This window comes from Micromonospora sp. RTGN7 (assembly GCF_033804645.1).
GTDB lineage: Bacteria > Actinomycetota > Actinomycetes > Mycobacteriales > Micromonosporaceae > Micromonospora.
The window spans coordinates 1-57219 of sequence record NZ_JAPZLF010000026.1; the positions used below are offsets into that span (position 1 = coordinate 1).

Here is a 57219-nt window from a genome sequence, read left to right on the forward strand (position 1 = left end):
CGTCTGCCAGGTGTAACCACCCCGGGCCGGCCGATGTTCCGCCCCCACGACGCCGGCGGTCACCCCCCAACCCGCCAACCACCCGGGAACGGACAGACAACCCCAGACCACTTATCCGCACCCATCCCGGCAGCCACCGACCGTCGCCGCGGCACTGACCCCATAGGGTGGCGGTGTGGCGACTCTCCTCCTTCTGCGACACGGCCGCACCACCGCCAACGCCGACGGCGGTCTCGCCGGTCGGCGGCCCGTCGAACTGGACGACACCGGCCGGGCCCAGGCCACTGCCGTCGGCGAACGACTGCGCGGGCTGCCCCTCGCCGCGGTGGTCACCAGCCCGTTGATCCGCTGCCGGCAGACGCTGGAGTTGGCGCTGCCGCAGGCCACCCCGACCGTGGACGAGGGGTTGATCGAGTGCGGGTACGGCAGTTGGGAGGGCCAGTCGCTGAAGAAGCTGGCCAAGGAGCCGCTCTGGCCGGTGGTCCAGCAGCACCCGAGCGCTGCCGTCTTCCCCGAGGGCGAGTCGATGGCCGCGATGGCGGCCCGGGCGGTCGAGGCGGTGCGTTCCCGGGACGCGCGGATCACCGCCGAAGACGGTCCCGAGGCGGTGTGGCTGGCGTGCAGCCACGGCGATGTGATCAAGGCCATCGTGGCCGACGCGTTGGGCGTACACCTGGATCTGTTCCAGCGCATCGTCGCGGACCCGGCGTCGGTGACGGTGATCCGGTACACCCCGCTGCGGCCGTTCCTGGTACGGCTCAACGACACCGGCGGTGACCTGGCCGGATTGGCGCCGCCACCGCGCAAGCGGCGGCGGCGGGCGGCGGCGTCGGTGGACTCCGACGCGGCGGTCGGCGGTGGAGCGGGGGCCGTGCGGTGAGGCGCCCGATGCGCCTCACCGGACCGGGCCCGATCCTGCCGCGCGCAGGGCGGCGGGCGTGGGCGCGATTCCCCGTCGGTGGGGTGCGCGACGCCGTGGCGGGCCGGATAGGGTCGGGGGTATGACCCACCAGGTGCACGCCTTCGAGCCGCCGGAGCGGTTCGTCGCCGGGACCGTCGGGGCGCCCGGAGAGCGCACGTTTTTCCTTCAGGCACGCGGCGGTGGCCGGCTGGTCAGTGTCGCGCTGGAGAAGGTCCAGGTGTCGTTGCTGGCCGAGAAGCTGGAGGAGCTGCTGACCGAGGCGCAGCGTCGCTTCGGTGTGCAACTGCCCGAGGCGTTGGTCTCCGTGGGCGACAACGATCCGCTGGACTCGCCGGTCGACGAGGAGTTCCGGGTCGGCACCCTCGGGCTGGCGTTCGACGTCGACACCGCCACGGTGGTGATCGAGGCGATCGAAGCCGGTGAGGCGGAGACCGAGGTCGAGCTCGGCGGCGACGAGGACGACGACAAGGACGACGACGATGAGGGCGACGACGAGGAGCCGGACGAGGACCTCGACCGGCTGCGCGTCCGGCTGACCCCGGAGGCGACCCGCGAGTTCATCGAGCGAGCCCGCCGGGTGGTCAACGCCGGTCGCCCGCCCTGCCCGCTCTGCGGCCAGCCCCTGGACCCCGCCGGGCATCTCTGCCCGCGGCACAACGGTTATCACCGGTGACGTCGTCCGAACTCCAACCGCGACAGGACGGCGCGGCAACGCTGCGGCTGCTGCGCGACGGTGAGCTGACCGTCGAGGGGCGGCTGGTCGACGCCTCCAACACCACCCTGGTGGGCGCGCTCACCCTCGACGGGGTGAGCGCGCGTTGCGTCTACAAACCGGTGCGGGGCGAGCGGCCGCTGTGGGACTTCCCCGACGGCACCCTCGCCGGCCGTGAGGTCTCGGCCTACCTGGTCTCCCGGGCCACCGGCTGGGACCTGGTGCCGCCGACGGTGCTGCGGGACGGCCCGTTCGGCCCGGGATCCTGCCAGCTGTGGATCGACGAGCCGTCCGACGCCGAGCCGCTGGTCGGGTTCGTGCCCGCCGAGGCGGTGCCGCCGCGCTGGTTTCCGATCGCTTCGGCTCGGGACGACGACGGCACGTCGTACGCGTTGGCGCACGCCGACGATCCGCGCCTGGCCAGGCTTGCCGTGCTCGACGCGGTCATCAACAACGCCGACCGCAAGGGCGGGCACGTGCTGGTCGGGTCGGACGACCGGATCTACGGCGTCGACCACGGGGTGAGCTTCCACGTCGAGGAGAAACTGCGGACCGTGCTGTGGGGCTGGGCCGATCGGGAGTTGCCGCCGGACGCGCTGGAGATGCTCGCCGTCCTCGCCGGTCAGCTCGCCGGTTCCCTCGGCGAGGAGCTCGGTGAGCACCTGACGATCCGTGAGGTCGCGGCGCTCGCGGCCCGGGTGGGCCGGTTGTGCGACACCAGCCGTTTTCCGCAGCCGTCGCAGGACTGGCCGGCGATGCCCTGGCCACCCATGTGATGGCCGCTGACCGCACCCGGCGCGCCGCCGGTCGCCGCCGTAGGTCGCCGGTCGCCGGTATCGTCGCAGCTCGGGGTGGCCGGTGTCGTCCGCCACGGGCGGCTGTCGCGTTGATCACCCTTGGGGTGGCTCCGGCAGGCCGGGCGGCTCGTTAGGCTGACGGTCATGGAGTCTTGGGTGGGGCATGAGGTGCCGCGGCTGCCCGGCAGTGGCGGTCCGCTGGCATTGTTCGACTCGGCGCGGCGGGCTGTGCATCCCAGCCGGCCGGACGGCACCGCCACCATGTACGTCTGCGGCATCACCCCGTACGACGCCACCCACCTCGGCCACGCCGCCACCATGATCACCTTCGACCTGGTGCAGCGGATGTGGCGGGACTCCGGCCTGACGGTGCGGTACGTGCAGAACGTCACTGACATCGACGACCCCCTGCTGGAGCGGGCCGAGCGCGACGGCGAGGACTGGAAGGTCCTGGCGATGCGGGAGACCGCGCTGTTCCGGGAGGACATGGAGGCGCTGCGGATCATCCCGCCGGAGCACTACGTCGGCGCGGTGGAGTCCATTCCGGACATCGCCGAGAAGGTCCTCGTCCTGCTCAAGGACGGCGCGGCGTACCGGCTCGACGACGGCACCGGCGACGTCTACTTCGACGTCACCGCCGTGCCGGCGTTCGGCTACGAGTCGAACCTGTCGCGGGCGGAGATGCTGGAGATCTTCCCCGAGCGAGGCGGTGACCCGGATCGGGCGGGCAAGCGCGATCCCCTGGACCCGCTGCTGTGGCGCGGCGCCCGCGAGGACGAGCCGTCCTGGCCCGGCGGCGATCTGGGCCCGGGCCGGCCGGGCTGGCACATCGAGTGCACGGTGATCGCGCTGAATCTGCTGGGCGAGACCATCGACGTGCAGGGCGGCGGCAACGACCTGATCTTCCCGCACCACGAGTGTTCCGCCGCGCACGCGGAGCGGCTCACCGGGCGATCGCCCTTCGCCAGTCACTACGTGCACGCCGGCATGATCGGCCTGGACGGCGAGAAGATGTCGAAGTCCAAGGGGAACCTGGTCTTCGTCTCCCGGCTGCGTGCCGACCGGGTGGACCCGGTGGCGGTCCGGCTCGGCCTGATGACCGATCACTACCGCGCCGACCGGGCCTGGACCGACGACGTGCTGACCGCCGCCCACGAGCGCCTGGCCCGCTGGCGTCGAGCCGCCGCCGGCACCGCCGGCCCGTCCGGGGTCGAACTGCTGGCGGCCGTACGCGCCCGGCTCGCCGATGATCTCGACACCCCCGGCGCGATCGCGGTCGCCGACGCCTGGGCCGAGCGGGCCCTCGCCGGCGAGGGCGCGGACCGGGGCGCCCCGACCCTGTTCGCCGACACCCTCGACGCCCTCCTCGGCCTGCGCCTCTGACCCGCCCACCCCGGCGGGCCAGCCCCGGCAAGCCGCACGGTCAGCCCAGGACGAGACCGGGGTCGGGGTCCGGGTCCGGGGTGGGGGCGGGAATCCGGTACTCCTCGGTGAGGGTGGTCATCGGGCCGGGCCAGGTGGCCTGGGCGACCTCGATGGGCTTGCGCCGGTCGTCGTAGGCGACGTGCAGCAGGTGCAGCACCGGGGTGTCCGGCCGGATCTGGAGGGTCTCGGCCTCCTCCCGGCTGGGCTGGCGGGCGGTGATGGTGTCGGTGGCGGTGATGTACCGCCGGCCGGTGGCCTCCTCCGCCTCCTGGTACAGCGGGCGGCCGAACGCCTCGCCCCGCTCCAGGGAGGTGCCGGCGGTGTCCGCCGGAAGGAACCAGGACGCGCCCACCTCGACGGGGGAGTCCTCGGTGCGGACCAGGTGCCGGCGGCACATCAGTTCGCTGCCGTCGGCGACGCCGAACGCGTCGGCCACCTCGGGCGGGGCGGGGGCCCGGCCGACCGAGACGAGCTGCTGCCGGTACCGGGCGGCCAGGTCGGTGTGGTAGCCGCGGAAGCCGCCGTACCGGCCCCGGGAGAGGCGGTTGAGTCGGCGCCGGGTGCCTCGGACGTACGTACCGGAGCCGGGCTTGGTGATCAGGATGCCCTCGACCCGCAGCTGGTCGACGGCGCGCTGCGCGGTCTGCTTGGCGACGCCGAACATCTCGGCGATGGCCGGGATGGACGGCAGCCGCTCGCCCGGTGCCCAGTCGCCGCGGCGCACCTGGGCCTTGAGCTGCGCGGCGATCTGCCGGTGCGGGAACTCGGCCGCGCCTGGGTTGATCTGCATGGCACCTCCTGAAGATCACAGCTAGGTTCCTAGGATGCCCTAGGGGGCGTGACGGCGCCACCCCGGACACGCGGAAGGCCCCGGACCAGATAATCCGGGGCCTTCCGCGCAGAAAACGGGCGGCTACCAGGAGCCGGCGTTCGGGCCGGCCGAACCACCGCGCCGGCGCAGATACTTCTCGAACTCCTGGGCGATCTCGTCACCGGTCAACGGGGTGATGCCCGCGTCGCCGACGCGTTCCTCCAGCTCGCGCACATACTCGCCGAGCTCGGCGTCCTGCTCGGCCGCGCCGCGCACCCGCTGCTCCCATTCGGCGGCCTCCTCGGCCAGGTCGGCCATCGGCACCGGCAGGTCGAGCACCTCCTCGACCCGGTGCAGCAGCGCCAGGGTGGCCTTGGGGCAGGGCGGGTTGTTGGCGTAGTGCGGCACGTGCACCCAGAACGAGACCGCGTCGACCTCGGCACGGGTGCAGGCGTCGTGCAGCACGCCGACGATCCCGGTCGGGCCGTCGTAGCGGGTGGGGGTGAGCTGGTAGCGCCGGGCGGCCTCGGTGTCCGAGGCGCTGCCGGTGATCGGCAGCGGCCGGGTGTACGGCACGTCGGCCAGCAGCGCGCCGAGCAGCACCACCCGCTCGACCTCCAGGCTGTGGCAGATCTCCAGCACCTGCTCGCAGAACGTGCGCCAGCGCATGCTCGGCTCGATGCCCCGGATCAGCACCACGTCCCGCTCGGTGCCCTCGGGGGCGGCCACCATGAACCGGGTGGTGGGCCACTCGACGCGGCGGGTCTCGCCATCGGCCATCGTGATCGCCGGGCGGCTGACCTGGAAGTCGTAGAAGTCCTCCGGGTCCAGCTCGGTGACCTGCCGGGCCTGCCACACCTGCTCCAGGTGCTCGACGGCGGCGGTCGACGCGTCGGCGGCGTCGTTCCAGCCCTCGAAGGCGACGATGGCCACGGGGGACCGCAGCATCGGCAGCCCGTCGAACTCGGTCATGCCGTCACCTCACCCTGCTCGTCGCGGGCGACCCCGGGCGCTGGCCCGGTCGTCCGCCCGCCGTGCACGGTGGCGTCCCTGATGTCCTTCACGTCCGTCAGCCTACGGGTCGGTGCGGGATGCGGCCCGCCGGCCGCGCCGACCCGCCCGCCGGGGCCACCACCCGGGATGCCCGGTTCGCCGTGATCCGGGGATATCCGGCTGACAGGATGTGGGAGCACGCTGACACAATGTGGGAGCCCGAGCGGGCTATGACCCGTTCCCGATTCTCCGCACTACCCTGATTCTGTGCGGACTTCGTTGCTGACTGTGCTCGCAGACCGAATCCTCGTCGCCGACGGCGCGATGGGGACGATGCTGCAGGCGGCCGACCTGACGCTGGACGACTTCGAGGGCCACGAGGGCTGTAACGAGATCCTCAACGTCACCCGCCCGGACGTGGTCCGGGGCGTGCACGAGGCGTACCTGGCCGCCGGGGCGGACTGCGTCGAGACGAACACCTTCGGCACCAACCTCGCCAACCTCGGCGAATACGGCATCTCGCACCGGATCCGGGAGCTGGCCGAGGCCGGGGCGCGGATCGCCCGGGAGGCCGCCGACGCGTGGAGCACCCCGGACCGACCCCGGTTCGTGCTCGGATCGATCGGTCCGGGCACGAAGCTGCCCACCCTCGGGCACACCGCGTACGCGACGCTGCGCGACGCGTACCAGGAGAACGCGGCCGGCCTGATCGACGGCGGCGCGGACGCGCTGATCGTGGAGACCTGCCAGGACCTGCTCCAGGTGAAGGCGGCGGTGGTCGGGTCGCACCGGGCGATGGCCGCGATCGGGCGCAAGGTGCCGTTGATCTGCCACGTCACCGTGGAGACCACCGGCACGATGCTGCTGGGCAGCGAGATCGGCGCGGCGTTGACGGCCCTGGAGCCGCTGGGCATCGACCTGATCGGCCTCAACTGCGCGACCGGGCCGGCGGAGATGAGCGAGCACCTGCGCTACCTCTCCCAGCACGCCCGGGTGCCGCTGTCGGTGATGCCGAACGCCGGCCTGCCGCAGCTCACCGCCGACGGTGCGGTCTACCCGCTGACCCCGGTGGAACTGGCCGACGCGCTGGAGCGGTTCGTCACCGAGTACGGCGTCTCGCTGATCGGCGGCTGCTGCGGTACGACCCCGGAGCACATCCGGGTGGTCGCCGAGCGGCTGCACGGCATGCGGCCGGGGCCTCGGCAGCCGCAGGTCGACGCGGGGGTCTCCTCGATCTACCACCACGTGCCGTTCGCCCAGGACGCCAGCGTGCTGATGGTGGGGGAGCGGACCAACGCCAACGGGTCGAAGGCGTTCCGGGAGGCGATGCTGGCCGCCGACTGGCAGGCGTGCGTGGAGATCGCGCGCAGCCAGGCCCGGGACGGTTCGCACCTGCTCGACCTGTGCGTGGACTACGTGGGGCGTGACGGCACGGTGGACATGCGGGAGCTGGCCGGTCGGTTCGCCACCGCGTCGACGCTGCCGATCATGCTGGACTCGACCGAGCCGCAGGTGATCGAGGCCGGGCTGGAGATGCTCGGTGGGCGATGCGTGGTCAACTCGGTCAACTTCGAGGACGGCGACGGGCCGGGCTCCCGCTACGCCCGGGTGATGCCGATCATCGCCGAGCACGGTGCGGGGGTGGTGGCGCTGCTCATCGACGAGGAGGGGCAGGCCCGCACCGCCGAGTGGAAGGTCCGGGTCGCGGGGCGGCTGATCGAGGACCTGACCGGTCGGTGGGGGCTGCGCCGGGCCGACATCCTGATCGACGCGCTGACCTTCCCGATCGCCACCGGTCAGGAGGAGACCCGGCGCGACGGCATCGAGACCATCGAGGCGATCCGGGAGATCGCCCGTCGCTGGCCGGGGGTGAACTTCACCCTGGGCATCTCGAACGTGTCGTTCGGGCTGAACCCGGCGGCCCGGCAGGTGCTCAACTCCGTGTTCCTGCACGAGTGCGTGCAGGCCGGGTTGACCTCGGCGATCGTGCACGCCAGCAAGATCCTGCCGATGTCGAAGATCCCGGACTCCCAGCGCGAGGTCGCCCTGGAGCTGATCTACGATCGCCGCCGCGAGGGGCACGACCCGGTGCAGCGGTTCATCGAGGCCTTCGAGGGGGTGGACGCGACGTCGGCGCGGGCCACCCGGGCGGAGGAACTCGCGGCGCTGCCTCTGGACGAGCGGCTCAAGCGGCGGATCATCGACGGTGAGCGTAACGGCCTGGAGGCCGACCTTGAGGCCGCGATGGCGGGCGGCCGCCCGCCGCTGTCGATCATCAACGACCTGCTGTTGGACGGCATGAAGGTGGTCGGTGAGCTGTTCGGCTCCGGCCAGATGCAGCTGCCGTTCGTGCTCCAGTCGGCCGAGGTGATGAAGACCGCGGTGGCCTATCTGGAGCCGCACATGGAGAAGGCCGACGACGGGGGCAAGGGCCGCATCGTGCTCGCCACGGTGAAGGGCGACGTGCACGACATCGGCAAGAACCTGGTGGACATCATCCTGTCCAACAACGGCTACGAGGTCGTCAACATCGGGATCAAGCAGCCCATCACCGCGATCCTCGACGCGGCGCAGAAGCACCGGGCCGACGCGATCGGAATGTCCGGGCTGCTGGTGAAGAGCACGGTCATCATGAAGGAGAACCTGGCCGAGATGGCCGAGCGTGGCGTCGCGGAGCGCTGGCCGGTGCTGCTCGGCGGGGCGGCGCTGACCCGGGCGTACGTGGAGGACGACCTGCGGGCGCTCTTCCCCGGCCAGGTGCACTACGCCCGGGACGCGTTCGAGGGATTGTCGCTGATGGACCGGGTGATGACGGCGAAGCGGGGCGGGGCGCCGGTGGTCGATCCGGAGCGGGAGGCGGCCCTGGCGGCACGGCGGGAGCGCCGGGAGCGGCAACGGGCGATGGTGTCCGAGGCGCTGCCGGAGCTGGACGACGCGTCGGTTCGTTCCGACGTGACGCGTGACGTGCAGGTGCCGACGCCGCCGTTCCTGGGCACCCGGGTGGTCAGGGGCCTGCCGTTGGCCGACTACGCGGCGTTGCTCGACGAGCGGGCCACGTTCCTGGGCCAGTGGGGGCTGCGGGGTGCCCGGGGCGGCAAGGGCCCGTCGTACGAGGAACTGGTGGAGACCGAGGGCCGGCCGCGGCTGCGGTACTGGCTGGACCGGCTGACGGCGGACAAGGTCCTCGAGGCGGCCGTGGTCTACGGGTACTTCCCGGCGTACTCGGAGGGCAACGACCTGGTGGTGCTGGACGAGAACGGGCACGCCGAGCGGGCCCGGTTCTCGTTCCCGCGGCAGCGCCAGGAGCGGCGGCTGTGCCTGGCGGACTTCTTCCGACCCAAGGGTGACCAGCTCGACGTGGTGGCGTTGCAGCTGGTGACGGTGGGGCAGCCGGTCAGCGAGTACACGGCGAAGATGTTCGCCGGCAACTCCTACCGCGACTATCTGGAGGTGCACGGCCTGTCGGTGCAGCTCACGGAGGCGCTGGCGGAGTACTGGCACCGGCGGATCCGGGCCGAGCTGACGCTGCCGGGTGGTGGCACGGTGGCCGGCGACGACCCGCCGGACCTGGCGGGCCTGCTGCGCACCGACTACCGGGGCTGCCGGTACGCGTTCGGCTACCCGGCCTGCCCGGACCTGGAGGACCGGGCGAAGATCGTGGACCTGCTGGGCGCGGAGCGGATCGGCGTGCAGTTGTCGGAGGAGTTCCAGCTGGTGCCGGAGCAGGCCACCGACGCGATCGTGGTGCACCACCCGGAGGCCAGCTACTTCAACGCCAAATAGGGTGCGGCGGTGGCGTACGCGCTACGCATCCTCGGCAATCTCGATGCCGGGTGGCAAGAGGGAACGAGAAGGAGCCGGCAGTTTCCGATGTTCCCCAGCGCGTTGACTGATCTCGTCGGGCAGCAACTCGAGCTTCGACTGCAAGGCGCTGAGGTCATCGTAAAGAAGTTGCGGAACCGTCGGCAATTGCATTTTGCTATCATGTGCTTTCCAGAGAGCAGATGAGTAGTACCCGAGATGCTTCTCGTATGAGGCAGCCTTCAGCTTACGGTATTCCTCAACATACTCGTCATCGGAAATCGGAAGGCCGGGCAACGGCTCGTTTCTCACGACAGCATTATTCTCGTAAGATGACCGGGACTCAGGGTTCTTCTTCCACTGTAAGTCGTAGCGGCGGCGGGCCTTAAGTATCTCCCACGGCTTTTCGTAAAGCCCATACCGAGCTGCGCTCGCGCTGCTCTTCATGTTGGCGATTTCTTCGAAGCGCAGGCACCGTTCGGCTGCCCCGTAATAAAAGAGCGGCTGCGCGGTGTTCCATTTTTCGGCGCTGCCGATCTGCTTATGCCCGGTCATCCATTGCAACGCGGCGTACGGCGTAACATTGACGTCGGGGCAGATCTCGACGGCGTTGGAGTCGCCGAGCGGCAGCATGAGCGCCGCTGGCGGCACGTCCAGGACGTAGGCAAGGACGAACAGTTCGGGCACGGTGACAGCGCGGCCCTCGCGATCCGAGTTGGCAGCCAGTCCCCGCTCGATGTTGGTCAGTGAGGCCTGCGTGAGCGTCGCGACGCCATGCTCCGCGCACAGTTCGGCGAGGTGCCGCATGCTCCACCTCCGCTTCTGGCGGTAATGACGAACGCGAGCGGCGATCGTCTCGGAGATGGTCGGTGGCTTTGTCATGAGGGCGATGGTGGGCGCGTGATGCCCGAAAGTCAAAACAGCGAGAGCGCCGAAAAGGGGCAGAGGGGGCATTGGTCTTGTCGTGAAGGTAAAGATTGGTGCCGGCTTGACGACCGCTGAGCCTGCCGTGAGCATCGACGCCATACGACTGTGCTCACCCCGCATATGACTTGGTCTTGGAGGCAAAATACCTGCCCCGGGCGTTGTCGGGCCGGGGCCGGGCCGGCCGGGTCGCTCAGGCCGTGCCCGAAGGCGGTATCGATACGGAGCGCACTCAGCGCGCACCGTTCCGTGCCCGGATGGCGGCGAGGCGAGGCCGGACGGCTGATCCTCCAGGGCTGGGGCGTCTGCAGGGGCGAGGCTGGCTGCGCAGCACCTTCTCAACCTGCGGGAGCCGGTTCGGCGGGTCGGGCGGTGAAGAAGCGGGTGATGTCTTCCGCTGCGGTGGGGGACAGCATCATTGCCTGGACTCGTGCGGACATTTCGGCGATCGGGTGAATTCTGGTGAACATCGCTTCTTCGTACGTCCGGATTGCCGAGTCCGGGTCGGTGGGGTGGGCGGCGAGTGCGCGGGCGAGTTCGGCGGCGTCGAGCATGGCCTGATTGGCGCCCTCGCCGACGGGTGGCATGAGGTGTGCGGCGTCACCGAGGAGGGTGATGCCTGGCTGGTTGGCCCAGCGCGTATCGATGGGCATCGCTTCGATCTTGCGAGGCGTCGGCGTGTTGTCGCCGGCTTCGATGAGTGCGGTGAGGCTTGGGTCCCAGCCTTCGAACATGTCCAGCAGGGCATGCTTACTGCGGTATGTGTCGATGTGGTGGTCTTCTTCGTGCAGGGAGATCCCGACTCGTATGCTGCCATCGCTGAGGCGTTGCGCGGCGAGGATCTGGTTCACGCCGATGCACCACAGGTTCCCGGGGCCGACCAGCTCGGCGAGATCCGGGTGGTGCCGGTCGGCGTCGCTGATGCTGAGCTCGACCAGGGTGGCCACGTAGGACAGTCTGGCGTCGGTCAGCAGCGACCGGACGACCGAGCGCGCGCCGTCCGCGCCGATGAGGATGTCGCAGTCGGCTCTAAGACCACCATGGAACGTCAGCCCGAAGCCCTCGTCAGGTCGTGGCGTCGCTGCGACGAGCCGGTGCTGCCAGGCCACCGCGTCGCCGGGGAGCGAATCGAGCAGAAGATCACGCAGTGCGCGCCGGTCGATCTCGGGACGTCCGGAGAATGAGCCGGGTTGTGGTTTGTGGTGCACGAGGGTGCGTCCGGCCGGGTCGAGGATGCGATGTTCCTCGCCCTCAGGCCGCGCCTCAGAGCGGAACCGGCCGGCGAGACCCGCCTCGGCCAGGGCTGTTTGCCCGGACTCCGGGTGCAGGTCGAGCGATCCGCCCTGTGATCGCGCGGATCGGCTTGCCTCGCGTTCGTACACCACCGCGTCGATGCCGTGCTGGTGCAGGATCCGTGCCAGCGTCAGCCCGCCAAGGCCACCACCGGCGATCGCGATTCTCATCCTCGCCCCTTTAGCGTACGCTGTATTTATGGAGACGCCGTACGGTAGCGCGCCGATGCCCATTTGGGAACGGCCCGAGCCCCGGCCCCGGGTGGCGCCGGTGCCGTTGAGCCGCGAGAAGATTGCCGCTACGGCGATCCGGCTTGCCGACGCGCACGGCCTCGACGGGCTGTCGTTACGCAGGATCGCCAAAGAGCTCGGAGTCGGTCCGATGCGGCTCTATGACTACGTGACCAACAGATCTGAACTGCTCGACCTGATGGTCGACGCCGTCTATGCCCAGATCGCCGAGGCCGGCCGGCGCTCCGAGTGGCGCGCCACGGTACTGGCCATCGCCCGCGAGACCCGTACCGCAGCCCTTGATCATGAGTGGTTTTCCGACCTGCTCGGCGGAAGGCCACACCTGGGACCCCACGCGCTTGCCGTGGGCGAATCGACCGCAGCGGCGCTCAGCCAGGCCCCCGGCGTGCATGACATCGACGATCTTCAGCGGGCTCTAGGCGCCCTCAACGCCTTCATCATCGGCGCGCTCCGCAGAGAAATAACCGAGCGACGCACCGCCCGTTCCACCGGCACCGACGAGCCCGCCTTTCAGGCCAGCCTCGGTCCGTACCTCACACGCATGCTCAACACAGGCCGCTATCCCACCGTCGCCCGGCTCGTCATCGACGGTGCCCACCTCAACGCCGAGGAGACCTTCAACCACAACCTGACCACCATCTTGGACGGCATCACCAGCCGTCCCCACACGTGACCCACTGCTCGAAGGCCAGTGGTCAGCCGAGCACGATGCACCTCGATCAGACCTAGCCAGGCCGCGGGCAGGCCGTGGAACGTCAACCAACGAGGTTGATGGTGACGATCGATGCCTGGCGTTTGCGCAGCTCGGGCGGTCGACGGGTATCCTTTGCCCGGTTCGTCCGGCACCCGGTCACCATGCAACGCCACGTGACGCCAGCACCCGGCTGAGGCGCGGGGTGCCCGGCCTCGAAAGGCGGCACCGGTGCGCGCCGGTGATGGCCGGTACGGGCGGTTGTCCGCCCGGTCGAGGGGAGGAGCCGGAACGTGCCCGACGGGTGGGAGTGGGATGAGTCTCTCTTCGCGGGGAGCGCCCCCCATTACGAGCGAGGGCGTCTGCCCTATGCCGCGGGCTTCGTCGACGCGCTCAGGCAGGCGCTCGACCTCAACGGGTCCGGGCGTCTGATCGACGTCGGTTGCGGGCCGGGCACGGTCACCGTGCCGCTTGCGCCGATGTTCGTGGAAGCGGTGGGGGTCGATCCCGACAGGGCAATGCTGGAGGCGGCCCGCCGGCGGGGCGTACGCGCTGGCATCGGCAATGTCCGATGGGTTCGGGCGCGGGCCGAGGAACTGCCCGCCGGGCTCGGTGCCTTCCGGGTGGCGGTGTTCGCCCAGTCCTTCCACTGGATGGACAGGGAGCAGGTCGCGCGCACGATCTCTCGCATGCTTGATCCGGGTGGCGCGTTCGTGCACATCAGCGACGTCAAGGAGCCCTCGTCGTCCGGTGGGCTTGCCCACCCGGCGCCTCCCGTCGATGCGCTGCGCGAGCTGGTGCGGCACTACCTGGGGCCGGTGCGACGGGCAGGTCAGGGCGTGCTGGAGCACGGGACTCCCGGCGGCGAGGCGGCCCTGCTGGTGCAGGCAGGTTTCGGTGGCCCCGAACTGCTCAGGGTGCGGGCCGACCGGGTGTTAAGGCGGACCATCGATGACGTCGCCGCGTGGGTGTACTCCCGGTCGGACTCGGCGCCGCACCTGTTCGGGCAGCGGCTGGCGGAGTTCGACGACGATCTCCGAAGCCTCTTGGACGAGGCGTCGGACGAGGGCCGGTTCTCGGAGCGGGCACCGGACACCGAGATCTTCATCTGGCGCAGGCCGGCGACGGTCGACCGACGGCAACCCTGACGGCAACCGGCCCGGCCGAGGAGGTGCACGGCCGAGGGTGCGGACGACGGCCCAGGTCAGGCCGGCCCCTGGATGGCGGGGTGGCGACGCGCCGCCGGGTGGGCGATGATCAAGAATTCTGGCAGGGTTGTCACCATGCCTGTCTCCCTCCGTTCCCGTGTCACCGACTGGACCCTCGTCGTTCCGCTGCTCGCCGTTGGGGTCCTCGCGCTGACCTGGGGACGGGAGCTTCCCCCGTTGACCGTGGTGATCGTGGCGGTCTTCCTGGCGGGGGCCGTGCTGGCCGCAGTCCACCACGCGGAGGTGGTCGCCCACCGGGTGGGTGAACCGTTCGGCTCGCTGGTGCTCGCCGTCGCGGTCACGGTGATCGAGGTGGCCCTCATCGTGACGCTGATGATCAGCGGCGGGGACAAGACGCAGTCGCTGGCCCGGGACACCGTCTTCGCCGCAGTCATGATTACCTGCAACGGCATCCTCGGACTGTCCCTGCTGCTCGGCGCGTTGCGCCGGCGGGTGGCGGTGTTCAACCCCGAGGGCACCGGCGGGGCGCTGGCGACCGTGGCCACCCTGGCCACCCTTAGCCTGGTCGTGCCGACCTTCACCACCAGCCGTCCCGGCCCCGAGTTCTCCCCGGCCCAGCTCGCCTTCGCCGCGGTAGCCTCCCTGGCCCTCTACGGGCTGTTCGTGCTGGTGCAGACCGGCCGGCACCGCGACTACTTCCTTCCGGTCGCCGCCGACGGGAGGACGGTGGCCGACGCCGACGGCGACGGACACGCCGACCCGCCGTCGGCCCGGGCCGCCCTGACCAGCCTCGCGTTGCTGGTGGTGGCGCTGGTCGCCGTGGTGGGCCTCGCGAAGATGGTGTCACCGGCCATCGAGTCCGGGGTGTCCGCCGCCAACCTGCCGCAGGCGTTCGTCGGCGTGGTCATCGCGCTGTTGGTGCTGCTGCCCGAGACCCTCGCCGCGGCCCGCGCGGCCCGCCGGGACCGGGTGCAGATCAGCCTCAATCTGGCCCTCGGCTCGGCCATGGCCAGCATCGGCCTGACCATCCCGGCAATCGCCATCGCCTCGATCTGGCTCGACGGGCCGTTGCTGCTCGGGCTGGGCGGCACCCAGCTGGCCCTACTGGCGCTGACCGTCGTCACCGGCGTGCTGACCGTCGTGCCGGGCCGGGCCACCCTGCTCCAGGGCGGCGTGCACCTGGTGCTGCTGGCCGCGTTCGTCTTCCTCGCCGCCAGCCCCTGACCAGCGGCGGACCCGTTGGACCCCGGCCCCGCCCCGCGGCCCGGCGGGGCGGGGATCGACCGGCTCCGGTATGCCGGCCTGGCATGATCGACGGGGAGCCGGGGTAGTGCATCCGGCGAGACGAGCCGGGGAGGGCACTGTGACCGCACGCTCGGGACGTCGGCCGCGAGGCCCGTTGGCCGGTCTGCTGGCCGCGCTGGTGCTGGCCGGCGGCTGCGTGGCCGGCGGGGTGAGCGAGGGTGAGCCGCAGCAGCCCCGCCCCGGACAGCCGCAGCCGTCCGCCTCCCCGGGCGCGGAGGGCACCCGCGCCGACGGCACCACCAGCGTCGCCGAGTTCAAGGAGGACTTCGCCGTCGCGGTGGAGAAGGCCGAGGTGTACTGGACCGCGCAGTTCCGTGCCTCCGGCCGGCAGTTCCAGCCGATCCGGCGGGTCGTGGCGTACCAACGGGAGGGTGAGGTCTCCTGCGGTGGGCAGGCGCTGCCGCGCAACAACGCCGTGTACTGCTCGGCGGACGACTTCATCGCCTACGACGTCAACTGGTCGGTGGCGGCGTTCCGGCAGGTCGGTGACGCGTTCCTGTACTACCTGCTCGGCCACGAGTACGCCCACGGCGTGCAGGTGCGCCTGGGCATCCGATACACCTTCACCATCCAGCAGGAGCTGCAGGCCGACTGCATGGCCGGGGCATACATCGGTGGTTCGATCCAGACCCAGCAGTTGGCGCTGGCCGACGGGGACCTGGACGAGTTCCGGGAGGGGCTGCTCGCCGTCGGCGACGACCCCGACCAGCCGTGGTTCGCCGAGGGGGCGCACGGTACCGCCGAGCAGCGCACCGATTCCTTCTTCCGTGGCTACGAGTCCGGCCTGTCCGCCTGCAACCTGGGCTGACGCCGTCGCGCCGGCCGGTGGGCAGGGTCGCCGAGGTCACCCCGGCCGGGTCCGGGATCCGCCGGGCGCGGGCCGGCTGAGAGGATCGCTACGACCCTGTGACCCTGGAGGATCCGCTGAGCAGCCACCGTCTCGCCGCCGTGCTCTTCGACATGGACGGCACCCTGGTCGACAGTGAGAAGCTGTGGGACGTCGCCCTGCACGAGTTGGCGGCGGAGTACGGCGGCGTCCTCTCCGCCGCCGCCCGCCGCGCGATGATCGGTGCCTGCATGGCTGACTCGATGCGGATCCTGCACGACGACCTCGGCCAGCCGCACCGCGATCCGCTGGTCAGCACGGCGTGGGTCGATGCCCGGATCCTGGAGTTGTTCCGCACCGGGCTGTGCCTGCGGCCGGGCGCGTCGGCGTTGCTGCGGGCGGTCCGTGCGGCGGGCATCCCGACCGCCCTGGTCACCTCCAGCATCCGGCCGCTGGTCGAGGTGGCGCTGGACACTCTGGGGCGGGACAGCTTCGACGTGGTGGTCTGCGGCGACGAGGTGGAGGCGGTCAAGCCGCACCCGGAGCCGTACCTGAGCGCCGCCCGGCTGCTCGGTGTGCCGATCACCCGCTGCGTGGCCATCGAGGACTCCCCGACGGGGGTGGCCAGCGCCCTCGCCGCCGGCGCGGCCGTGCTGGCGGTGCCGGCGGAGGTGCCGATCACGCCGGCCGACGGCGTCCACCAGTTGGAGAGCCTGACCGGGGCGGACCTGGAGCTGCTCGCGGCCCTGCTCGGCGAGCCGCCTGCCTGACCACCGGCCGGCCGGTGGTCAGGCAGGGTGCGCAGGGTCCAGCGGCAGCCCTCCGGTGGCCGACTCAGTCGTGGGCGATCGCACCCAGGACGTTGATCCGGGCAGCGCGGATCGCCGGCAGCACCGCCGCGACGACCCCGATCAGCGCGGCCAGGCCGAGGAAGAGGCCCATCTGCGACCAGGGCAGTACCAGGTCGGTGATTCCCTCGTCGGCCAGCGCCCGGACCACCGCGGCGCCGAGGCCGGTGCCGACCGCGACGCCGAGCAGCGCGCCGAACACCGAGATCACCACCGCCTCCACGATGATCATCCGCATGGTCTGCGCCCGGCGTAGCCCGATCGCCCGCAGCAGGCCCAGCTCCCGGGTGCGTTCCAGCACCGACAGGGCCAGGGTGTTGACGATCCCCAGCACGGCGATCACGATGGCCAGCGCCAGCAGGATCTGGATCATCGTGAGCAGGGTGTCGAAGCCGCTGGTCTGTTGCTCGATGAAGCTGGCCCGGTCGGCCACCGACACCTCCGGGTTCCCCGCGACCAGCGCCTCCAGTTGCGGCTGCACCTGCGACACCGCTGTGCCCGGGGTGAGCTGCACCAGCGCCGTGAACGGCTGCGGTCTGGTGAACTCGGCCCCCGCCTCCTTCGGCAGGATGACCGACCCGGCGACGCGGTCGTCCGGCAGCACCGCCGTCACCGTGTACGTGTGCGGTCCCTCGCCCCGGGCGAACTGGGCGGTCAGCCGGTCACCCACCGACTTGCCCAACTCCTTCGCGCCGGAGACGCTCAGCGCCACCTGGTCCGGCCGCAGGGTGGCGAGGGTGCCCGACTGCGCGGTGGTGTGGTAGATCGTGCCCATCGCCGCCAGGTCCGTCACGGCGACCACGTACGTGCGGTCGCCGTCGACGACCGCGTTGTCGTTGTAGACGCCCACCACCGCGCTCACCCCCGGCAGCGCGGCGGCCCGGTCGACCACCGTCGGGTCGAACGTCGGCGGCCGTGGCCCGGTCTGCGCTCCGGCGATCACCAACTGCGCGTCGACGGTGCTCTCCGCCGCGGCGGCGATGCTGGACTTGGCCGAGTCGAGGATCACCGTCACCCCGGTGACCAGGGCGATGCCGACCATCAGGGCGGCGGCGGTGATGGCTGTGCGGCGCGGGTTGCGCCCGGAGTTGAGCCGACCCAGCTTGCCCGGCACCGACCAGGCGAACAGCGCGCCGAGCACGGACACCACCGGGCGGCTGATCAGCGGGGTCAGCAGCGCCACCCCGATGAACGCGAACAGCACCCCGACCAGGATCACCATCAGCGTGGCCCCGCCGGCGTTGTCGGTCAGCCCGAGGGCCAGCAGCACGCCACCGACGGCGGTGACCACCGCGCCGGAGACGGTGACCCTGGTCAGCGGCCGGTCCGGGGTGGCCACGTCCTGCATCGCCGCGATCGGCGGGATGCGGGACGCCCGCAACGCCGGCAGCAACGCCGCGACCACCGTGATCAGCATGCCGACGGCGAAGGCGCTGATCACGGCCACCGGCGGTACGCCGAGCCCGGCCAGGGTCAGCCCCCCGGCGAATCTGCCGAACGCCCAGGCCAGCAGCGCGCCCACCCCGATGCCCGCGCCGAGGCCGACGATCGAGGCAACCAGGCCGATCGCCAGGGCCTCCAGCACCACCGAGCCGATGATCTGCCGCCGGCTGGCCCCGATGGCCCGCATCAGGGCCAGCTCCCGGGTCCGCTGCGCCACGATGATCGAGAACGTGTTGAGGATCAGGAACGTGCCCACCAGCAGCGCCACCGCGGCGAAGCCGAGCAGGACCTTGTTGAAGAACGACAGCCCTTCCTTGAGGCTGGCTGACGCGTCGGCGGAGAGTTGCTCGCCGGTCTTTACCTCGTACGCCGGGCCCAGCGCGCGAGCCACCTCGTCGCGCAGCGCCTCCGGCGTCACCCCCTCGGCGGCCCGCACGGTCACGCTGTTGAACGCGCCGGGCTTGCCGAGCATCAGCCGCTGTGCGGCCGGGGTGGTGAATGAGATCTCGCTCATCCCGCCGATGGAGTCCCGGCCGCCGCTGTAGCCGATGACGCCGACCAGGGTGAAATCGCGGCGGTCGGACTCGAACGCGGTCAGCGCCCCGACCCGGTCACCGACGGTGACCTTCGCGGCCGTCGCCAGGGCCACGTTGACCACGATCTCGTCATCGGCCTGCGGCGCGCGTCCCGCCCGCAGCTCGACCAGGTCGCTCTCGCCGGTCCAGTTCCGACCGAGCTGGGGTGGGCCGAACGAGGTGACCGCCTTGCCGTTGCTGCCGATCAGCCGCGCCCCGTCGGCGGTGACCTCACCGGTGGCCCCGGCCACGCCGGGTACCGACTCGACCCGCCGCACCACGTCGGCCGGGAACGCGGGGGAGACCTGCCCACCCTCGACCTCGCCCACCGCGATCTTCGGCCTGGCGGCGACGTTGACGTCGACGCCGTCGTACGCGTCGGCGAAGACCGCGTCGAAGGACCGGCCGAGGGTGTCGGTGAGCACGAACGCGCCGGAGACGAACATGACGCCGAGCACCACGGCCAGGCCGGAGAGGATCAGGCGCACCTTGCGCGCCAGCAGGCTCTTGAGGGTGGCCCGGAACATCAGCATTTCCTTTGTTCGCGACTGCGGGACTCGCTGCGCTCGTTCCTCGCGCTCACGGTTGCCCCACCTCGGTGGCGGCCGGGGCGTCGAGCTTCTTCATCGTGTCCAGCACCGTGTCCGCGGTCGGCTCGATCAGCTCCGTGACGATCTGCCCGTCGACGAGGAAGACCACCCGGTCGGCGTACGCGGCGGCGGTCGGGTCGTGGGTCACCATGACGATGGTCTGGCCGTGCTCGCGCACCGAGTTCCGCAGGAATTTCAGCACGTCCGCGCCGGAGCGGGAGTCCAGGTTGCCGGTCGGCTCGTCGGCGAAGATCACCTCGGGGCGGGCGACCAGCGCCCGGGCGCACGCCACCCGCTGCTGCTGGCCGCCGGAGAGCTGCGCCGGCCGGTGGTCGAGCCGGTCGCGCAGCCCGACGGTGTCGATGACCGTGTCGTACCAGGCCGGGTCCGGCCTGCGGCCGGCGATTGACAGCGGCAGCAGGATGTTCTCCTTCGCCGTCAGGGTGGGCAGCAGATTGAACTGCTGGAAGATGAAGCCCACCTTGTCTCGGCGCAGCCTCGTCAGACCGGCGTCGCCCAGCCCGGTCACGGTGGTGTCGCCGATAGCCACCGTGCCCCGGGTGACCGAGTCGAGCCCGGCGAGGCAGTGCATCAGCGTCGACTTGCCCGACCCGGACGGGCCCATGATCGCGGTGAACTGCCCCCGCTCGAACTCCGCGCTCACCTCCCGCAGCGCGACGACCTGCGCCTCACCGCTGCCGTAGACCTTCCACACGTCTTTTGCTCGGGCCGCGGCCTGTGCCTGCCGGCCTGTCGTCGCGGTCACGTCATCCACCTCTTCCGTCTGGCTGCTTCCGCGCCGCCCCCACTGGTCGGCGCGGCACTCCCATCCTCGCGGGCGGGCATCGCCGATCCGTCCGACTCCGGGCGGAGCCGACGGCGGATTTTTCGCTGCGGGTCGGCCCGGAGGCCGGCTCAGGGTCGACCCTGAGCCGGCTACGACGGGCGACCGGGACGGCAGGACCCGAGAGCACGTCAGGGCCACACCCCACCCGCCCCTCTCCGGTCGCGGTGACGTCGCCGCCGGCGTCGACGGCCCTTCGGGTACGCGGACCGGCAGACCCGGGACCGACGCGGCTACGGCCGGGGGCGGACCAGACCCGACTCGTACGCCAGCACCACGGCCTGTACCCGGTCGCGCAGCCCCAGCTTGGTCAGCACGTGCCCGACGTGGGTCTTGATGGTGGTTTCGCTGACCGACAGCGCCCGGGCGATCTCCCCGTTGGACAGCCCCCGGGCGACGTGCACCAGGACCTCCCGCTCGCGTTCGGTGAGCGTGCCGAGGGCCTTCGGCGGGGTGGCCGCCGGGTCGGGCAGCGCGGCGGCGAAGCGGTCCAGTAGCCGATTGAGGATCCTCGGGGCCACCACCGCGCCTCCGGCGGCGACCGTGCGGATGGCGCTGAGCAGGTCCTCCGCCGGCACGTCCTTGGTCAGGAACCCGCGGGCCCCGGCACGCAGCGCCCCCACCACGTACTCGTCGAGGTCGAACGTGGTCAGGATCAGCACCCGCACCGGCAGCCGGGCGGCGACGATGGCCCGGGTCGCCGCCATCCCGTCCATCCGGGGCATCCGGATGTCCATCAGCACCACATCAGGCAGCAGCCGGCGGGACAGCTCCACCGCCTCCAGGCCGTCACCGGCCTCGGCGACGATGTCCAGGTCGCTCTCCGAGCTGAGCACCATCCGGAAGCCGCTGCGCAGCAGCGGCTGGTCCTCGGCGAGCAGGATCCGCACCGGCCGTGCCGTCGTCACGTCGTTGCTCATCGCCGTCCCCCGTCGCGCCGGACCCGCGCCGGGCCGACTGGTCGTGGCGCGGCCCGGTCATGCGCCGACGCCACCCCGAGCTGCCTCGCCGGACGTGTACCGGCAGCCGTCGCCCAAGGCGGGCCCCCCACCCGCAGCGTCCCACCGTAGCGGGCGACCCGTTCCGCACGCCGACCAGGCCGTGCCCGATCCGCCCCGGGCTGGGCCGGACCCGCGGCAAGGAGGGTTACTCGTCGGTCCGGGGCTGGGCCGGACCCGCGGCAAGGAGGGTTACTCGTCTGCCCCGGGCTGGGCCGGCCGGGACCGGGCGTCGACCAGCGGGTCCCCCGTGGGGGCCACAGTCGGGAACGGCGGCGGGGTGCCGCCGAAGCTCGGGCACAGCGCCTGATGGTTGCACCAGTCGCACAGCCGGCTGGGGCGGGGCCGGAAGTCCTGCCGGGCGGTGGCCGCCTCGATCGCCTGCCACAGCGCCACCACGGTCCGTTCGAAGCGCACCAGCTCCTCGGCGTCGGGGGTGTAGTCGCAGACCTGCGCGTCCTTGAGGTAGAGCAGCCGCAGCACCCGGGGCACCACGCCCCGGGTGCGCCACAGCACCAGCGCGTAGAACTTCAGTTGGAACAGCGCCCGGGCCTCGAACGCCTCCCGGGGTGCCCCGCCGGTCTTGTAGTCGACCACCCGCAGCGCCCCGTCCGGTGCCACGTCCAGGCGGTCGAGATATCCCCGGATCAGCAGCTCGCCGTCGACCACTGCGGAGATCAGCGCCTCCCGCTCGGCCGGCTCCAGCCGCCGCGGGTCCTCCACCGCGAAGTAGCCCTCGAGCAGCCCGGCCGCCGAGCGCAGGAATTCACCCGTGCCGGCCGGGTCCTCCGCGTCGAACAGGGCGGCCAGCTCCGGCTGCTCGGTGACCAGCCGGTCCCACTGCGGTCCCACCAGGTCGCCGGCCGCCTCCGGGGTGCGCCCCGCCGCCGGCAGGTCGAACAACCGCTCCAGCACCGCGTGCACCAGCGTGCCACGGGCCTGCTCCATGCTGGGCCGCTCGGGCAGCCGATCGATGCTGCGCAACCGGTAGAGCAGCGGGCAGGTCTTGAAGTCCGCCGCCCGCGACGGCGACAACGACGCCCGGACCGTGGCTGGTGCCCCTGTCGTGGCCGGTGCCCCCGCCGTGGCCGGTGCCCCCGCCGTGGCCGGTGCCGCTGTCGTGGCCAGTGCCTGCTGCTGGTCAATCACCGGTTCCGCCGTCATGCCCGGAAGGTTAGGCCACCGGTCCGACAAGCCCGCCGACGCCGCTCCGCGGGGTCGGCGTCGGCGGGGGGTCCGTAGCATCGGGGCGATGGAGCAGCAGAAAGCCCGGCCGCCGCGGCGGCCACAGAGACGCGCCGTGCTCACCGTCGGCCGGGTGTTCGGGGTGCCGCTGCACCTCGACGGGTCGATGCTGCTGCTCACCCTCCTCGTCACCGTGATGTACGCCGAGTTCGCCCGCCGCCAGCTCGACCTTTCCCAGGCCGCGGGCTACCTGATCGGCTTCGCTTTCGTCGTGTCGCTGCTCGGCTCGGTGCTGCTGCACGAGCTCGGCCATGCCCTCACCGCCCGCCGATACGGCATCGGTGTGCGGGGAATCACCCTGGAGCTGCTCGGCGGGTACACCGAGATGGACCGCGACGCCCCCAGCCCCCGGATCGACCTGCTGGTGTCGCTGGCCGGCCCGGCGGTCTCGGCGGTGCTCGGCGTCGTGGCCGTCGCCGCCACCTGGGCCCTGCCCGACGGCACCCTGGCCAACCAGCTCGCCTTCCAGCTCGCGGTGAGCAACGTCATCGTCGCGGTGTTCAACCTCCTGCCCGGCCTGCCGCTGGACGGCGGCCGGGCGCTGCGCGCCGCCGTGTGGGCGCTCACCCGGGACCGGCACACCGGCACCGAGGTCGCCGGCTGGGTCGGCCGGGTCGTTGCCGGCGGCACCGCCGCGCTGGTCGCCGTCCTGGCGGTCAACCGGCTGCTGGCGCCCCTGGCGCTGCCGCTGATGCTGCTGGTCGCGTTCACCCTGTGGCGCGGCGCCGGGCAGTCCGTGCGCCTCGCCCGGATCAGCCGCCGGTTCGCGCTGATCGACCTGCGCCGGCTGGCCCGTCCGGTGCTGCCGGTGCCCACCGGCACTCCGCTGGCCGAGGCGCAGCGCCGTCGGGCCGAGGGTGCCCGGCCCGACGCGGCCATCGCCGTCACCGACGGCGCAGGCCGGCCGATCGCCCTGGTCGACCCGGTGGCCGCCGACGCCGTACCGGCGGCGCGGCGGCCCTGGATCGCCGTCGACGCGGTGTCGCGGTCCCTGGCCACCCTGCCCACCCTGCCGGTCGGCCTCGACGGCGAACGGGTGATGGAGGTCGTGCAGACCCACCCGGGCGCGCAGTACGTCGTGACGGCAGGCGAAGATGTCGTCGGCGTTCTGCACATCGCGGATCTGGCGCAGCTCCTGGAACCCAAACGGAAGATGAACACGTGACCGCACACCCCTCCGCCCTCCCGGCCGACCCCGGCACACCGGTGCCCGCCGACACCCCGGCACCGCCCGTGCCGGCGGCCCCAGGCCCCGACGCGGCCTCAGACACGCCGAGCCGGGGCCACCACAGGGGGCCGTTCCGCCTCGGCGACCGGGTGCAGCTGACCGACCCGAAGGGGCGGATGCACACGGTCACCCTGCAACACGGCAAGGCCTTCCACACCCACCGGGGCATCCTGGAGCACGACACGCTGATCGGGCTGCCCGACGGCAGCGTCGTGACCACCTCCGGCGGCGGGACCGCATTCCTCGCGCTGCGCCCGCTGCTGTCGGACTACGTGCTCTCCATGCCGCGCGGCGCCCAGGTGATCTACCCGAAGGACTCGGCGCAGATCGTCGCCATGGGCGACGTCTTCCCCGGGGCGAAGGTGCTCGAGGCCGGCGCCGGCTCCGGCGCGCTGAGCTGCTCGCTGCTGCGCGCCGTCGGCACGACCGGTGAGCTGCACTCCTACGAGGTGCGCGACGACTTCGCCCAGATCGCCCGGCGCAACGTCGAGGCGTTCTTCGACGGCCCGCACCCGGCGTGGCACCTGCACGTCGGCGACGTGGCCGGGTGTGCCGAGACCGGCTTCGACCGAATCATCCTGGACATGCTGACCCCCTGGGAGACCCTCGACATGGTCGAGCGGGCGCTGCTGCCCGGCGGGGTCTTCATCGGGTACGTGGCCACCACCCCCCAGCTCTCCGAGCTGGTGGAGGCACTGCGCGAGCGTGGCGGCTGGACCGAGCCGCGGGCCTGGGAGTCGCTGGTGCGCGACTGGCATGCCGAGGGCCTGGCTGTGCGCCCCGACCACCGGATGATCGCGCACACCGCGTTCCTGGTCTCCGCCCGCAAGCTCGCCCCCGGCGTCACCGCCCCGCCGCGGCGGCGCAAGCCCAGCAAGGGCGCCGAGGCGTACGCCGAGCGGCGGCAGGCGCTGCGTGAGGTCGAGGCCGCCCGGCAGGCCGCCGTGGCCCCGGCCGCCGAGGCGCTGCCCGAGGCACCGGAGGAGCGGGACGCGTCGTGACCAGCCAGCGGGACCCCTCGGGCGGGAGCGGGCGGGTGACCGGGTCCGGCTCGGTGCGACCCACCGGCCCGGGTCGGTCGACGGGAGGCGGCATGGGCGAGCGGACGGCCCGGCCCGGTGACGGCCGGCCCGGTGACGGCCGCGAGCGGGGGGAGGCGTCGTGAGTCAGCCCGGCTTCGGCGGTCAGGACGTGCCGGCGGTCTTCCCGGACTGGTCGCCCTACACCGACCTGGAATCGGCGGCGCGGGCCTACCTGCGGGACCCCGACGTAGCCCTGGAGGCCCTCGGCGGGGTGCTGGGCGGCGCGTCCGTGCTCGGCTTCACGCTGGAACGCTTCGTCAACGAGGTCAACGGGGTGTGGCAGGAGGTGGTGGTCTGCGACGGCAGCCGCCTGGTGCTCTGGCACGGCGAGGACGTGCCGCCGGGGGAGGGGCCACCCGGGTCGATGACGTCGTCACTGCGGGTCGTGCCGGTCTCCACCGTCACCGAGGTGGGCTGCCGGCGGCGGCTCACCCGGGCCGACGACGGCGGGATCCGGGTCGACAGCATCGACGTCTACCTGCTGCTCACCTCGCTGGACGAGGCCCCGCCCAGCGACGAGATCGGCGGGACGCCCCGGCACGACGCGCTGCGCTTCGGCAAGACCCTCGACGACGGCGGGGCCGGTCAGATCGCCCGGCTGGAGGAATTCGCCCGGCTGGTCGCCTCGGTGGTCGGCCGGCCGATGCTCTGACCGTCGGCGACCCGCCGGGCGGTGGGGGCGCGGGCGGTCAGTCGTCCTCGGCGTCCGGGCCGGCGACCTCGGCGCCGTCGCTGCCGCGCACCACGTGGATGCACTCGCCCGGGCACTCCTTCGCCGAGTCGATCACTTCCAGGCGCAGGTGCCCGGGCACGTCCGCCCGGCTGCCCGGGGCCAGCCGGAGCTCGCCGTCGGCGCCCTTGACGTATGCCAGGCCGTCGACGTCGAACTCGAAGACCTCCGGCGCGTACTGCACGCAGAGGCCGTCGCCCGTGCAGAGGTCCTGGTCGACCCAGACCTGTAACTCGTCGGTCGCGACATCGGTCACCGGCGTACCCCCCATGTTCTCCCGTCCCACGTCACGACGGTACCCGAACGCCGGGACCTGCCCCTGCGGCCACCCTGGCGATCAAGGTTCAGTGACGAGGGTGTTGCGTGGGACCGAATCGGCCTCATAGCGGCTAGTGTGAGGGCAGAACGTTCAAGCCCCCCGGGGAGGTGGGACGTGGCACGCAGCGACGACGCGGACTCGCGCGCCGCACGGTGGGAGAAGGAGGCCCACGATCTCTCCACGCAGGTCGCGTTCCTTCAGGAGGAACTCGCCCTGGTGCGGCGCAAGTTGACCGAAAGCCCCCGACACGTCCGGCAGCTCGAAGAGCGGCTGGCGGCCACCCAGGCACAGTTGGCGCGGCTGACCGAGAACAACGACCGGCTTGTGAGCACTCTCAAGGAGGCCCGCGCGCAGATCGTGACGCTCAAGGAGGAGATCGACCGCCTCGCGCAACCGCCGAGTGGCTACGGTGTCTTCCTGGCGGCGCACGAGGACGGCACGGTGGACGTGTTCACCGGGGGGCGCAAGCTCCGGGTCGCCGTCTCACCCTCGCTGGACGTCGCGGAGCTGCGACGTGGCCAGGAGGTCCTGCTCAACGACGCACTCAACATCGTCGACGCGTTCGGCTTCGAACGGGTCGGCGAGGTGGTGATGCTCAAGGAGATCCTCGTGGGTCCCGACGGCGCACCGGGCGACCGGGCGCTGGTGGTGTCCCACTCCGACGAGGAGCGGATCGTGCACCTCGCCGATACCCTGATCGGCTCGCCGATCCGGGCCGGTGACTCGCTCATGATCGAGCCCCGCTCGGCGTACGCGTACGAGCGGATCCCGAAGAGCGAGGTCGAGGAGCTGGTTCTGGAGGAGGTGCCCGACGTCGACTACACCGACATCGGTGGCCTCCAATCACAGATCGAGCAGATCCGCGACGCGGTGGAGTTGCCCTTCCTGCACGCGGACCTGTTCCGCGAGCACCAGCTCCGTCCGCCCAAGGGCATCCTGCTCTACGGGCCACCCGGTTGTGGCAAGACGCTGATCGCCAAGGCCGTGGCGAACTCGCTGGCCAAGAAGATCGCCGAGCGGCTGGGCAAGGACAGGCACACCAGCTTCTTCCTCAACATCAAGGGCCCGGAGCTGCTCAACAAGTACGTCGGCGAGACCGAGCGGCACATCCGGCTGATCTTCCAGCGGGCCCGGGAGAAGGCCGGCGAGGGCACTCCGGTCATCGTGTTCTTCGACGAGATGGACTCGATCTTCCGCACCCGTGGCTCCGGCGTCTCCTCCGACGTGGAGAACACGATCGTCCCCCAGTTGCTCAGCGAGATCGACGGCGTGGAGGGGCTGGAGAACGTCATCGTCATCGGCGCCTCCAACCGGGAGGACATGATCGACCCGGCCATCCTGCGCCCCGGCCGGCTCGACGTGAAGATCAAGATCGAGCGTCCGGACGCCGAGGCGGCCAAGGACATCTTCTCGAAATACATTCTCGCCGGCCTGCCGCTGCACCCCGACGACCTCGCCGAACACGGCAGCGACCCCCAGGCCACCGTCGCCGCCATGATCGACGCGGTCGTGCTGCGGATGTACTCCGAGACCGAGGAGAACCGCTTCCTCGAGGTGACCTACGCCAACGGTGACAAGGAAGTCCTCTACTTCAAGGACTTCAACTCGGGCGCGATGATCCAGAACATCGTCGACCGGGGCAAGAAGATGGCGATCAAGGCATTCCTCACCTCCGGCCGCAAGGGCCTGCGCCTGCAGCACCTCCTCGACGCCTGCGTCGACGAGTTCCGCGAGAACGAGGATCTGCCCAACACGACCAACCCGGACGACTGGGCTCGCATCTCCGGCAAGAAGGGCGAGCGGATCGTCTACATCCGCACGCTCGTCTCCGGTGGCAAGGGCACGGAGGCCGGCCGGTCGATTGAGACCGCCAGCAACACCGGTCAGTACCTGTAAACCCGATCAGCACACGACGGGGCCCGCGACGGAAGTCGTCGCGGGCCCCGTCGTGTCCCGGAACCCGGGGACTGTCCGACGACGACACCCGGCACGGCCCGCACCCCCGCGACGCGTGGCGCGGACTACGCTCGAGGTGTGACGCAGGGACCGGGTCGGCGAGCGGAGCGGGTAGGTCGATGAGCGTAAGACGAATCATGGGCACCGAGGTCGAGTACGGCATCTCCGTCCCCGGCCAGCCGGGCGCCAACCCGATGATCACCTCGTCCCAGGTGGTCAACGCCTACGGGGCGCGTCCTGAACTCAACCGGGGCGGCCGGGCCCGCTGGGACTACGAGGAGGAGTCGCCGCTGCGCGACGCCCGCGGCTTCACCTACTCCGGCGCCGCGTACGACCCGGCCGAGGCCCTCGCCGACGAGGACCTGGGCCTGGCCAACGTGATACTCACCAACGGCGCCCGGCTCTACGTCGACCACGCCCACCCGGAGTACTCCACTCCGGAGGTGACCAACCCTCTGGACGTGGTGCGGTGGGACAAGGCCGGTGAGCGGGTGATGGCCGAGGCCGCCCGCCGGGCGGCCACCATCCCGGGCACCCGGCCCATCCACCTGTACAAGAACAACACCGACAACAAGGGCGCCAGCTACGGTACGCACGAGAACTACTCGATGCGTCGGCAGACGCCGTTCGCCGACATCGTGGCGTACCTGACGCCGTTCTTCGTCACCCGGCAGATCGTCTGCGGCGCCGGCCGGGTCGGCATCGGCCAGGACGGCAGTCAGAACGGCTTCCAGATCTCCCAGCGCGCGGACTTCTTCGAGGTCGAGGTCGGGCTGGAGACCACTTTGAAGCGGCCGATCATCAACACCCGCGACGAGCCGCACTCCGACGCCGACAAGTACCGCCGGCTGCACGTCATCATCGGCGACGCCAACCTCTCGGAGATCTCCACGTACCTCAAGGTCGGCACCACGGCGCTGATCCTCACGATGATCGAGGAAAAGGCGCTCGGTGCTGATCTGGGCATCGCCGACCCGGTGAGCGAGCTGCGCGCGGTCAGCCACGACCCGTCGCTGACGCACCGGATGCGGTTGCGCGACGGGCGCCGGCTGACCGCCCTGGATCTGCAGTGGGCATATTTCGAGCGGGTCCGGTCCTTCGTGGACGACCGGTACGGCACGGACGCCGACGCGCAGACCATCGACGTGCTGGACCGCTGGGAGAGCGTCCTGGACCGCCTCGGCCGCGACGTGTTCCTCTGCGCCGACGAGCTGGACTGGGTGGCGAAGCTGCGGCTGCTGGAGGGCTACCGGGAGCGGGAGGAGCTGGGCTGGGGCTCGCACAAGCTTCAACTGGTCGACCTGCAGTACTCCGACGTTCGGCCGGAGAAGGGCCTCTACCACCGGTTGGTCTCCCGGGGGGCGATGAAGACGCTGCTGACCGACGAGCAGACCCGCACCGCGATGACCGAGCCGCCGGAGGACACCCGGGCCTACTTCCGGGGCCGCTGCCTGGCTCAGTACGCCTCCGAGGTGGTCGCCGCGAGCTGGGACTCGGTGATCTTCGACGTGGGCCGGGAGTCCCTGGTGCGGGTGCCGATGATGGAGCCCGAGCGGGGCACCCGTCAGCATGTGGGCGCGCTCTTCGACCGGTGCGTCAGCGCCAAGGACCTGCTGGAGACGCTGACCGGCGGCTGACCGCCTGTCGATGCGGGCCCGCCGCGCGCCGGAAGCCGGCGCGCGGCGGGCCTTTTCGTCGCCTCCGCGAGGTAAGTTCATCGGAGACGATCGTGGAGGAGGCGGCAAATGGCCACTCATGACAGCGGCGGGCAGTCGCAGTCGGGCAAGGCCCGGCAGGGCGAGGAGATCGAGGACGTCACCACCGAGGCGAACCCGGAAGTCGCCGAGCGGCACGCCGAGATCACCGAGGACGTCGACGATCTGCTCGACGAGATCGACTCCGTCCTGGAAGAGAACGCCGAGGAATTCGTGAGGGGCTATGTGCAGAAGGGGGGAGAATAATAATAAATATCCGATTCACCTGACGTGCCGGACAAGGCGTGCCCCAGTGTGAGCGCCTGCTGCCCGCGAGCGAGTTCCATCGCAACCGGCGGCGAATAGACGGGCTGGCCTATAACCCAGCCGGGTCACAACGCCCGTGGCAAGGAGACGGCGCAGCGGCGCGGACCCGCAATATCTGGCCCACGATCATCGCACCGGGTGGGTGCGCGGGATACTCTGCTTCAACTGCAACGGTGGTCTTGGCCAGTTCCGTGACAGTCCCACGAGGCTGGCCAGGGCGATCACGTACCTGAGAGGAACCACGTGGCAGCGGGTTTTGATCCATCCGGGCGTCTACCAGATGTGTTCACCAACGCGGGGACGTCGTCCTTCACCACGTTCCTGAGCAAGGCTGCTCCCGAGATGCTGCCCGGCCGTCGGCCGCTGCCGCCGGGCATGGCCGCCGATCTGGCGCCGCACGCGACCACGATCGTGGCGATCTCGGCCGCCGGCGGCGTGGTGATGGCCGGCGACCGTCGGGCCACCATGGGCAACCTGATCGCCCAGCGGGACATCGAGAAGGTGCACCCGGCCGATGCGTACTCGCTGGTCGGCATCGCGGGCACCGCGGGCATCGGCATCGAGCTGATGCGGCTGTTCCAGGTGGAGCTGGAGCACTACGAGAAGATCGAGGGCGCGATGCTCTCGCTCGACGGCAAGGCCAACCGGCTGGCCTCGATGATCCGTGGCAACCTGGGCGCGGCCATGCAGGGCCTCGCGGTCATCCCGCTCTTCGCCGGCTTCGACCTGGCCGCCGCCGACCCGGCCACGGCCGGGCGGATCTTCAGCTTCGACGTCACCGGCGGCCCCTACGAGGAGACCGGCTACGACGCGATCGGCTCCGGCTCGCTCTTCGCCCGGTCGGCGCTGAAGAAGCGCTTCCGGGCCGGCCTGTCGGTCGACGACGCGGCGCGGCTCGCGGTCGAGGCGCTCTACGACGCGGCCGACGACGACACCGCGACCGGCGGCCCGGACCTGACCCGTCGGATCTACCCGGTGGTGATGACCGCGACGGCGGAGGGCACCCACCGGCTCACCGACGCCGAGACGGCCGCCATCGCCGAGGCCGTGGTCTCCGCCCGGATGGAGAACCCGGGCGGCTGATCCCGCCTCCGCCAGCCCCAGTCAGCAGTCGTCGCACCCAGCGCCCAAAGGAGAACCGCCGCCGTGGCCATGCAGTTCTACGCCTCGCCCGAGCAGATCATGCGCGACCGCTCCGAGTTGGCCCGCAAGGGCATCGCCCGGGGGCGCAGCGCGGTGGTCCTGAGCTACGAGGGTGGGGTGCTCTTCGTCGCGGAGAACCTCTCCAGCACCCTGCACAAGGTCAGCGAGATCTACGACCGGATCGGCTTCGCCGCCGTCGGCCGGTACAACGAGTTCGAGAACATGCGCCGCGCCGGGGTCCGGATGGCCGACCTCAACGGCCTGAGCTACGACCGGCGCGACGTCACCGGCCTGGCGCTGGCCAACGCGTACGCGCAGACCCTCGGTGCCATCTTCACCGAGCAGTCGAAGCCGTTCGAGGTGGAGATCTGCGTGGCGGAGGTGGGCGCGACGCCGGAGGACGACGCGCTCTACCGGCTGACGTACGACGGTTCGATCAACGACGAGCCGGGTCGGATGGCGATGGGCGGGCAGGCGGAGGCGATCTCCGGGTCGCTGAAGTCGCAGCACCGGCCGGACATGTCGCTCGGCGAGGCCGTACGGCTGGCCCTGGCGGCGCTGAGCACCGTCGGCGGTGAGGGCGGCGCGGCTCGTACCATCGCGGCCAACCAGTTGGAGGTGGCGGTCCTGGACCGCCGCCGGGTGGGGCGGACGTTCCGGCGGATCACCGGGGCGGCCCTGACGGCGCTGCTGGACGGCGACAGCGCCGGGGCGGAGCCGGCCCAGGAGCGTCCGGACACCCCGACGACACCGACCCAGGAGGCGAAGAAGCCGACCACCTCGGCCGGTTCGGCGGACCTGGAGGGTCAGCGGGAGACCGACACGCCCGAGGCGTGAGGCGGCGGCCTCGGCCGCGTGGCGTCGTCACCCGACCGGTCACCCCATGCGAGGGGTGGCCGGTCGCGTGCGTCCGGAGGCCGTGCGAGCGGCGCGGACGGTCGGCGTGCGCGGCCCGCCCCGTCGAGTCGGGTGTGGGCGGCGGGCTGCCGGGGGCGCGGGCGGTCGGGGTGCCGGGGTGGTCAGCCCTGCCCATTCGGGGCCCGAGAGGGCTAATGTCACATCATGGAGCGGCGAATCTTCGGCCTCGAGACCGAGTACGGCGTCACCTGTACCTACCGCGGGCAGCGGCGGCTGTCCCCTGACGAGGTCGCACGGTACCTGTTCCGTCGGGTGGTGTCGTGGGGCCGGTCGAGCAACGTGTTTCTGCGCAACGGCGCCCGGCTCTACCTGGACGTCGGCTCCCACCCGGAGTACGCGACCCCGGAGTGCGACTCGGTGATGGACCTGGTGGCCCACGACCGGGCGGGGGAGCGGATCCTGGAAGGGCTGCTCATCGATGCCGAGAAACGGCTGCACGACGAGGGCATCGCGGGCGAGATCTACCTGTTCAAGAACAACACCGACTCGGCCGGAAACTCCTACGGCTGCCACGAGAACTACCTGGTCTCCCGGCACGGGGAGTTCGGCCGGCTGGCGGACGTGCTGATCCCGTTCCTGGTCACCCGGCAGCTGATCTGCGGTGCGGGCAAGGTGCTGCAGACGCCCCGCGGGGCGGTGTACTGCCTCTCCCAGCGCGCCGAGCACATCTGGGAGGGGGTGTCGTCGGCGACCACCCGGAGCCGTCCGATCATCAACACCCGCGACGAGCCGCACGCCGACGCGGAGCGGTACCGGCGACTGCACGTCATCGTTGGTGACTCGAACATGAACGAGGTCACCACGCTGCTGAAGGTCGGTTCCGCGGACCTCGTCCTGCGGATGATCGAGGCAGGGGTGGTGATGCGGGACCTGACGCTGGAGAACCCGATCCGGGCGATCCGCGAGGTGTCGCACGACATCACCGGGCAGCGCAAGGTGCGGCTGGCCTCCGGCAAGGAGGTCAGCGCGCTGGAGATCCAGCAGGAATACCTCACGAAGGCGATCGAGTTCGTGGAGCGGCGCGGCGGGGACCAGACGGCCAAGCGGGTGGTGGAGCTCTGGGGTCGGGTGCTGAGCGCGGTGGAGACCGGTGACCTGGAGCCGGTGTCCAGGGAGATCGACTGGGTGACGAAGCTACGGCTGATCGAGCGGTACCAGCGCAAGAACGACCTGCCGCTGTCGCACCCCCGGGTGGCGCAGATGGACCTGGCTTACCACGACGTGCGGCGCGGACGGGGCCTGTACGGGCTGCTGGAGCGGCGCAAGGAGGTGGATCGGGTGGCCACCGACCCGGAGATCTTCGAGGCGAAGGAGACTCCGCCGCAGACCACCCGGGCCCGGTTGCGCGGTGAGTTCATCCGGCACGCGCAGGAGAAGCGGCGGGACTTCACGGTCGACTGGGTGCACCTGAAGCTCAACGACCAGGCGCAGCGCACCGTGCTCTGCAAGGACCCGTTCCGGGCGTACGACGAGCGGGTGGAGCGGTTGATCGCCAGCATGTGACCGGCGTGGCTCCCGCCCGCGGCGCTGGTCGCGGCGGGCGGGGCGCGGCGGGTAGGCTGGCCGTGCCATGACGACGTCTGAATCTCCCGAGCGCGACCGCGGCGCCGAGAAGCTGAACTGGATCGACCGGCGGCGCGAGAAGATCCGTACCGAGATCGAGCGGAACCGGCGCGGCGAGTTCACGGTGCCGACGTGGGTGCTGGGGCTCGCGCTGGCGCTGATCGTCGGCGGCTGGCTCGCGTTGATCTTCTTGGTCTGAGGCCCGCCCGCCGCACCTCCCCGCCGGCGACGGCGCGGTCTCGGACCGTCAGCCGCGCTGCCCCGGTGCCCGGGCCAGTGCCGCGGCGTGCCGGCCGGCGGCCGCGGCGGCCAGGAAGTAGGCGTGATCGGCGTCGAGGCCGCGGCCCATGGTGGACAGCGGCACGGCGCTGGCGCGCAGCGCGGCGTCGAGGCCGGTGGTGGGCACCCGGACGATCCGGTGCCGCCCGCCGAGGGCAGCGAGCGCGGTGTCCACGTCCCGGGCCAGGTCCGGGTCCAGTCCGTCGGGCACCACCAGATCCGCCGGGGCGAGCGCGACCCGGCCGTACGCGGTGAGGCTGTGGTGGGACACGCCCCGGTGCCGGGGGCGGGGGTCGGCGTCGGAGATCCGCAGTGAGCCGACCGGGTGCCCGCCGAGGGCGGCGACGGCGTTGACTGCCTCGCCGACGGCCACCCCGGAGTAGCCCCAGCGGGTGCCGGTGCCGAGGTTGCCGGGGCCCTGGGCGAGGATCACGACGTCGGCGGCGAGCACGTGCCGGGCGGCGAGCAGGCCGCTGTGCACGGTGGTGGCTTCCAGGTCGCCGCCGAAGGCCTGCCCGACGCTGACCGTTCCGGCGAGCTGGTCGCGCAGCCCGTCGAGGGTGCGGGAGAACCAGGCGGGCAGCGCCCCGCCGTCGGTGAGTACGTACGCCACCCGGGCGTCGGGGGCGTCGGCGCGCACGCCGGCGAGGATCGCCGGGAGGGCGGAGTGCAGGTCGGCGGTGACGACGGGCAGCCCGGCGATGTCCTCGGCGGCCTCCAGGACCGCCCGGTGCGGGCTGGCCTCCTCGTCGACGCCGAGCAGGATCGGTTGCAGCGGGGTGTAGCGGGCCTTGACCAGGTGCCCGGCGTCGCGGGTGTCGCGCGCCTGCGGCGGGTCGGGCGGCAGCCGGTCGGGCAGGGCCACTACGAGGGCGTACCCGCCGGTGCCGAGGCCCATCAGCAGCGCGCCGGCGTTGAGTAGCACCCGGTCGCCGGGTTCGGGGCGGCCGACCAGCTCCGGGTAGGCCAGGGCCCGCATGGTGCCGCCGTCGGTCAGCTCGACGTCCAGCTCCATCGCGCCGGTCCACTCCCGCCGCAGCGCCGTCACGGTTCCCGTCCGCCATCGCACCATGTCCGGCACGCTAGCGGCCCCGGGGGGCGTGCCGCGACGGCGGGGTCAGCGGGGCGGGTCGTCCTGGGTGTGTCGGGCACGTCGCTCGCGTGCCCCGGGGCGGGAGGGGGTGGGGTCGAGGAAGACGTACCCGATCTCGGGGTAGCGCGTGGTGAGGCGGCGCTCGGCCTCGTCGGCGGCGGCCTCGAGGTCGGCGCCGGTGGCGTCGTCGCGGAAGTCGACCTTGGCGGCGACGAGCATCTCGTCGGGACCGAGCTGCATGGTGAGCAGGGTGTCGATGCGTTCCACGGCGGGCAGGCCGTTGAGTTCCTGCTCGATCTCCAGGCGCAGCCGTTCGGGGACGGAGCGGCCGACCAGCAGCGAGATGTTGGCCTTGGCGAGGGTGATCGCCACGACGAGCAGGAGCAGGCCGATGGCGATGGAGGCGAGGCCGTCCCAGAGTTCGGAGCCGGTCCAGTGCGACAGTCCCAGGCCGGCCGCGGCCAGTAGCAGGCCGATCAGGGCCGCGCTGTCCTCCAGGAATACGGCCTTGACGGCGGTGTCGGCGGTCAGCCGTAGGAACCGTCGCGGGGTGGTCCGCCAGCGGCGGGACTCGCCGCGGATCTGCCGCACCGCCCGGGCCAGGGAGATCGACTCGATCGCGAACGACACGGCCAGCACGACGTACGAGATGAGGTAGTCGCCGCTGTGCTCGTGCACCAGGATGGTGGTGACGCCGTGGGTGATGGCGAAGCCGGCGCCGGCGACGAAGGTGAACAGCGCGGCGAGGAAGGCCCAGACGTACCCCTCCTTGCCGTGCCCGAAGGGGTGCCGGACGTCGGCGGGGCGCGCGCCGCGGCGCAGCGCCAGGAAGAGCAGCACCTCGGTGGTGGTGTCGGCGACCGAGTGGGCGGCCTCGGAGAGCATGGCCGCGGAGCCGGAGACCAGGCCGGCCACCAGCTTCGCCACGGCGATGGCGAGGTTCGCCGCGCCGGCGACCACGACGGTGCCGAGGCTTTCGGACTTGGCATCCGGTTCCGGCATGGGGTCACCCTATGGCGGCGGGCCGGGGTGCCGCCGGCCGAGCGGCGATGAGTCGCGCCGCGGGCGCTACCGGCGGCCCGTGCGACCCGCCGTGGCCGTCTTTCGCCGACCGAGAGTGACCGTCGCGGCGTTGGCACGACGCGCCCACGTGGGTACCCGGTCTGATCGCTCGGGCTGCTAGCGTTGCGCCGTGTCGCGGACCCGCACCGAGCGCCTGGTCAACCTGGTGATCTGCCTGTTGTCGACGCGACGGTTCCTGACCGCCGCGCAGATCGCCGCGACCGTGCCCGGTTACGAGCACGATCCGGAGGACGCGAAGGACCACGAAGCGTTCCAGCGCAAGTTCGAGCGGGACAAGGCCGAGCTGCGGGAACTCGGGGTGCCGTTGGAGACCGGCACGGCCAGCGCTTTCGACACCGAGCCCGGCTACCGGATCGCCCACCGGGAGTACGCGCTGCCGGACATCCTCCTGGAGCCGGACGAGGCCGCCGCGGTGGGCATCGCGGCGCGGCTGTGGCAGCACGCGGGCCTGGCCGCCGCGGCGTCGTCCGGGCTGGCGAAGCTGCGCGCGGCCGGGGTGGACGTGGACCCGCAGGCCACGTTGGGGCTGGAGCCGATGGTCATGGTCGACCCGGCGTTCGCGCCGTTGACCGCCGCCGCCCGGGACCGCCGGGAGGTCAGCTTCGACTACCGGGTGCCCGACCGGGACGCCTCGACCCGCCGCCGGCTGCAGCCGTGGGGGGTGGTCTGCTGGCGGGGCCGGTGGTATGTGGTGGGCCATGACCTGGACCGGGCGGCGACGCGTTGCTTCCGGCTCTCCCGGGTCGTCGGCGCGGTCCGGGTGACCGGTGCGCCGGGCGGGTACGTGCCGCCGGTGGGGGTGGACCTGATCAGCCACGTGGCGCACTGGTCGGGGCCGGTGGAACGCACCGGGCGGGCGACGGTGCTGGTCGGCCCGGGGCGCGCGGCGGGGCTGCGCCGCTGGGCGGTGGAGGCCGCGCCGGGACCCGACGGTGACCGGCTGGTCCTGCCGTACGCCGACGCGGAGTTCCTCGCCGGGCAGTTGGTGGGGTACGGCCCGGACGTGCGGGTGCTGGACCCGCCGGAGGTGCGCGAGGCGGTCATCCAGCGACTCAAGGAGATCGCCGCCCGGCACGAGGAGCTGACCGTGACCGGAGGTGCCCGATGACCCGCCCGGCCAGCCGTCCCGCCGCCCGTTCGACCGGTGCCCGTCCCGTGGGGGCCCGGGCGGCCGGCAACCGGGCCTCGGCCGACCGGCTGGCCCGGCTGCTGAATCTGGTGCCGTACCTGCTGGCCCGGCCGGGGATCGAGATCGCCGAGGCGGCCGGGGACCTGGGGATCACCGGGCGGCAGTTGCGGGAGGACCTGGAGCTGCTCTGGGTGTGCGGGTTGCCCGGTTACGGCCCGGGTGACCTGATCGACATGGCCTTCGACGGCGACCGGGTGACCATCACCTACGACGCCGGGATCGACCGGCCGCTGCGGCTGACCCCGGACGAGGCCCTCGCCCTGGTGGTGGCGTTGCGGATGCTGGCGGAGACCCCGGGGGTGACCAACCGGGAGGCCGTGGAGCGGGCCCTGGCGAAGATCGAGGACGCGGCCGGTGACCTGGTCTCCGCCCCGGTCGAGGTGCGCATTCCCGTCGACAGCCGACGGGTGGAGGAGCTGCGGGCGGCGGTGGAGCGGGGCCGGGCGCTGCGGATCACCTATTACACGGCGGCCCGGGACGAGAGCACCGAGCGCGTCATCGACCCGTTGCGGATGCTGATGGTGGGCGGCCGGGCGTACATGGAGGCGTGGTGTCGCCGCGCGGAGGCGGTGCGGCTGTTCCGGGTCGACCGGATCGACGCGGTCACCGAGTTGGACGAGCCGGCGGTGGTTCCCCCGCAGGCCCGCCCGCACGACCTGACCGAGGGGGTGTTCCGTCCCTCGCCGGGCCTGCCGCTGATCACCCTGCGGATCGGTCGGGGCGAGCGGTGGATCACGGAGTACTACCCGTGCGAGCGGGTCGAGGCCGGCGACGGCGACCAGTGGCTGGTGTCGCTGCGGGTGACCGATCTGGGCTGGGCCCGCCGGTTCGTGCTGGGGCTGGGGCCGGGCGTGACCGTGGTGGCCCCGGCGGAGTTGGCCGAGCAGGTCCGCGCCCAGGCCGTCGCCGCCCTTGAGGCGTACGCCACGCCCGACGCCGTGCGGTCGGCCGCCCCGGCGGGGTCCGTGCCGTCCCGGTAGGCTGGCCGTCGTGGTGACGTGGATCGTGGTGGCGGTGGTGCTCTTCGCGCTCGTGGTGCTGGCGTTGGCCGTGCGGCCGGTGGTGGGGAGGTTGCCCCGGTTGCGTCGCGCCGCCGTGGCGTTGCAGGGTCGCCAGGTCGAGGCGGAGGCGCTGCGGGTCACCGCGGAGGCGCTCCAGGAGCGCGCGGAGGCCCTCCAGGGGCAGGTGACCGTGACCCAGCAGCGGCTTGAGCTGATCAAGGCGAAGCGCGGCCACTGATGATCGGCGGCGGTCGGTGTGGTGGGTGGTTTGTTGCCCCACTTGGCCGAAGTGTCCGCCGCCGACGGTTGACGGGACGCGCGGGGTTGGTCAAGACTTCACCGGCCGGCCGTAACCACCAGCGGGCCGGCGGGTGGCAACGGGCCGTCACGGACGTACGATGGGCTGCGGTACACCCCTCACGACGACACAGAGCGACTGGAGCTTCCCATGGGTGCCCTCAAGCCGTGGCACATCGCCGTACTCGTGGTCGTGTTGATCCTGCTGTTCGGCGCGAAGCGGCTCCCTGACGCGGCTCGTTCGCTGGGCCGTTCGCTGCGGATCATCAAGGCCGAGACGAAGAGCCTGCACGACGACGACCGCGACCTGGCGGAGAAGGCCGACGCGCAGGCCGGCTACCAGCCGCTGCAGCCGCAGGCTGGCCAGCCGACCCAGCAGCCGTACGTGCAGCAGCAGACCTACGGTCAGCAGCCGTACGCCCCGCCGCAGGCTCCGCAGCAGCCGGTCATCGACCCGGTGCAGCGCGTCCGCGACAACTGACCGGCGGGCCCACCACCGTGGCCTTCGCCCTGCGTAAACGCGGCCCCAGCACCTTCGAACGGGCCGCTGACGGCTCGATGACGCTCATGGAGCACGTTCGTGAGCTGCGCAACCGGCTGTTCCGGGCGTCCCTGGCGATCCTGGTCGGCTTCGGCTTCGGCATCTGGCTGGCGGAGCCGGTGCGCAGGTTGCTCTCCCAGCCGTACTGCGAGCTGCCGGCGTCGATCGACCCGAGCACGGGCAAGTGCAACTTCGTCCAGCTCGGCGTCGCCGACGTCTTCCTGCTCAACCTGAAGATCGGCCTCTGGGTCGGGTTGATCGTCGCTGCTCCGGTCTGGCTCTACCAGCTCTGGGCGTTCATCGCGCCGGGCCTGCACCGCAACGAACGGCGCTACGCGTACATCTTCACGGCTTTGGCGGCGCCGCTGTTCGCCGCCGGGGCGGTGCTGGCGTTCTTCGTCACCACCAAGGGGCTGGAGTTCCTGCTCAACGTCTCCGGCGACGATATCGCGACGACCCTTGAGGTCACCCGATACATCTCGTTCGTCACGAACCTGATCCTGCTGTTCGGGGTGGCGTTCGAGTTCCCCCTCATCGTGCTGATGCTCAACTTCGTCGGGCTGGCCAGCGCGAAGCGGCTGCTCAGTTGGTGGCGGGTGGCGATCTTCGTGTTCTTCGCCTTCTCCGCCGTGGTCACTCCGACGCCGGACCCGTTCGGCATGACGGCCCTGGCCCTCTGCCTGACCGCGCTGTACTTCGCCGCGGTCGGTGTGGCGTTCCTCAACGACCGGCGGCGAGGGCGGGGCAAGGAGGCCTACGCCGGGATCGCCGACGACGAGGTGTCGCCGTTGGAGCTCGACGACGATCCGATCGCGCCCGGCCAGCGGGTCGAGGCCGCGGCACCGGTCGCCGCTGCGGCGCCGATCGAGCGCCGCTACGACGAAATGACCTGACCGGACTCGGTCCGCACCCGCGACGACGGGGGCCGTCCCACCTCGGGGCGGCCCCCGTCGTGTGGGGTCGCCGTCGTACGTTCCACCGTGTCGGTCTGCGGCCGCCGCGCGACGCGACGTCTGACGATCTCCTCGGCCCGCTCCGCGCGGTCGTCGACGGACTGCTCGCGCCACCGCCCTGACCGAGCCGGTCGGTGACGGGGGTGACCCGGGCCACGAGGCGCTCGTGAGTCCACGTCCGGCACTCGCGATATGGTGACTGCGCCCCTGATCGGCACTGACAGCCCCTTCGGCAGGAGAAGTTCTGATGGCCCAGACGCCCCTAACCGTGACCGTCACCGGCGCAGCCGGACAGATCGGATACGCGCTGCTGTTCCGGATCGCCTCCGGGCAACTGCTCGGCGGTGGCAGGCCGGTGAAGCTGCGGCTGCTGGAGATCCCGGCGGCGGTGCGCGCGGCCGAGGGCACCGCCCTGGAGTTGGACGACTGCGCGTTCCCGCTGCTGGCCGGGGTGGAGGTCTTCGACGACCCGAAGCAGGCGTTCGAGGGCGCCAACGTGGCGCTGCTGGTCGGCGCGCGTCCCCGCACCAAGGGGATGGAGCGGGGGGACCTGCTCGAGGCCAACGGCGGCATCTTCAAGCCCCAGGGCGAGGCGATCAACGCTGGCGCCGCGTCCGACATCAAGGTGCTGGTGGTGGGCAACCCGGCCAACACCAACGCCCTCATCGCCCAGGCGCACGCCCCCGACGTGCCCGCCGACCGCTTCACCGCGATGACCCGGCTCGACCACAACCGCGCGGTCGCGCAGCTGGCGCGCAAGCTTCAGGTCTCCGTCGGGCAGATCAAGAAGCTGGCGATCTGGGGCAACCACTCGGCCACGCAGTACCCGGACGTCTCCCACGTCGAGGTCGACGGTCGCCCGGCGACGGAGCTGCGCGAGGACCGGTCCTGGCTGGCCGACGAGTTCATCCCCCGGGTCGCCAAGCGGGGCGCCGAGATCATCGAGGTCCGGGGGGCGTCGTCGGCGGCGTCCGCCGCGTCCGCCGCGATCGACCACGTGCACGACTGGATCAACGGCACGCCCGAGGGCGACTGGACCTCGGCCGCGATCGTCTCCGACGGCTCCTACGGCGTGCCGCAGGGCCTGATCTCGTCGTTCCCGGTCGTGGCCCGGGACGGCCGGTTCGAGATCGTGCAGGGGCTGGACATCGACGAGTTCTCCCGGCAGCGCATCGACGCCTCGGTGGCGGAGTTGCAGGAGGAGCGCGCGGCCGTGCAGAAGCTCGGCCTGCTCTGACCCTGGTGGTCGGAGGGCCCGCGGAGCCGACGTGCTCCGCGGGCCGTTTCGCGTCCGCCGACCCGCCGTCGCGGCTGCAGTGACCGGGGCGGGCCGGCGTTCCGGTGGCCCGGTCAGGCCAGGACGCTGCGGTGGGCGCGGATCAGCTCGGCATAGCGGTGTCCGCTGGCCTTGACGGTGCGCCGCTGGGTGTCGTAGTCGACGTGGACCAGGCCGAACCGCTTGTCGTACCCGTACGCCCACTCGAAGTTGTCCAGCAGCGACCAGGCGAAGTACCCGGCCACGTCGACGCCCCGGGCGGCGGCCGAGGCGCAGGCGGCGAGATGTCCCTCCAGGTAGCGGGTGCGCTCCGGGTCGTCGACGGCGCCGTCGGGGCCGATCCGGTCCGGCCAGGCGGAGCCGCTCTCGGTGACGTGGATGGGCCCGGCGCCGTACTCCTCGCCGAGGCGCACCAGTAACTGCTCCAGGCCGGCCGGGTGGGTCTCCCAGCCCATCGCCGTCTCGACGGCCCCGGGCACCGGCACCTGGCGCGCGTACGGCGGGGGACCGTCGGGGTCGGCGACGACGCGCTGTCGGAAGTAGTAGTTGAGCCCGAAGAAGTCCAGCGGGGCGGCGATCGTCTCGAGGTCGCCGGGGCGCACCGGCGGCGCGGTGCGGTAGACCTCCAGCATGTCGGCGGGGTAGCCGCGGCCGAAGAGCGGGTCCAGCCACCACCGGTTGACGTGCCCGTCGGCGCGGGCGGCGGCGGCGACATCCTCGGGGCGGTCGCTGGCCGGCTCGATCGGGCTCAGGTTGCACACCACGCCGACGGAGGCGGGTTCGGCGGCGTGCGCGCGGATCGCGGCGGTGGCCAGCCCGTGACCGAGCAGCAGGTGGTGGGCGGCGGGGACGGCCAGCGCGAGGTCGCTCTCCCCGGGGGCCATCCGGCCCTCAAGGTGGCCGATCCAGGCCGAGCAGAGCGGCTCGTTGATCGTGGCCCAGTCGCGGACCCGGTCGCCGAGCGCGTCGGCCACCACGGCCGCGTAGTCGGCCAGGGCGTATGCGGTGTCCCGCGCCGGCCAGCCGCCCCGGTCCTGCAACGCCTGCGGCAGGTCCCAGTGGTAGAGGGTGACGAACGGCCGGATGCCGGCCTCCAAGAGGGCGTCGACCAGCCGGTCGTAGAAGGCCAGCCCGGCCGGGTTGACCCGGCCGGTGCCCTCGGGCAGCACCCGGGGCCAGGCCACCGAGAACCGGTACGTGTCGACGCCGAGCCCGCGCATCAGCGCGACGTCCTCGGGCCAGCGTCGATAGTGGTCGCAGGCCACGTCGCCGGTGTCGCCGTTGTCGATCGCGCCGGGCACCCGGCAGAAGGTGTCCCAGATGGAGGGTGTGCGGCCGTCGGCGTCAACGGCCCCCTCGATCTGGTACGCGGATGTCGCCACGCCCCAGCGGAAGTGGGCGGGCAGGGCGGTCGGGTCGGCCACAGACGTACTCCTTCGGTTCCGGGTGGGGGTGGCGCGGGACGGTCGGGAGGGCGGGACGGATGGTCGCGGGGGCGCGCGGGCGCGCCGGGGATGCCCAGCGTCCCGGTTTGCCACCTTCTTCACAGCTTAGTTCATAGCCTTAATCGTGGCGTTGAGGCATTCTGGTGGGGGCGGCCGGCCGGTGACGCCCGGGGAAGGACGCGGGTCGATGGACGTCAGACGCACCACCGTGCGCGACATGCGTCGCGCCAATCGCGCGGTGCTGCTTACCCGGATCTGGCTGGACGGCCCGCTCAGCCGCCACGAACTGGGGCAGTCCACCGCGCTGAGCCTGGCCAGCGTGAGCAACCTGGTCGGCGAGATGATCGGCGAGGGGTTGGTCGAGGTGGCCGGCCTGGTGGAGTCCGATGGTGGCCGGCCCCGGGTGCTGCTGCGGGTGGCGCCTGGCTACGGCTACCTGGTCGGCGCCGATGTCGGCGAGACCCGGATCCAGGTCGAGCTCTTCGACCTGACGATGACCGCGTTGGCGAAGGCGGAGTACCCGCTCGACGTCGCCGCGCCCGACCCCGGCCAGGTGGTGGCCCACCTGCTGCACGGGCTCATCGCGGTGACCGAGCAGGCCGGCGTCGACCCTGGCACCGTGCTCGGCCTGGGGGTGGCCGTCTCCGGCACGGTGGAACGCGCCGCCGACGCGGTCGTGCACGCCCAGACGCTCGGCTGGGAGGGCGTTCCGCTGGGTGCCATGCTCGGCGCCGGCACCGACATCCCTGTGCACGTCGACAACGGCGCGAAGACCCTCGGTCAGGCCGAGATGTGGTTCGGCGCCGGCCGGGGTGCCCGGCACGCCGTCGTGGCGCTGGTCGGCTCCGGGGTGGGCGCCGCCGTGATCACCGACGGGGTGAGCTACCGGGGCGCGCACAGCAGCGCCGGCGAGTGGGGGCACACCACCATCGCGTACGCCGGGCGTCGGTGCCGCTGCGGCAACCACGGCTGCCTGGAGGCGTACGTCGGCGCGGAGGGCATCCTCGACCGCTACCGGCAGGCCAACCGGGGTCGGCCGGCGGCCGGCGGCGACGAGGAGAGCGCGCTGGGGGAGTTGCTGCGCTCGGAGACGAAGACCGCCGAGGCGGTGCTCGACGAGACGGTGGGCTACCTCGGCGCCGGGGTGGCGAACCTGATCAACCTATTCAACCCCGAGCGGGTGGTGCTCGGCGGGTGGGCCGGGCTCGCCCTGGGCGAGCGGTTCCTGCCCCGGATCCGGGAGGTCACCGCCCGGCACGCGCTGCGCCAGCCGTACGCCCAGGCCTCCATCGAGCTGTGCCAGCTCGGGCCCGACGCGGTCGCGATGGGCGCGGCCACGCTGCCGATGGTCCGGCTGCTGCGCGACGGCGGGGTGCCCCGCTCGGCCGGCGCCGTCCGCGTTGACGCGTTGCCGCGCCCGGGCCGCCGCCCGCGCACCCGCTGACCCGGCGCGGTCAGGCTTTTCCTGCTCACGTCGTGACCGCATCTTGTCCTGCTCACGTCGTGGGGAAGGGGGCCGGTCAGACCGGGAGGCCGACGGCCGTGGCCAGGCAGGCCACGTCGGCGGGGAGTGGTCCGCCGCGCGCAAGGTCGGTGATCAGGGTACGGGCCAGTTGCCGTAACCGGACCTTGGCCGGCGCGGTCCGGTCCACCTCGACCAGCGTGCGTCCCGCCGCGAGCGGGCCGCCGACCTGGAGATACGCGCGGGCGGCGTCGAGCAGGTAGGCGACCCGAGCTTCGGCCGGTCGTCGACCCCCGCAGGGCGATGCGGGTGGGAAGGCAACGAGAGGCGGCTCGGCGAGTTCGAGGTCGCCGGTCCGACGGGCAGGCGAGAAGCCATACTGGAGCGGTGAACGCGCAGGCTCGCCGTACCGCCCGGCTCATGGTGGCAGGCACGACTTCTGACGCAGGCAAGAGCCTCGTGACGACCGCGCTGTGCCGAGCGTTCGCGCGGAGAGGAGTCGCGGTCGCCCCCTTCAAGTCGCAGAACATGTCGAACAACTCAATGGTGTGCGCCGACGGGGCGGAAATCGGCCGCGCGCAGTGGGTGCAGGCGCTAGCCGCTGGCGCAAAGCCGGAGGCGGCCATGAACCCGGTGCTGCTGAAACCGGGCGGGGACCGGCGCAGCCATGTCGTCGTCATGGGCAAGCCGGCGGGCGAGATTAGCAGCAAGGAGTTCGTCGGCGGCCGGACACACCTGGCCGAGGCCGCCTACGCCGCCTACGACGACCTATCCTCGCGCTACGACCTTGTCGTGGCCGAGGGGGCTGGCAGCCCAGCAGAGATCAACCTGCGGGCCGGCGACTACGTGAACATGGGCCTCGCGCGGCACGCGGACATGCCGGTGGTGATCGTCGGGGACATCGACCGCGGTGGCGTCTTCGCGGCACTGTACGGCACCTTGGCGCTGCTCGAGCCGGCCGACCAGGCGCTGGTGGCCGGTTTCGTCGTCAACAAGTTCCGCGGCGACGCCACGCTGCTCGGGCCCGGCCTGCGGCGGCTGGAGGAGATTGCGGCGCGTCCGGTCCTGGGCACCCTGCCCTGGCGCTCCGACGTGTGGCTGGACTCCGAGGACGCGCTCGATCTGGAGAGTCGGCGCGCCGGTACCGGGGGCGCGCTGCGGGTGGTCGTCGTGCGGCTGCCCCGTATCAGCAACTTTACCGACATTGACGCGTTGGGGCTCGAGCCCAATGTGGACGTCGTGTTCACCGCCGACCCGCACGACGTGGCCGACGCCGACCTCGTCGTCTTGCCCGGCACCCGGGCCACCGTCTCCGATCTCGCCTGGCTTCGCTCCCGTGGGCTAGATCGGGCGATCGTCCGACACGCGGAGGCAGGACGCGCGGTGTTCGGCGTCTGCGGAGGGTTCCAAATGCTCGGCCGCCATGTGCATGATCCCAACGGTGTCGAAACCGGCGAGCCGACGAGCGTGGCAGGACTGGGACTCCTGCGGGCCGAGACGACGTTCACCACGCGGAAGGTGCTGCGCCTCCCGAGTGGTGAGGCGTTCGGTGCACCTGCGTCGGGCTACGAGATCCATCACGGGCGCGTCACCCGCGACGCGGATGCCACCGAGTTCCTGGGAGGGGTTCAGGACGGCAACGTCCTGGGCACGATGTGGCACGGCAGCCTGGAGTCCGACGCTCTGCGCACGGCCGTGCTCGACCTCGTCGCGCGCGCTCGCGGCGGATCGTTTGCGCCGTCGGGCGTCAGCTTCGACGCTGCCCGTGAGGCTCGGTTGGATCTGCTCGGGGACCTGGCAGAAGAGCACCTCGACGTCGACGCGTTGCTGACCCTGGCCGAGCATGGCGTTCCCGCCGTCCCCGTGGTCGGGCCGTACGCGTGAGAATCCTCGTGCTCGGCGGAACGGGGGAGGCCCGGGCGCTGGCAGCAGCGCTCGTGGAGGACGGTGTCGAAGTGGTGACCTCACTTGCGGGACGTGTCGTGCGTCCGCGGCTGCCGGTCGGACAGGTGCGGGTTGGTGGCTTCGGTGGAATCGAAGGGTTGACGGCGTACCTCAAGGGGGCCGGGGTTAGTGCCGTCGTTGACGCGACACATCCGTTCGCGGAGAGGATCAGCGTCAACGCGGCTGCGGTATGCCCGGCGGTCGGCGTTCCGCTGCTCCGCCTGGAGCGGCTCGGCTGGGCTGGACGGCCCGAGGCCTCCGGCTGGCATTGGGTCAACAACCACGACGAGGCCGCCGACGTGGCGGCGGGGCTGGGCGAACGGCCGTTCCTCACGGTCGGACGGCAGTCGCTCGACCGTTTCGTCGAGCCGCTGCGCCGCCACGCGTGCCTGGTACGCGTGGTGGATGAGCCGGACATCCGCCTGCCAGCCTCCTGGATGCTGCTGCGCAGCCGTGGACCTTACACCCTCGAACACGAGCGGCAGGTGATGGCAGACGCGGACGTTCTGGTGACCAAGGACTCCGGCGGTGACCACACTGTCGCGAAGCTCGAGGTCGCCGCCGAGCGGGTGATGCCGGTGGTCGTCGTCCGCCGAGCTGGCCCACCGGCGGGCGTGCAGATCGTCCGCGACGTCGACGCAGTGCTGGCTTGGGTGCGAGGGTTGCTGGTGCGCTGAAGCAGCCATGCGGCGGATGGGCGCAGCAGATCCTTCATGGAAGGGCCAGCCCATGCGGTCTCGGCCGCGTTCGTGGGCCCGGCCAACGTCGTCAACGACGTCGGCCGCCCGCCAACGCGGCCGCTCAACCCCCGTGACCGACAGGGCGGCTCACAGCGTGGCGGCCAACTCCTGTCGCCGCCGCCGCTCGGCGGCTCGGTCCGCGTCACGTCCGACGAGGCCGGTCAACACGAAGCCGAGGACGGCCCACGTCGCGGCCAGGGTCAGGATCGACGAGCGGCGGAAGTACCAGAGCGTGTCAGCCGGGAAGTCGCCGACCTCGTTGACCGCAGGCAGGAGGGCACCGGCGGCCATAACCACCATGAGGTACGCGGTGACCCCGACCAGCACCGCGCCGTCCGCGCCCAGTCGAGGCAGGACCCGTCGGGCCAGGATCACGGCGCCGATTGCCGCGACGAGGCTCAGCGCCCAGAAGCCGAAGTAGAGGGCGGTCCGCTCGCCGATCGTGTCGCCCGAGCCCACCGCCGGAGGCGTGGCGGGATATTTGAAGAACGGCACCAGCGCCGTGGCGACGAAGCCGACGCCGACCACCAACGCGGTGGAGGCTCGTGCTGAGAGCGCACCCAGGCGCCCGATGGCGAACGCGGCAGCGAGCGCCGTGGCACCCCCGAGGACAGCGCCCATCAGGATGGTGCCGGTTGCCAGGCCCCAGGTCGACTGCGTGTCGCGAGAGACCTGGGCCTCCTCGCCGTGGCTGTGGGACTGCTCGGCGGCCGCGTCGGCGTGCGTGTGCCCGCTTTCAGTCGAGCCCGCCTCCTCCAGAGCGATGGCGGTGTCGATCTGGGGCTCAGCGACGACGTAGGCCACGAGGAAGGCCGCGAAGCCGGCGATCAGGCCGGCCAGCAGGCCACGTACGAGGAAGGCACGAGGGGCCATCAAGGGTCCGTTCGAGAGCCGGTCGCAGGCAGCACGGGCTGCCGACAGGACCGGAGGGAGGGGAAGAAGAATCCGGCCGACCGGACGCCAGACGCGCGAGCGTCAGTGGCAGGGGTAGCCCAAGACGTGCCGTGCGTCGTGGACCAACTCGTGGACGGCAGTGCCCTCGAAGACGGAGAACGCTCCCTGCTCGGCGCCGACGAAGAACAGAACGACGACGGTGAGCAGCGCGAAGAACAACGCCCAGGGGGCGAGTTCGCGCACAGGGATGGTGGGAAGAGCGGCCGGAGGGGCCGTAGTTGCCTGAGACATGACACTCCTTGGGAATTCTGCGTCCCATCGATGAATGTTCACCTGGCTGGAGGGTCTGGCTTTGCCGCAAGCGGCGTCACAGTAGCGCGACTGCGCCGGAATCGCACCGGCTTCCTTCAGCAAGGTGGAACGACCATAGCAGGAAACAGGGAGGAAGAGGGTGTGGCAGTTGTCTTGGCCGCCTGCGCAGGACGCGGCTCGAGCGCGGCCACGTGACCGATGACCACGACGGAAGGGGCACCCATGCCGGCTGCGGCGGTGTCGACGACGACGTGAGCGAGGGTGCTGCGGATGACCTGCTGGCTTGCCAGGCTGGCGTCCGCCACGACCGCGCACGGCATGCCCTCGTCCATGTCAGCCCCGATGAGCGCTTCGACGATGGCAGCAAGGGTGCGCGCCCCCATGAGCACCACGATCGTGGTGCCGGAGCGGGCGAGGGCCGGGTAATCAATCGATGAGTCGGGGTGGCCCGGAGGCACGTGGCCGGAGATGACGGTGAAACCCTGAACGAGTCCGCGATGGGTGACCGGAATGCCGGCGAGCTCTGGGCCGGCGACGCTGGACGTCACGCCGGGCACCACGGTGGTGGCGACGCCGGCGTCGGCGCACGCAACGACCTCCTCGAAGCCGCGGCCGAATACGTAGGAGTCGCCGCCCTTGAGCCGTACGACGTGACGCCCGGCGCGTGCGTGCTTCACGAGGAGACCGTTGATCTCCTCCTGGCTCGTGCTTCGTCCATAGGGAACCTTCGCGACATCGACGACCTCGGCGTCCGGGCGGGCCCACGCCAGGGCCTCCCATGGCGCCAGCCGGTCGGCGATGATCACGTCGGCCTGCTCGATGGCCGCGCGTCCGGCGACGGTGACCAGACCGGGGTCCCCGGGGCCGGCGCCGACCAGCGTGACGTGACCGGCTCGGTCCGTTCGGGCGGGCGCGTCAGCCGTCGGGGGCGCGACGGCCCGCAGCACGACGTCGAAGCGGCTCTCGTCCACGGGTGCCATGACCCAGGTCAGCCGCCGACGGAGGGCGAGGTCCTCCAAGGCGGCGCAGACGGTTGGCGCCGCGACGGTGACAGCCGCTCCCTCACGCAGCAATGCAGCGACCGTGGCAATGGCGCGCGGGCCCCCGTCGAGGACGAGCACGCTGCGACCGGTGACGTTCAGATCCATGTGGCGGCGAGTCCCAACGTGGTGAGCAGACGGCGGGTGGCGGCCGGCTCGCGGACGGCGATGCGCGCCCACGAGTCGTCGAGGCCGGGGAAGGTGTCGGTCCAGCGCACGGCCACGCCCGCCTCCCGCAGGCGCGCCCGCGCCCCGGAGCCCAGACGGGTGAGGACGAACGGGGCGTTGGACTCCACGACCGTGAGGCCGAGTTCGCTCAGCCCGTCCACGAGCGTGCGCCGTTGTCGCACGCATAGCGCGGCTCGGCCCTCTGCATCGGCCTCGGCCTGCGGCCCGGTGGTTGTGACGACGGCATGCAGCGCCAGGGTATTGACCGACCAGGGCGGTTGCTGGGCGCGGAAATCGGCGACCACGGCGGGGTCGCCCACGACGAGACCGGCGCGGATGCCGGGAATCGACCACAGCTTGGTGAGGCTTCGCACCACGACCAGCCCGGGTAGCCAGTGCGAGGTGAGCGTCTGCGGCTCGCCCGGCACGAAGTCCATGAACGTCTCGTCTACGACGACGACGCGCCCGGGGCGGCACAGGGTGCGCAGGGTCGCGGCGGCGTGTAGGCGCCCGGTCGGGTTGTTGGGGTTGTCCACCACGACGAGGTCCGCGTCCTCAGGGACGGCATCGGGGTCGAGGGCAAAATGGTCCTCGGCCCGACACAGGACATGGGTGGCGTTGTGGCCCGCGGCGCTTAGCGCAATGTCGGGCTCGGCGAACCGGGGGTGCACAACGACCGGGTGCCGCCAGGGACGTGCTCGGGCGAGCAGGAAGAACGCCTCGGCGGCACCGGCCGTGATGAGGATCTCTGACTCGTCACGGCCGTAGCGGCGTGCCGCAGCAACGTGAGCCGCCCTGGCTTCGGGGTACGTGTCGGAGTTCGCGATCCCGTCGTGCAGCGCCCGATCGAGCCACTCCGGGCGGGGCAGATAGCTGACGTCGACCGTCAGGTCCAGCAGGCCGGCGGAGAGCTTCGAGTCGCCGTGGTGACGCAACGGGGCTGCGGCCGGTTCGGGGACCGGTGGCGCGGCAGTGTGTGTTTTTGGCCTACCAGGTGCCGCGATGGCGTCCGCCCGGTGCACGGCGTCCGCGAATGACTGGGCCAGGCGTGGGTGCCCTGCCCAGTGCACATGCAGGTAGGATGCGCTGAGCGTCAGGCCCGCGAACCCCACGTCCCTGCCCTCCAGCCTCCACGCGGGACGCTCGCCGTGCACGGGAGTGACCGTGGTGCGATGGAATTCGTGTGCCGTGGCAGCGGTCCCGCGCTCGCCGAGGAGCTGGTCCGAGCCGAGTTCGGCCCGGCGGTACGCGAGGGTGAGCCGGGGCGTCATGACCGCGTCGGCGTCGAGCGCCCCGACCATGGGGTGCCCGTCGATCGAGTGGCACAGGTACAGCAGTCCGGCGCACTCGGCCACCGTCGGGACGCCGTCGAGGACGGCCTGACGCAACTCGTCGCGCAGGGTCTTGTTGGTGCTCAGCGAGGCCGCGTGCACCTCGGGGAAACCTCCACCGAGATACAGACCGCGCGTCCCGGCGGGAAGCCGCTCGTCCCGGGCCGGGTCGAACGGCACGACGGTGCAACCCGCCGCCTGCAGCAGCTCGGTCGTCTCGGCGTACCGAAAGGTGAATGCCCGCCCGGCCGCGACCGCGATGATCGGAGACCCGGTCCCGCCGCGTCGGACGTACGCGGTCGGGTCCCACGGCTCGCAATCGAGGTCGGGCGCGGCCTGCGCCACCTTCAGTATGGCGTCGAGGTCGACGTGGCGGGCGACCTGCTCGGCCAGTCTGTCCAGCGAGGCAGCGGCTTCGTCGCGCTCGGCTGCGGGGACGAGCCCGAGGTGACGTGAAGGAGCGCTGACCCCCTGGTCGCGCTGCAGGATGCCCAGCACGGAGACGCCGGCGGACTCCACCGCGCGTGCCGCCTCGGCGGCGTGGCGCGGGGAGCCGGCCTTGTTGAGCACGACACCCGCGATGGTGACGCCGGGCTGGAAGGTCGCCATCCCGTGCACGACTGCCCCCACGCTGCGCGAGGTGTGCGAGACATCCACGACCAGTACGACCGGCGTGCGGGTGAGCGTCGCGACGTGGGCGGTGGAGGCGAACCCGTCGCCGCCGATGCGGCCGTCGAACAGACCCATGACGCCCTCTAGAACCGCGACGTCCGCGTCCCGGGCGCCGTGCAACAGCAGCGGGACCATGAGGGAGGGGTCGGTCAGGTGCGGGTCCAGGTTGCGGCCCGGACGGCCGGTGGCCAGCGAGTGGTAGCCGGGGTCGATGTAGTCGGGGCCGACCTTGTGCCCGGAGACGGTGTGCCCACGGGCGGCCAGCGCAACCATGAGCCCGGTCGCGACCGTGGTCTTGCCATGGCCGGAGGCCGGCGCCGCGATCAGCACACGCGGCAATGTCACCACTCGATGCCTCGCTGGCCCTTCTGGCCGACGTCCATCGGGTGCTTCACGTGCAGCATCTCGGTTACCAGGTCGGCCGCCGCGAGGAGGCGGGGGTCGGCGCGGCGGCCGGTGACGACGACGTGCTGGCGGCCAGGACGGTTGGCGAGTGTCTCCACGACGTCGTCGACGTCGACCCAGCCCCACTGCATCGGGTAGGTGAACTCGTCCAGGACGTACAGCTGATGCCGCTCGGCCTGGATGCGCCGCTTCACCTCCTCCCAGCCCTCGACGGCGTCAGCGGCATGGTCTGCGTCGGTGCCGTTCTTGCGGCTCCAGGACCACCCCGAGCCCATCTTGTGCCACTCGACGGGCCCGCCCTCGCCGGTTTCCTCGTGCAGGCGGGCGAGCCGTTCGAGCACTGTCTGCTCCCCGATGCGCCACTTGGCCGACTTGACGAACTGGAAGACCCCGATGTCCCAGCCCTGGTTCCAGGCGCGCATCGCCAGGCCGAAGGCAGCGGTCGACTTTCCCTTGCCGTTGCCGGTGTGGACCATCAGCAGCGGTCGGTTACGTCGTGCCCGGGTGGTGATGCCGTCGTCCGGGACGACCAGCGGCTTGCCCTGCGGCATCAGGCCACTCCCTCGTGCGGCGCGGTCGCCGCGTGGACGACGCTGGTGAGCCCGTCGGCGGTCACCTCACCGAGCGGCACGTGCTCGGCCTGCAGATGGGTGGCTAGTCGCGCGGCAAGGCCGAGCCGGAACCGTCCGGTCTCACAGTCGACCACGACGCTCTGCACGCCGGAAGCGGCCAGGTGCGCTGCGGCGCGGTGGGCACGACCGAGTGCGTCCGGCCCGAAGGTCGCACGGCCGTCGGTCACCACGACCAGCAGTGGCCGGCGGGACGGGTCGCGCAGCGCCTCGCGGCGCAGCACCTCCGCGGAGCGCTGCAGGCCCTCGGCCAGCGGTGTCCGTCCGCCGGCCGGTAGGTCGGCCAGCCGCCGGGAGGCGACATCGACGGACCAGGTCGGCGGCAGGGCGATGTCGGCGGTGCGCTGGCGGAACGTCACCAGCGCGACCTTGTCACGACGGCGGTAGGCGTCCAGCAGCAGCGCGAGCACGGCGGTCTTGACCTGCTCCATGCGGCGTCGCGCGGCCATCGAGCCGGACGCGTCGACGCACAGCAGGACGAGGTTCGACTCCCGCCCGACGGTTTCTGCGCGGCGCAGGTCGCCTTGAGCGAAGACGAGACCGCGCCCCTCGCTGAAACCGCCACGGGAACGCTGGTGCGGTGCCGCAGCAGTGATGGTGCCTGGCAGGTGCAGGCGGTTGGGGGCGGACCCTCCGCGCTGTTGCCCGACGACCCGGCCTTGAGGTGTGCGGGCCCGGGACCGACGGCCGGCCTGGCCTTCGCCGGTGCCCCGGACGACGAGCAGGCGGGCGCGTGCCGGCTGGCCGGCGGACGCGATCGATGCGGCACCGGCCGACTGCGGCTCGTTGTCCGGTGCGGGCGGGCCTCCGTCTTGAAAGTCGTGGGCGTCCCGGGACGGGCCGTCCTGCGGGGCGTCGTCCGGCGGCCCGCCGCCGGGACCACCGGGGCCGCCGTCGGGACCGTCCGGTCCAGGGTCGGGGTCGCGGCTCAGTAGGTCGTCGAGCCGGTCCTCGTCCAGGCCGGGCTCGTCGAACGGGTTGCGGCGCCGGCGGTGCGGCAACGCGAGACGGGCGGCGACGCGAACGTCCTCGCGGGTCACGTGTACGCGCCCCTGCCAGGCGGCGTGCGCCACGGCGGTGCGGGCGGTGACGAGGTCGGCCCGCAGGCCGTCGACATCGAAGGCGGCGCACACCTCAGCGATGGTCGTGAGTGTCTCGTCATCGAGCACGACGTCCGGCACGAGCTGCCGCGCCGCTGCCAGGCGCGTACGCAGGGCGTCCTGTTTGTCGGCCCAGCGTGCGGCGAACCCCTCCGGGTCGGCGTCGAACGCTAGCCGGCGACGCACGACCTCCACCCGCAAGGAGGGGTTACGCGGCGCGGCGACCTCGACGGTCAAACCGAACCGGTCGAGCAGCTGCGGACGCAGCTCGCCCTCCTCGGGGTTCATCGTGCCGATCATCACGAACCGGCAGGCGTGCTCGATCGAGAGGCCCTCGCGCTCCACGCTGACCCGGCCGGTCGCCGCCGCGTCGAGCAGCAGGTCGACGAGATGGTCATGCAGCAGGTTGACCTCGTCGACGTAAAGCAAGCCGCGATGGGCTCGGGCGAGCAGGCCCGGCTCGAACGCCACGACACCGTCGCGCAGCGCCGCATCGAGCTTGAGGGAGCCCGTCACTCGGTCGTCGCTCGCACCGACGGGCAGCTCGACGAACCGGACCGGTCGCGCGACGATCGGGGTGGACGCGTCGATGGGCCCGTCTGGGCAAACCGCCAGGGGATCGTCCGGGTCGACCGAGAATCGGTCGCCCTCATACGTCCGCACCAGCGGCAGCACGTCGGCGAGGCCGCGCACGGTGGTGGTCTTGGCGGTGCCCTTCTCCCCACGGACCAGGACGCCGCCGATGAGCGGGTCGATCGCGACCAGGTTGAGGGCGAGAGTCAGGTCGTCGGAGCCGACGATGGCACAAAAGGGGTACTGCGCTGGCATATAGGGCTCCCGCTCGATCTGCCATGACCGTCCACGACGCGGACGCGTCGCGGATCGGATCGAGGCCGGTCTTCGGACTTCCCAGGTTTGCGCCTGAGTCACCGCAGCGGGCCCTGTGCCGGATTCTCACCGGCTTCCCAGATTCTCCCCGTGGCCATCGACCGTGGGGCACCTCGAACCGTCGCATCACCTTAGACGCCGTCCTGACGGCCCTGGCAGCGGTCCGGCGGTCGGTCGGGGCGGGCTAGGGTGCAACCGTGGAGGCGCAGGTGGTCGTTGTGGGGCTCGGGGCCGACGGTTGGACGGGATTGCCCGAGTTGTCCCGGGCGCTGGTGCGTGGGGCGGCGACGCTGCTCGGCGGGGCCCGGCACCTCGATGCGGTGCCGTCAGTCGATGGCCAGAAGCGCGTGACGTGGCCGTCGCCGCTGCGGGAGAGCCTGCCGGGCCTGCTGGACGCCGCGCGCAGGCCCATCGTCGCGCTGGCGTCGGGAGACCCGCTCGTGTCGGGCGTCGGCACGACCTTGCTGGACGTCCTTGGTCCGCAGCGGGTGACGATCGTGCCCGCAGTCTCCTCCGTCGCGCTCGCCCGAGCACGTCTCGGGTGGCCGGCGGAGTCCGTCACGACGGTGAGTCTGGTCGGCCGTGACGTGCGTCTCGTGGTGCCCGCGCTCGCCCCCGGGCGGCGGCTGCTGGTGCTCTCCAGCGACGAGATGACGCCTGCCGCCGTCGCCGCGCTGCTCACTGAACTCGGCTGGGGAGAGTCCAGGCTGGTCGTGCTGGGTGATCTCGGCGCCGCGGGTGAGTCGCGTGCCGAGTCGACCGCGGCCTCGTGGAACGCCGTGGACGTGCCCCGGCTGAACGTCCTGGCCGTCGAGGTCTGCGGCATCGGACCGGGCTGGGCCGCAGGCGGGGTGCTTCCCGACGACGCGTTCGAGCACGCCGGGCAGATCACCAAGCGCGACCTGCGGGCCAGCGCCCTGGCCCGGCTCGCGCCCGCTCCCGGTCAGCTGCTGTGGGACGTCGGTGCCGGCAGTGGCTCGATCGGCGTGGAGTGGATGCGTGCCTGGCCGACGGCGCGGGCGGTCGCGATCGAGTCTCGCGCCGACCGTGCCGCGCTCGTACGCCGCAACGCCGCCACGCTCGGCGTCCCTGGCCTGCGTCTCGTCGAGGGCTCGGCACCCGATGCCCTGGCCGGTCTCCAGCGCCCTGACGCGGTGTTCGTCGGTGGAGGGGTTACCGTCCCCGGCGTGATCGAGGCGTGCTGGGACGCGCTCGGTACCGGTGGCCGGCTCGTCGTCCACGGCGTCACGGCCGAAACCGAGACGGTGCTGTTCGAGCAGTATCGTCGCCATGGCGGCGAGCTCGTTCGCCTGCACGTCGAACGCGCCGAGCCGCTCGGCGGCTTCACCGGCTGGACACCCGCGCGTGCCGTCAGCCAGTGGACCGTCACCAAAGGAGAGCCATGACCGTCCATTTCGTCGGGGCCGGACCCGGTGCCGCCGACCTGCTCACGCTACGCGCGGTGCGCCTGCTCGGGGCCGCGGACGTGTGCCTGTATGCGGGTACCTATCTCGACGCCGACGTGCTCGGTCACTGCCGTGACGACGCCCGGCTCATCGACACCCAGCATCTCGACTTGGACGAGATCACCGCCCACCTGATGCAGGCGCACGCCGACGGGCTGGAAATCGTCCGGCTGTGCTCGGGTGACCCGTCGCTGTACTCCGCACTGCATGAGCAGGCGCGTCGACTCGACGCGGCGCACGTCCCGTGGGACGTCACTCCCGGGGTACCGGCCTATGCGGCTGCTGCGGCGATCATCGGCGCCGAGCTGACCGTCCCCGAGCTCGCCCAGTCGGTCGTGCTCACCCGCGCTCAGGCCCGTTCCACGGTCATGCCGCCGGGGGAGAAGCTCGCTGCGTTCGCCGCGACCGGCGCGACCCTGGCCCTGCACCTGGCCATCACTCGCAGCCGCGAGCTGGCCGCCGGGCTCGCCGAGCACTACGGCGACGGGTGCCCGGTCGTGGTCGTGTCCAAGGCGACGCAGCCGGATGAGCTTGTCCTGCGCGGCACACTGGCCGACATCGGCGACCAGGTCGAGGCCGCAGGCCTGCGCCAGGCCGCGGTCATCCTGGTCGGCCCTGCGCTGGCTCCCGACGTCCGTGGCGGCGAGTCGTTCCTGTACGCGGCCAGCCGTGAACGCCGCGCCCTCGGTTGACTAGGCGACGAAGCGCGGGGTCCAGACGCGTCCGCTCGCGGTGACTCGCGTTGACGAGGCGCCGACGAGCAGCAGGCACTTCATGTCGATGATTTCGGGGTCGAGCTCGCCCAACGTCGTCACGGTGAGGCTCTCCTCGGCGCGGCCGACGTCGCGACCGACGACGACGACGGTCTCGGGCGGCTTGTGCTCCAGCAGAACTGCTCGGGCCTGTGCGACCTGCTCGATGCGTGAGCGCGACCGTGGGTTGTAGAGGGCGAGCACGAGGTCCGCCTCGGCGACGGCGCGCAGCCGCTTCACCACGACGTCCCAGGGCTTGAGTCGGTCCGACAGGCTCAGCACCGCGAAGTCAGCGCCGATGGGGGCACCGGCACGCGCCGCGACCGCTTGGACGGCGGAGATTCCGGGCACGACCCGCACCACGACGTCCGCGTAGCGCGGGTCCTCGGCAGCCTCGAATACCGCCGACGCCATGCCGAAGATGCCCGCGTCGCCACCGGAGACGACCGCGACGCGCTCACCGGCGAACGCCAGTTCGAGCGCCTCGCGGGCTCGGTCTACCTCCACTGTGTTGCCGGATGAGTGACGCATCAGGCCTGGGCGCTGCGGAACGCGCTGGACGTATGGTCCGTAGCCGATGACGTGGTCGACCTCCGCGAGCACCTGCGACGCCTCGGGGGAGAGCCACTGGTCGGGGCCCGGACCGAGGCCCACGACGATGACTTCGGCACCGGCGACGGGCTCGACGACCTCGCTCGCTGGGCGGTCGTAGCGCGCCACACCGGGACGGGTGTCGCCGGGGACCAGGACGATCGAGAAGTACGGCACCGTCGCGGGGTCCACGTCGACGACCGGGAGCACCCGCTCGGCGTCCATCGACGCCCGCTCGACGTACC

At 71.8% G+C, this 57219-nt stretch carries 52 protein-coding genes, 1 pseudogene and 2 riboswitches (1 of these 55 only partly in view); of the genes and pseudogenes, 32 read left to right on the top strand and 21 right to left on the bottom strand.

Features of this window, described 5'->3' with window-relative positions:
* Positions 1–175: 175 nt before the first annotated feature.
* The 4 genes from SNR22_RS26395 to mshC all read left to right on the top strand — a co-directional run bounded on the left by SNR22_RS26395 (position 176) and on the right by mshC (position 3814).
* The gene (locus SNR22_RS26395; protein ID WP_320069371.1) at positions 176–880 is read left to right on the top strand and encodes an MSMEG_4193 family putative phosphomutase; all 705 of its coding nucleotides are present in this window, start codon (positions 176–178) and stop codon (positions 878–880) included.
* Positions 881–1001: 121 nt separating this feature from the next.
* The gene (locus SNR22_RS26400) at positions 1002–1595 is read left to right on the top strand and encodes a DUF3090 domain-containing protein (RefSeq protein WP_320069372.1); all 594 of its coding nucleotides are present in this window, start codon (positions 1002–1004) and stop codon (positions 1593–1595) included.
* Complete coding sequence (locus SNR22_RS26405; protein WP_320069373.1) at positions 1592–2410, top strand: SCO1664 family protein; 819 nt, start codon at positions 1592–1594, stop codon at positions 2408–2410. Before SNR22_RS26400 ends, SNR22_RS26405 begins: the two co-directional genes overlap by 4 nt.
* A gap of 165 nt (positions 2411–2575) precedes the next feature.
* Positions 2576–3814: a cysteine--1-D-myo-inosityl 2-amino-2-deoxy-alpha-D-glucopyranoside ligase gene (gene mshC / locus SNR22_RS26410; protein WP_320069374.1), complete on the top strand. Its 1239-nt coding sequence runs from the start codon at positions 2576–2578 to the stop codon at positions 3812–3814.
* A 40-nt stretch (positions 3815–3854) separates the two neighbouring features.
* Here mshC and SNR22_RS26415 read toward each other — a convergent pair whose 3' ends face one another.
* Positions 3855–4646 carry a GntR family transcriptional regulator gene (locus SNR22_RS26415; protein WP_320069375.1) on the bottom strand — a complete coding sequence of 264 codons (792 nt, stop codon included), beginning with the start codon at positions 4644–4646 and terminating at the stop codon, positions 3855–3857.
* Positions 4647–4769: 123 nt separating this feature from the next.
* Positions 4770–5639 carry a PAC2 family protein gene (locus tag SNR22_RS26420; protein WP_320069376.1) on the bottom strand — a complete coding sequence of 290 codons (870 nt, stop codon included), beginning with the start codon at positions 5637–5639 and terminating at the stop codon, positions 4770–4772.
* A gap of 300 nt (positions 5640–5939) precedes the next feature.
* On the opposite strand from SNR22_RS26420, the gene metH reads away from it, so the two are divergent.
* On the top strand, positions 5940–9443 hold the full coding sequence (gene metH, locus SNR22_RS26425) for a methionine synthase (RefSeq protein WP_413775718.1): 3504 nt from the start codon (positions 5940–5942) through the stop codon (positions 9441–9443).
* Between the two features lie 21 nt (positions 9444–9464).
* On the opposite strand, the gene SNR22_RS26430 is transcribed toward metH, so the two are convergent.
* Both SNR22_RS26430 and SNR22_RS26435 read right to left on the bottom strand, forming a co-directional pair.
* Complete coding sequence (locus SNR22_RS26430) at positions 9465–10343, bottom strand: helix-turn-helix transcriptional regulator (protein ID WP_320069378.1); 879 nt, start codon at positions 10341–10343, stop codon at positions 9465–9467.
* A gap of 380 nt (positions 10344–10723) precedes the next feature.
* Positions 10724–11848 (bottom strand): FAD-dependent oxidoreductase, encoded by a 1125-nt coding sequence (locus SNR22_RS26435; RefSeq protein WP_320069379.1) that lies wholly within the window; start codon positions 11846–11848, stop codon positions 10724–10726.
* A 28-nt stretch (positions 11849–11876) separates the two neighbouring features.
* Here SNR22_RS26435 and SNR22_RS26440 point away from each other — a divergent pair, with 28 nt between their 5' ends.
* From SNR22_RS26440 to SNR22_RS26460, 5 genes are all read left to right on the top strand, one after another.
* Entirely contained in the window at positions 11877–12602 is a 726-nt protein-coding gene (locus SNR22_RS26440; protein ID WP_320069380.1) for a TetR/AcrR family transcriptional regulator, read from the top strand.
* A gap of 311 nt (positions 12603–12913) precedes the next feature.
* A complete protein-coding gene (locus tag SNR22_RS26445) occupies positions 12914–13768 on the top strand; it encodes a class I SAM-dependent methyltransferase (RefSeq protein ID WP_320069381.1) in 855 nt (284 codons plus the stop codon).
* Between the two features lie 135 nt (positions 13769–13903).
* On the top strand, positions 13904–15013 hold the full coding sequence (locus tag SNR22_RS26450) for an ionic transporter y4hA (protein WP_320069382.1): 1110 nt from the start codon (positions 13904–13906) through the stop codon (positions 15011–15013).
* Positions 15014–15083: 70 nt separating this feature from the next.
* On the top strand, positions 15084–15902 hold the full coding sequence (locus SNR22_RS26455; protein WP_320069383.1) for a neutral zinc metallopeptidase: 819 nt from the start codon (positions 15084–15086) through the stop codon (positions 15900–15902).
* A 140-nt stretch (positions 15903–16042) separates the two neighbouring features.
* Positions 16043–16690: an HAD family phosphatase gene (locus SNR22_RS26460; RefSeq protein ID WP_320069428.1), complete on the top strand. Its 648-nt coding sequence runs from the start codon at positions 16043–16045 to the stop codon at positions 16688–16690.
* A gap of 64 nt (positions 16691–16754) precedes the next feature.
* On the opposite strand, the gene SNR22_RS26465 is transcribed toward SNR22_RS26460, so the two are convergent.
* The 4 genes from SNR22_RS26465 to SNR22_RS26480 all read right to left on the bottom strand — a co-directional run bounded on the left by SNR22_RS26465 (position 16755) and on the right by SNR22_RS26480 (position 22382).
* Entirely contained in the window at positions 16755–19313 is a 2559-nt protein-coding gene (locus tag SNR22_RS26465) for an ABC transporter permease (protein ID WP_320069384.1), read from the bottom strand.
* Positions 19314–19365: 52 nt separating this feature from the next.
* Complete coding sequence (locus tag SNR22_RS26470) at positions 19366–20142, bottom strand: ABC transporter ATP-binding protein (protein ID WP_320069385.1); 777 nt, start codon at positions 20140–20142, stop codon at positions 19366–19368.
* A 311-nt stretch (positions 20143–20453) separates the two neighbouring features.
* The gene (locus SNR22_RS26475; RefSeq protein ID WP_320069386.1) at positions 20454–21140 is read right to left on the bottom strand and encodes a response regulator transcription factor; all 687 of its coding nucleotides are present in this window, start codon (positions 21138–21140) and stop codon (positions 20454–20456) included.
* A gap of 270 nt (positions 21141–21410) precedes the next feature.
* Entirely contained in the window at positions 21411–22382 is a 972-nt protein-coding gene (locus SNR22_RS26480) for a RecB family exonuclease (protein WP_320069387.1), read from the bottom strand.
* 154 nt (positions 22383–22536) lie between these two features.
* Here SNR22_RS26480 and SNR22_RS26485 point away from each other — a divergent pair, with 154 nt between their 5' ends.
* The 3 genes from SNR22_RS26485 (at position 22537) to SNR22_RS26495 (ending at position 25425) form a co-directional block, all read left to right on the top strand.
* Complete coding sequence (locus tag SNR22_RS26485) at positions 22537–23628, top strand: M50 family metallopeptidase (RefSeq protein WP_320069429.1); 1092 nt, start codon at positions 22537–22539, stop codon at positions 23626–23628.
* Between the two features lie 68 nt (positions 23629–23696).
* On the top strand, positions 23697–24692 hold the full coding sequence (locus tag SNR22_RS26490; RefSeq protein WP_320069430.1) for a tRNA (adenine-N1)-methyltransferase: 996 nt from the start codon (positions 23697–23699) through the stop codon (positions 24690–24692).
* A 160-nt stretch (positions 24693–24852) separates the two neighbouring features.
* Complete coding sequence (locus tag SNR22_RS26495) at positions 24853–25425, top strand: hypothetical protein (protein WP_320069388.1); 573 nt, start codon at positions 24853–24855, stop codon at positions 25423–25425.
* A 37-nt stretch (positions 25426–25462) separates the two neighbouring features.
* Here SNR22_RS26495 and SNR22_RS26500 read toward each other — a convergent pair whose 3' ends face one another.
* Positions 25463–25759, bottom strand: coding sequence for a ferredoxin (locus SNR22_RS26500; RefSeq protein WP_320069431.1), 297 nt, complete (start codon positions 25757–25759; stop codon positions 25463–25465).
* A 177-nt stretch (positions 25760–25936) separates the two neighbouring features.
* Here SNR22_RS26500 and arc point away from each other — a divergent pair, with 177 nt between their 5' ends.
* The 8 genes from arc to SNR22_RS26540 all read left to right on the top strand — a co-directional run bounded on the left by arc (position 25937) and on the right by SNR22_RS26540 (position 33622).
* On the top strand, positions 25937–27718 hold the full coding sequence (gene arc / locus SNR22_RS26505; protein ID WP_320069389.1) for a proteasome ATPase: 1782 nt from the start codon (positions 25937–25939) through the stop codon (positions 27716–27718).
* Between the two features lie 179 nt (positions 27719–27897).
* Positions 27898–29415, top strand: coding sequence for a depupylase/deamidase Dop (dop, locus tag SNR22_RS26510; RefSeq protein WP_413775717.1), 1518 nt, complete (start codon positions 27898–27900; stop codon positions 29413–29415).
* A 108-nt stretch (positions 29416–29523) separates the two neighbouring features.
* Positions 29524–29739, top strand: coding sequence for a ubiquitin-like protein Pup (locus SNR22_RS26515; protein WP_117667512.1), 216 nt, complete (start codon positions 29524–29526; stop codon positions 29737–29739).
* Positions 29740–29941: 202 nt separating this feature from the next.
* A complete protein-coding gene (locus tag SNR22_RS26520) occupies positions 29942–30124 on the top strand; it encodes an endonuclease domain-containing protein (protein WP_320069433.1) in 183 nt (60 codons plus the stop codon).
* Positions 30043–30882 (top strand): proteasome subunit beta, encoded by an 840-nt coding sequence (prcB, locus tag SNR22_RS26525; RefSeq protein ID WP_320069390.1) that lies wholly within the window; start codon positions 30043–30045, stop codon positions 30880–30882. The genes SNR22_RS26520 and prcB overlap by 82 nt, the downstream gene beginning before the upstream one ends.
* Positions 30883–30945: 63 nt before the next feature.
* Positions 30946–31779, top strand: coding sequence for a proteasome subunit alpha (gene prcA, locus SNR22_RS26530; protein ID WP_320069391.1), 834 nt, complete (start codon positions 30946–30948; stop codon positions 31777–31779).
* Between the two features lie 225 nt (positions 31780–32004).
* Positions 32005–33363 (top strand): Pup--protein ligase, encoded by a 1359-nt coding sequence (gene pafA, locus SNR22_RS26535; RefSeq protein ID WP_320069392.1) that lies wholly within the window; start codon positions 32005–32007, stop codon positions 33361–33363.
* A gap of 67 nt (positions 33364–33430) precedes the next feature.
* Positions 33431–33622, top strand: coding sequence for a hypothetical protein (locus SNR22_RS26540; RefSeq protein WP_320069393.1), 192 nt, complete (start codon positions 33431–33433; stop codon positions 33620–33622).
* Positions 33623–33670: 48 nt separating this feature from the next.
* On the opposite strand, the gene SNR22_RS26545 is transcribed toward SNR22_RS26540, so the two are convergent.
* Both SNR22_RS26545 and SNR22_RS26550 read right to left on the bottom strand, forming a co-directional pair.
* Entirely contained in the window at positions 33671–34774 is a 1104-nt protein-coding gene (locus SNR22_RS26545) for a DUF3866 family protein (RefSeq protein ID WP_320069394.1), read from the bottom strand.
* Positions 34775–34819: 45 nt separating this feature from the next.
* Positions 34820–35797 (bottom strand): cation diffusion facilitator family transporter, encoded by a 978-nt coding sequence (locus SNR22_RS26550; protein ID WP_320069395.1) that lies wholly within the window; start codon positions 35795–35797, stop codon positions 34820–34822.
* Between the two features lie 190 nt (positions 35798–35987).
* Between SNR22_RS26550 and SNR22_RS26555 the strand changes: the two genes are divergently transcribed.
* From SNR22_RS26555 to SNR22_RS26580, 6 genes are all read left to right on the top strand, one after another.
* On the top strand, positions 35988–36986 hold the full coding sequence (locus SNR22_RS26555; RefSeq protein WP_320069396.1) for a helix-turn-helix transcriptional regulator: 999 nt from the start codon (positions 35988–35990) through the stop codon (positions 36984–36986).
* A complete protein-coding gene (locus SNR22_RS26560) occupies positions 36983–38047 on the top strand; it encodes a YafY family protein (protein ID WP_320069397.1) in 1065 nt (354 codons plus the stop codon). The genes SNR22_RS26555 and SNR22_RS26560 overlap by 4 nt, the downstream gene beginning before the upstream one ends.
* Before the next feature lie 10 nt (positions 38048–38057).
* Positions 38058–38306, top strand: a complete 249-nt coding sequence (locus tag SNR22_RS26565; RefSeq protein WP_320069398.1) for a hypothetical protein — start codon at positions 38058–38060, stop codon at positions 38304–38306.
* Between the two features lie 210 nt (positions 38307–38516).
* On the top strand, positions 38517–38846 hold the full coding sequence (tatA, locus tag SNR22_RS26570) for a Sec-independent protein translocase subunit TatA (protein ID WP_320069399.1): 330 nt from the start codon (positions 38517–38519) through the stop codon (positions 38844–38846).
* A 17-nt stretch (positions 38847–38863) separates the two neighbouring features.
* Positions 38864–39799 carry a twin-arginine translocase subunit TatC gene (tatC, locus tag SNR22_RS26575; RefSeq protein ID WP_320069400.1) on the top strand — a complete coding sequence of 312 codons (936 nt, stop codon included), beginning with the start codon at positions 38864–38866 and terminating at the stop codon, positions 39797–39799.
* Between the two features lie 307 nt (positions 39800–40106).
* On the top strand, positions 40107–41096 hold the full coding sequence (locus SNR22_RS26580; RefSeq protein WP_320069401.1) for a malate dehydrogenase: 990 nt from the start codon (positions 40107–40109) through the stop codon (positions 41094–41096).
* 113 nt (positions 41097–41209) lie between these two features.
* On the opposite strand, the gene SNR22_RS26585 is transcribed toward SNR22_RS26580, so the two are convergent.
* Entirely contained in the window at positions 41210–42559 is a 1350-nt protein-coding gene (locus SNR22_RS26585) for a GH1 family beta-glucosidase (RefSeq protein WP_320069402.1), read from the bottom strand.
* 208 nt (positions 42560–42767) lie between these two features.
* Here SNR22_RS26585 and SNR22_RS26590 point away from each other — a divergent pair, with 208 nt between their 5' ends.
* Positions 42768–44024, top strand: a complete 1257-nt coding sequence (locus SNR22_RS26590) for an ROK family protein (RefSeq protein ID WP_320069403.1) — start codon at positions 42768–42770, stop codon at positions 44022–44024.
* Positions 44025–44100: 76 nt separating this feature from the next.
* Here the strand turns inward: SNR22_RS26590 and SNR22_RS26595 are convergent, their stop codons facing one another.
* Entirely contained in the window at positions 44101–44232 is a 132-nt protein-coding gene (locus SNR22_RS26595) for a hypothetical protein (protein ID WP_320069404.1), read from the bottom strand.
* A gap of 230 nt (positions 44233–44462) precedes the next feature.
* Here SNR22_RS26595 and SNR22_RS26600 point away from each other — a divergent pair, with 230 nt between their 5' ends.
* Entirely contained in the window at positions 44463–45926 is a 1464-nt protein-coding gene (locus SNR22_RS26600) for a cobyric acid synthase (protein WP_320069434.1), read from the top strand.
* Positions 45927–45934: 8 nt separating this feature from the next.
* Entirely contained in the window at positions 45935–46663 is a 729-nt protein-coding gene (locus tag SNR22_RS26605) for a cobalt-precorrin-6A reductase (RefSeq protein ID WP_320069405.1), read from the top strand.
* 150 nt (positions 46664–46813) lie between these two features.
* On the opposite strand, the gene SNR22_RS26610 is transcribed toward SNR22_RS26605, so the two are convergent.
* The 7 genes and pseudogenes from SNR22_RS26610 to SNR22_RS26640 all read right to left on the bottom strand — a co-directional run bounded on the left by SNR22_RS26610 (position 46814) and on the right by SNR22_RS26640 (position 54105).
* Positions 46814–47599, bottom strand: coding sequence for a CbtA family protein (locus tag SNR22_RS26610; protein WP_320069406.1), 786 nt, complete (start codon positions 47597–47599; stop codon positions 46814–46816).
* 102 nt (positions 47600–47701) lie between these two features.
* Positions 47702–47911, bottom strand: a complete 210-nt coding sequence (locus tag SNR22_RS26615; RefSeq protein ID WP_320069407.1) for a CbtB domain-containing protein — start codon at positions 47909–47911, stop codon at positions 47702–47704.
* A gap of 13 nt (positions 47912–47924) precedes the next feature.
* Positions 47925–48053: riboswitch (adenosylcobalamin (AdoCbl) riboswitch) on the bottom strand.
* Positions 48028–49080 (bottom strand): uroporphyrinogen-III C-methyltransferase, encoded by a 1053-nt coding sequence (gene cobA / locus SNR22_RS26620; RefSeq protein WP_320069408.1) that lies wholly within the window; start codon positions 49078–49080, stop codon positions 48028–48030. It overlaps the preceding riboswitch by 26 nt.
* Complete coding sequence (gene cobC / locus SNR22_RS26625; RefSeq protein ID WP_320069435.1) at positions 49071–50162, bottom strand: Rv2231c family pyridoxal phosphate-dependent protein CobC; 1092 nt, start codon at positions 50160–50162, stop codon at positions 49071–49073. Before cobC ends, cobA begins: the two co-directional genes overlap by 10 nt.
* Positions 50154–51491, bottom strand: a pseudogene (locus SNR22_RS26630) (cobyrinate a,c-diamide synthase); the annotation flags it as partial. The gene cobC and the pseudogene SNR22_RS26630, both read right to left, overlap by 9 nt.
* Positions 51485–52099, bottom strand: coding sequence for a cob(I)yrinic acid a,c-diamide adenosyltransferase (gene cobO / locus SNR22_RS26635; protein WP_320069409.1), 615 nt, complete (start codon positions 52097–52099; stop codon positions 51485–51487). The gene cobO and the pseudogene SNR22_RS26630, both read right to left, overlap by 7 nt.
* Positions 52099–54105 carry a magnesium chelatase subunit D family protein gene (locus SNR22_RS26640; RefSeq protein ID WP_320069410.1) on the bottom strand — a complete coding sequence of 669 codons (2007 nt, stop codon included), beginning with the start codon at positions 54103–54105 and terminating at the stop codon, positions 52099–52101. The genes cobO and SNR22_RS26640 overlap by 1 nt, the downstream gene beginning before the upstream one ends.
* 45 nt (positions 54106–54150) lie before the next feature.
* Positions 54151–54296: riboswitch (cobalamin riboswitch) on the bottom strand.
* Between the two features lie 66 nt (positions 54297–54362).
* On the opposite strand from SNR22_RS26640, the gene cbiE reads away from it, so the two are divergent.
* Both cbiE and SNR22_RS26650 read left to right on the top strand, forming a co-directional pair.
* Positions 54363–55571, top strand: a complete 1209-nt coding sequence (gene cbiE / locus SNR22_RS26645; RefSeq protein ID WP_320069411.1) for a precorrin-6y C5,15-methyltransferase (decarboxylating) subunit CbiE — start codon at positions 54363–54365, stop codon at positions 55569–55571.
* Positions 55568–56323: a cobalt-precorrin-4/precorrin-4 C(11)-methyltransferase gene (locus SNR22_RS26650; RefSeq protein WP_320069412.1), complete on the top strand. Its 756-nt coding sequence runs from the start codon at positions 55568–55570 to the stop codon at positions 56321–56323. The genes cbiE and SNR22_RS26650 overlap by 4 nt, the downstream gene beginning before the upstream one ends.
* Here SNR22_RS26650 and SNR22_RS26655 read toward each other — a convergent pair whose 3' ends face one another.
* On the bottom strand, positions 56324–57219 hold the 3' portion of the coding sequence (locus SNR22_RS26655) for a precorrin-2 C(20)-methyltransferase (protein ID WP_320069413.1). The gene runs 607 nt beyond the window's last position; only the last 896 of its 1503 coding nucleotides appear in the window; its start codon lies beyond the right edge, outside the window; its stop codon occupies positions 56324–56326.

Coding starts and splice junctions, on each gene's coding strand:
- SNR22_RS26600 (WP_320069434.1), top strand. CDS start 44,463: ATGGTGGCAGGCACGACTTCTGACGCAGGCAAGAGCCTCGTGACGACC.
- SNR22_RS26480 (WP_320069387.1), bottom strand. CDS start 22,382: ATGACGGCGGAACCGGTGATTGACCAGCAGCAGGCACTGGCCACGACA.
- cobA (WP_320069408.1), bottom strand. CDS start 49,080: ATGGATCTGAACGTCACCGGTCGCAGCGTGCTCGTCCTCGACGGGGGC.
- SNR22_RS26560 (WP_320069397.1), top strand. CDS start 36,983: ATGACCCGCCCGGCCAGCCGTCCCGCCGCCCGTTCGACCGGTGCCCGT.
- SNR22_RS26420 (WP_320069376.1), bottom strand. CDS start 5,639: ATGACCGAGTTCGACGGGCTGCCGATGCTGCGGTCCCCCGTGGCCATC.
- SNR22_RS26650 (WP_320069412.1), top strand. CDS start 55,568: ATGACCGTCCATTTCGTCGGGGCCGGACCCGGTGCCGCCGACCTGCTC.
- dop (WP_413775717.1), top strand. CDS start 27,898: ATGAGCGTAAGACGAATCATGGGCACCGAGGTCGAGTACGGCATCTCC.
- SNR22_RS26400 (WP_320069372.1), top strand. CDS start 1,002: ATGACCCACCAGGTGCACGCCTTCGAGCCGCCGGAGCGGTTCGTCGCC.
- SNR22_RS26550 (WP_320069395.1), bottom strand. CDS start 35,797: ATGCCGGAACCGGATGCCAAGTCCGAAAGCCTCGGCACCGTCGTGGTC.
- SNR22_RS26430 (WP_320069378.1), bottom strand. CDS start 10,343: ATGACAAAGCCACCGACCATCTCCGAGACGATCGCCGCTCGCGTTCGT.
- SNR22_RS26610 (WP_320069406.1), bottom strand. CDS start 47,599: ATGGCCCCTCGTGCCTTCCTCGTACGTGGCCTGCTGGCCGGCCTGATC.
- pafA (WP_320069392.1), top strand. CDS start 32,005: ATGGAGCGGCGAATCTTCGGCCTCGAGACCGAGTACGGCGTCACCTGT.
- SNR22_RS26640 (WP_320069410.1), bottom strand. CDS start 54,105: ATGCCAGCGCAGTACCCCTTTTGTGCCATCGTCGGCTCCGACGACCTG.
- SNR22_RS26435 (WP_320069379.1), bottom strand. CDS start 11,848: ATGAGAATCGCGATCGCCGGTGGTGGCCTTGGCGGGCTGACGCTGGCA.
- SNR22_RS26440 (WP_320069380.1), top strand. CDS start 11,877: ATGGAGACGCCGTACGGTAGCGCGCCGATGCCCATTTGGGAACGGCCC.
- SNR22_RS26540 (WP_320069393.1), top strand. CDS start 33,431: ATGACGACGTCTGAATCTCCCGAGCGCGACCGCGGCGCCGAGAAGCTG.
- SNR22_RS26545 (WP_320069394.1), bottom strand. CDS start 34,774: ATGGTGCGATGGCGGACGGGAACCGTGACGGCGCTGCGGCGGGAGTGG.
- SNR22_RS26590 (WP_320069403.1), top strand. CDS start 42,768: ATGGACGTCAGACGCACCACCGTGCGCGACATGCGTCGCGCCAATCGC.
- mshC (WP_320069374.1), top strand. CDS start 2,576: ATGGAGTCTTGGGTGGGGCATGAGGTGCCGCGGCTGCCCGGCAGTGGC.
- SNR22_RS26450 (WP_320069382.1), top strand. CDS start 13,904: ATGCCTGTCTCCCTCCGTTCCCGTGTCACCGACTGGACCCTCGTCGTT.
- SNR22_RS26465 (WP_320069384.1), bottom strand. CDS start 19,313: ATGTTCCGGGCCACCCTCAAGAGCCTGCTGGCGCGCAAGGTGCGCCTG.
- SNR22_RS26475 (WP_320069386.1), bottom strand. CDS start 21,140: ATGAGCAACGACGTGACGACGGCACGGCCGGTGCGGATCCTGCTCGCC.
- cobO (WP_320069409.1), bottom strand. CDS start 52,099: ATGCCGCAGGGCAAGCCGCTGGTCGTCCCGGACGACGGCATCACCACC.
- SNR22_RS26515 (WP_117667512.1), top strand. CDS start 29,524: ATGGCCACTCATGACAGCGGCGGGCAGTCGCAGTCGGGCAAGGCCCGG.
- SNR22_RS26415 (WP_320069375.1), bottom strand. CDS start 4,646: ATGCAGATCAACCCAGGCGCGGCCGAGTTCCCGCACCGGCAGATCGCC.
- SNR22_RS26615 (WP_320069407.1), bottom strand. CDS start 47,911: ATGTCTCAGGCAACTACGGCCCCTCCGGCCGCTCTTCCCACCATCCCT.
- tatA (WP_320069399.1), top strand. CDS start 38,517: ATGGGTGCCCTCAAGCCGTGGCACATCGCCGTACTCGTGGTCGTGTTG.
- SNR22_RS26455 (WP_320069383.1), top strand. CDS start 15,084: ATGCCGGCCTGGCATGATCGACGGGGAGCCGGGGTAGTGCATCCGGCG.
- SNR22_RS26580 (WP_320069401.1), top strand. CDS start 40,107: ATGGCCCAGACGCCCCTAACCGTGACCGTCACCGGCGCAGCCGGACAG.